We start from the raw sequence: 56,210 nt of genomic DNA, 5'->3' as shown, positions 1-56,210 counted from the left end.
CGGTGAGGTCCCGCGGCGGCGCACCCGTCAGCGCGAGGAGCTCGGCCGGGGTCACGTGCCCGCCGTCCCGGTGCAGGAACCGCGCCTGGACGACCGCGCGGGCGATCACCGCGTCGCGCCGGACGAACGTCTGCTCCATGTAGACCGACCGCTCGTCCATCGCGAGGACCCGGGTGCGCAGGACGAACCGCTGCCCGAGCGTCAACGACCGCTTGTAGGTGATCGTCTGCGCCGCCACGACGGCGTACCAGCCGCGGTCGGTCGCCGCCTGCCAGAACCCGGAGCGCGCCAGGAGGTCGTACCGACCGAGGTCGAGCAGCGACAGGTACTTGCCGTTGTTCACGTGCCGCAGCGGGTCGAGGTCGGTGAGCGCGACCCGGAACGGCGTCCGTGCCTCGTCCCAGAGCGACGTCCAGCGGCCGGTGCGTCGCCGGGCCGTCCGGGTGCGCAGGGTGAGCAGGAGCAGCCGGAAGTACAGGTTCACGGACCGATCCCACCAGCTGCGGGTCGAACGGTGCGACCGCGTTGGAGGAACCGCACCACGGCATTCCCACCTGGGCGGGTCCCGACAGTGCCTCCCTCCAAACGACCACGGGCGAGTAGACCGGGAGCATGCAGACACGCAAGCTCGCAGACCTCGAGGTCGGATCGCTCGGCCTCGGCACCATGGGCATGAGCGCCTTCTACTCGGGCGCCGGCTCGGACGACGACGAGTCGATCCGCACGATCCACCGGGCTATCGACCTCGGCGTCACCCTGTTCGACACCGCCGAGGCGTACGGCCCGTACACGAACGAGGAACTCCTCCGCCGCGCCCTCGCCGACCGCCGGGACGACGTCGTCATCGCGACGAAGTTCGGCCTGTACCGCCACGAGGCCGGCGAGGCGACGCCGACCCAGGAGCGCGGCATCAGCTCGGCCCCGGAGTCCGTCCGCGAGGCACTCGAAGGCTCGCTCCGCCGGCTCGGTACCGACCACATCGACCTCTACTACCAGCACCGCGTCGACCCGGCCGTCCCGATCGAGGACGTCGTCGGGCAGCTCGCCGGGTTCGTCGAGGAGGGCAAGATCCGCCACATCGGGCTCTCCGAGGCGTCCGCGGCGACGATCCGCAAGGCCCACGCCGTGCACCCGATCACCGCGCTCCAGAGCGAGTACTCGCTGTGGACCCGCGACCCCGAAGGCGAGGTCCTCGACACCCTCCGCGAGCTCGGCATCGGCCTCGTGCCGTACTCGCCGCTCGGCCGCGGCTTCCTGACCGGTGCGATCACGAAGCCCTCCGACCTGGACGACGACGACTTCCGCCGCGCCAACCCGCGGTTCGCCGAGGAGGCCTTCGCGCAGAACATGCGGATCGTCGACTCCGTCAAGGAGATCGCGGACGAGGTCGGCGGCACCCCGGCACAGGTCGCGCTCGCGTGGCTCCTGGCGCAGGGCGACGACATCGTCCCGATCCCGGGCACGAAGCGCGTCTCGCGCCTCGAGGAGAACGTCGGTGCGACCTCGCTGACGCTGTCGGCCGACCAGCTCGACCGCCTCTCGTCGCTCCCCGTCCCGACCGGCGACCGGTACCCGGACATGTCCTCGATCGGTCGCTGACGCGCGTCGCCGACCACGGGTCGCCGACGCGACCGTCATCGGACTGGAGGCACGGTGCGGGCCCGCACCGTGCCTCCAGTCCGTCCGGTGGGAGCGCCGGGCCTAGACCTCCGCGGCGAACGACGCGGCGCGGAGCTGCAGGTCCTCGATCCGCTGGAGTCGTGCGGCCTCGACGTCGTACCCCTCGTAGGCGGGCGGTGGCAGCTTCCGGACGTTCCGCGAGCACTGGAAGTCCTGGCAGACGAGCGTGCCGACGGTGTTCCCGTTCCGGCCCGCCTTCCCGGACCGCTTGGCGCTGTAGAACACGACGTCGTTCGGCAGCTTGACGTCCTGGCACCACGAGCACTGCGCGCGGTTCCGGGGCGACGCCTCGGCCTGCCGGAACAGGATCCCGACGAACTCGCCGTCGAGGGTGGGCACGACGGCGTAGGCGCGGCGCCCGATCTTTCGGGTCGCGCCAGCCGAGGAAGTCGAGTGCGTCCCACTCGAGGGTCTCGAAGCCGTCGGGCAGGGTGATGTCGCTGGTCTCCTTGCGGGAGGCGTTGACGAAGGACGTGCGGAGGGTCTTCTCGCTGATGGGCAGCATGGTGTGTCGCTCTCGACAGGGGCCCGGGGCACGCGGACGCGCGCCGCACCGGGCGGAGGTGGTCAGGGGTCGGTGACGGCGGCCGCACTGCACGGTGCGACCGGGGGCGTCACGCCCTGATGCCGGCGCTCTGCGCGCCGACCACCTCCTGGAAGCTCACCGTCCCAGCCTACGACGACGTGTCAAGCCGGGCGTGTCGCGCGGAGCAGCACGAGCGAGCCGTCGTACGACGGTCGCACCCGGAGCGATCCGTGGCGCCGGTCCCACTCCCCCGACTCGAGCGCCTCGCGCAGCGCCGAGACCGATCGCCGCGCGGTCATCTCGTCGACGAGGCCCCAAGCCGGGTCGGCCTGCCGGACGGCGGGGTCGAGAAGTCGCTCCGGCCGGGCGTAGTACGCCTCGGAGAAGCCGTCGACGCACGTGAACGGGATCGGCACGCGGGTCGTCTCGACCGCTCCGCCGATGGGCGCTCCGCCGAGGGCCTCGGCGACGCGGTCGACCGAGGGGTGGCGCCGGGCCTCGGCGGCGACGACCTCGGGTGCGTACTCGGCGAGCCAGGAGTCCCGCAGGCGTCCGGGGTCGCGGGTGAGGACGACCACCGGTCCCCGGGCGACCCGCCGCAGCTCGGCCAGCCCGCGGTCGAGGTCGGGGAGGTCTGGCAGCGTGAAGGTCGTCAGTGCGGCGTCGAAGGACACGTCGGGGAACGGCAGGTGCCCGGCGGTCGGGTCGGCCGTCGTCACCTCGCGGTCGGTGGGGGCGTAGGACACCGGTCCGACGCCGAGGTCGAGCACGGTGCGGGCGTCCCCGAGGGCGGTCGCGACAGCGCGGGCGAAGGAGGGCTCGACTCGGCGGTACGACACGGTCCCAGCCTACGGACGGCCGGCTCCGTGAGGGCCTCGGTGCGGACGTCGATGTCGGGCGACGTGTCCGTCGTCGTGCGACAGCGGCGGCGTCGTCCTGGAACGGCAGCGGCGCGCCCACCACCCCGCCGGCTACACCGCGGCGGACCGCTCCGAACGCTCCGTGGCCGCCCAGGTGCCGAGGAGCGCCAGGTTCCGCTCCGACTCGCTCGCGGGCTCGGTGCCGTAGCTGAACATCGTCAGCCCCGGGTCGGCCACGAGGTCGAGCGCCTCGTACGTCAGGTCGAGCGTGCCGACGACGGGGTGGTGGATGCGCTTCCGACCGGTGCGGTGCGACCGGACGTCGTGCGCCGCCCACCACGTGCGGAACTCCTCGCTCCGCGTCGAGAGCTCCCCCACGAGCGTCACGAGTCCCGGCTCGCACGGGTTCGCCACGGCGGCGGCGCGCAGGACCGCGACGGCCTCGCGGGCGGTCTGGGCCCAGTCCGGGTAGAACTCCAGCGCTGCGGGGTCGAGGAACGTGAACCGCGCGGTGTTCACCGGACGTCCGGGCCCGGCGAACATCGGCGAGTAGAGCGCCCGCCCGAGCTCGTTCGTCGCGACGACGTCGCCGCGTTCGTTCCGCACCCAGGCCGGCGCGCCGGTGATCGCGTCGAGGAGCTGCTGGACGCCGGGTCGGACACGCGTCGGGACGTTCCGGTGCATCGTCTTGACGCCGGCGTTCGCCAGCCGGGCGAGGTCCCACAGGTGCGTGCGCTCGTCGTCGTCGAGCCGGAGTGCCGCGGCGAGGCCGTCGAGCACGCTGTCGGAGACCCCCTTGAGGGTGCCCCGCTCGAGCCGCGTGTAGTAGTCGACGCTCACGCCGGCGAGCATCGCGACCTCGTGCCGACGGAGCCCGGGGACCCGACGCACGCCGCCGCCGAACGAGGGCATGCCGACCTGGTCCGGGGTCAGCCGGGCCCGTCGTGAGGACAGGAAGTCCTGGATCTCCTTGCGCACGTCGATACCCATGGGGCCAGGCTACGTGGCGATGCCGGTACCGGGACAGGTACCGGCAGTGCCTGCTCGGGTGCCGGGCGGGCTCGGACGGACGGGAGGCCCGTGGCGGCGCCGCCACGGGCCTCCGGGCCGCTGCCGGTCGCGCCTAGTGCGCGCGCTCCCGCGCGGCGATGCGCACCCGCGCCACGCGGTGCCCGTCCATCTCGGTGACCTCGATCGCCCAGTCGTCGAGTTCGACGACGTCGCCGACCTCCGGGACACGGTCGAGGTGCACCTGCACGAGCCCGCCGACGGTCTCGTAGTCGCCGTCCGGCAGTACCGGGCCGCCGTCGGCCGCGAGGTCCTCGAGCACGAGCGACCCGTCGACCCCGTCCGTGCCGGCGGTGTTGGGCGCGTCGTACTCGTCGCGGATGCGCCCGACGAGGTCCTCGAGCAGCGCCTCGAGCGTCACCATCCCCGCGCTGCCGCCGTACTCGTCCACGACGAGGGCGATCTGGTGGCCCTCGGTGCGCATCTCGGCGATCGCCGCGGACAGCGACTTCGTCTCGGGCATCGCGAGGACCGGACGGACCAGGCTCGACACCGGGGCGTCGGGGGCCGATGGACGGAGCAGGTCGCGGAGGTGGACGAAGCCCGTCACGTCGTCGCGCGAGCCCGAGGTCACGAGGTACCGGGTGTGTCCGGCGTCGATCGCGTGCGCCGTCGCCTGCTCGACCGTCAGCCCGGCGTCCATCGTCGACACGTCGTACCAGGGCCGCATCGACTCGCGGAGGGTGCGGTCGCCGGCGTCGAGCGCGCTCCTGGCGATCTGCCGCCCCTGCGCGTCGATGGCGTCGTGCTCGGCGACGAGGTCACGGAGCTCCTCGGTGCTCATCGACTCGCTGCGGGCGTCCGGATCGCCGCCGAGCAGCCGGACGATCGCGTTCGTGGTGCTCGAGAGGACCCAGATGACCGGTCGCATCAGCGTCGCGAACCGGTCGAGCGGCGGGGCGACCAGCATCGCGAAGCCCTCGGCGCGCTGCAGGGCGAGTCGCTTCGGCACGAGTTCGCCGAACACGAGGGACAGGTACGCGATCACGAGGGTGAGCAGCACGAGCGCGATCGCCTCGGCGGCACCGCGGTCGAGTCCGAGCCCTTGCAGGAGCGGGGCGATGTCCGGGGCGATCGACGACGCACCGTAGGCGGCCGAGAAGAACCCGGCGACGGTCACGCCGATCTGGACGGCGGAGAGGAAGCGGTTCGGGTCGCGGCTCAGCCGGGCGACCCGCTCACCGCGGGGTCCGCGCCGCTCGAGTTGCTGCAGCTGGGACTCGCGGAGCGAGACGAGGGCGATCTCGGCAGCGGCGAACACACCGCCGACGAGCACGAAGAGGATGACGAGCCCGAAGGCGATCCAGGTGTCGGCGCCCATCAGCGGGTGGTCCGCTCAGGTCGGGGCGGAACCGGTCGCGTTCGGGCGCTGGGCCTGTGACAGTCGTCCATGGCTGTGAGCCTGCACAGGTGTTCTGGGAGGCCACCCCGTGGTGCCTGCGGAGGCGCTGTGGATCGGCTGCCTAGGCGGTGATCGGGCGACCGAGCCGGGCTTCGAGCCAGGCCTCGGGGTCGATCGGCGTCACGCCGTCGAGCAGTACCTCGAGGTGCAGGTGTGCGCCCGTGGAGACGCCCGAGTTGCCGACCTGACCGATGAACTCGCCCGCCTCGACGGTGTCGCCGACCTGCAGCGGTGCCGATCCCGGGATCATGTGGCCGTACAGCGTGGCGACCTTGCGACCGTCGATCACGTGGTCGATCACCACCGCGGTGCCGTAGCTGAAGTACGGGCCGGCGACGCGGACCGTGCCCGCGGCGATGGCGCCGATGGGGGTGCCGAGCCCGGGCGTGAAGTCGAGGCCCTCGTGCAGGGACGAGCAGGCGCCGCACGGAGCCGCCCGGTACCCGAAGCCGGAGCTCATCTGCACCGGACCCGGGAAGGGTGAACGGATCGCGCCCCCGAACGAGACCGAGCCGCTCGCGGTGGCCTGCTCCTTCGTCGTCGATCCGCCACCGATCGTGAAGCCGTCGCGCGCGGGGTCGGCGAGGGCGGCGATCTGCGTGACGGAGTAGTCCTGCCCGCTCACGTCCGGGGCCAGCGTCGTGACGGGGCCGGTCCCGCCGGACGTCGCGTGGGCGGGCGTCGCGGAGGCCGCGAAGAGGACGAAGGCCGCGAGGGCGCTGGTCATCGTGACGCGGCTGGCGCGGTTGGCGGCCCGGAGGGGGTTCACGCGCTCGCGGAGCGGGGTGCGGGCGGCACGGACCGGGCGGGCTGCACGGACCGGGCGGGCTGCGCGGACCGGACGAGGAGCGCGCGCCGCGATCGTCGTCGCCGAGGCCGCGATGCGTGCAGTGTCACGGTCGGTCCGGCGGGGTTGCTTGCGGGCCGCAGCGCGCTCGGCCTCGAGGGCTGCGCGGCGCGACAGGTGCACGACCGGGGTCTCCGGGTGCTGGTCTGGGTGCGGTGCAGTCGTCATGGCCGCCCACCATTCTGCACGACTCTGTTCGTTTGTACAGACCCCAGTGTGATCATTTCGTTACCGGATGCACCGCGACGGCGCGGGCTCCCGTCTCGGTCGGTACTGTCCGAGGAGAGCGACCGGAAGGACCCGACCCATGGCCCGAACGCCGCGCGAACGCCACGAGCCGATCGACCTGCGCTCCGCCGAGGTCGTGCTCGCCGGCACGCAGGAACTGCTGCCCGTGCTGCGCGCCGCGGCGGTCCGTGCCGGTGTGGACGCCATGCGGATGCGCGTGGTCGGGGTCGACGACCTCCCGGACCCGACCGAGACCGGCGACGCCGAACTGGCCGTCATCGCGATCCGCCGCCCCGGTGACGACCCCGCGTTCCACCGGGCGCACGAAGCGGCCGAGCTGATCGACCCCCTCATGGCGCCGCACGCGGTCCGGATCGTCGTCACGGTGTCGGGTGTGACCCGACTCGCACCGAAGATCGAGCGGACGCTGACCTCCGAGGTGCTGCACCAGATCGGCGCCGCGGCGGCCCCGACCGGGCGGAACCGACCCTTCCGCAACCTGCGCATGCGGCTCGGGCTCGCAGCGCTGAAGACCGCGGGCGTCCGCGTCTTCCGCATCGCGATCGGGCACTGAGGGCGCTCCGGCCGCCCGTGCGTCACTCCCGGTCGGACGGCGTGCTGTGGACGGCGGACGCGTCCACCCGGTGCTGTGCCGGAGCGGCGTGCGCGACGGCCGCGACGCTCCCGACCGCGAGCACGAGGGCGAGGGCACCCGCGGCGCAGGCGGTCCCCATCCGACGCAGGCGCGACCGGGCCCCGCGCTGGCGGGGTGCGAACCGGGCGAGCCCCCGCGCCGGCTCCGGGCCGACGAGCCACGGACCCGATCCGTCGACGTCGTACGAGAAGGGCCCGGAGCCGTCGGGGGCGTAGCGGTACGGCCCGCTGCCGTCCACCGCGTAGACGGAGCGGAGGTCCTCGGCGGTCCACCCGAAGTCCTCGGGGGTCTGTCGTCGTGTCGTCATGGCCTGCTCCTCCCACCGCGGCCTGGGGAGCCGCGGGAGACCAGTCCACGCGTGCCGTCCATGAGACGGCGGTGTGCCTCCAGAGCGTCCCAGGTGCGTTCGCTGGGAGGTGACCCGACAAGGTGTCTTGACGTCGAGACATCTCGCGCCAGCGAGTAGCGTGGGGCCTACCGACGGCATGAACAAGGGAGCACCCGCCAGCATGGCCAAGATCATCTACACGCTCACGGACGAGGCGCCGTTCCTGGCGACCCACTCCTTCCTCCCGATCATCCAGGCCTTCGCCGGCACCGCCGGTGTCGACGTGGAGACCCGCGACATCTCGCTCTCCGGCCGGATCATCGCGCAGTTCCCGGAGCGGCTCACCGACGAGCAGCGCCTGGACGACGCGCTCACCGAACTCGGCGAGCTCGCGAAGACCCCCGAGGCGAACATCATCAAGCTGCCGAACATCTCGGCATCGATCCCGCAGCTCAAGGCGGCGATCGCGGAACTGCGGTCGCAGGGCTACGACCTGCCCGCCTACCCGGACGAGCCCACGACCGACGAGGAGCGCGACGTCCGCGCACGCTACGACCGCGTCAAGGGCAGTGCGGTGAACCCCGTGCTCCGCGAGGGCAACTCGGACCGCCGCGCGCCGCTCTCGGTGAAGAACTACGCCAAGAAGCACCCGCACCGCATGGGTGCCTGGAGCCACGACTCGAAGACGAACGTCGTGACGATGGGCAAGGACGACTTCCGGTCGAACGAGCAGTCCTGGATCGCCCCCGCGGACGACACCCTGACCATCGAGTTCGTGGCGGCCGACGGCGACACCACGGTGCTCAAGCAGTCGATCCCCGTCCTGCAGGGCGAGGTCGTCGACGGCACCGTCCTGCACGTCCGCGCGCTCGAGGTCTTCCTGAAGGACCAGATCGCCGCCGCGCAGGAGCAGGGCGTCCTGTTCTCCGTGCACCTCAAGGCCACGATGATGAAGGTCTCCGACCCGATCATCTTCGGCCACGTCATCCGCGCGTTCTTCCCGACCGTGTTCGAGCGGTTCGGCGCCGACCTCGCCGCCGCCGGGCTCAACCCGAACGACGGTCTCGGCTCGGTCCTCGCCGGACTCGACGCCGTGCCGAACGGTGCGGAGATCAAGCGGGCCTTCGACGAGGGACTCGACGCGGGCCCCGAGCTCGCGATGGTCGACTCCGACAAGGGCATCACGAACCTGCACGTCCCGAGCGACGTCATCGTCGACGCGTCGATGCCGGCGATGATCCGCACCTCCGGCCACATGTGGGGCCCGGACGGCGAGGAGCACGACACCCTCGCGGTGATCCCGGACTCGAGCTACGCCGGCATCTACCAGACCGTGATCGAGGACTGCCGCGCGAACGGCGCCTTCGACCCGGCCACGATGGGCTCCGTGCCGAACGTCGGCCTCATGGCGCAGAAGGCCGAGGAGTACGGCTCGCACGACAAGACCTTCGAGGTGCCCGGGGCCGGCCGTGTCCGCGTCGTGACGAGCGGCGGCGAGACCGTCATCGAGCACGAGGTCGAGGCCGGCGACATCTGGCGTGCCTGCCAGACCAAGGACGTGGCGATCCGCGACTGGGTGAAGCTCGCCGTGACCCGCGCCCGCGCCTCGGCGACGCCGGCGGTGTTCTGGCTCGACGAGACCCGTGCGCACGACGCCAACCTGATCGGCCTGGTCCGCACGTACCTCGCCGAGCACGACACCGACGGGCTGCAGATCGAGATCGAGTCGCCCGAGGACGCCATGGCCTTCTCGCTCGAGCGCATCCGCCGTGGCGAGGACACCATCTCGGTCACCGGCAACGTGCTCCGCGACTACCTCACGGACCTGTTCCCCATCATGGAGCTCGGCACCTCGGCGAAGATGCTCTCCGTGGTCCCGCTCCTCGGCGGCGGCGGCCTGTTCGAGACCGGTGCGGGCGGCTCGGCCCCGAAGCACGTGCAGCAGCTCGTCGCGGAGAACTACCTGCGGTGGGACTCCCTCGGCGAGTTCCTCGCCCTGGCGGTGTCGTTCGAGCACCTCGGGGGCGCGACGGGCAACCAGCGCGCGAAGATCCTCGGCGAGACGCTCGACCGCGCCACCGGGACCTTCCTCGACGAGAACAAGTCCCCGGGCCGCAAGCTCGGCTCGATCGACAACCGCGGCAGCCACTACTACCTCGCGAAGTACTGGGCCGAGGAGCTCGCGTCGCAGACCGAGGACGCGGAGCTCGCGGCGGCGTTCGCGGACGTCGCCGCGTCGCTCGGATCGCACGAGCAGGTCATCGTCGAGGAGCTGAACGGTGTGCAGGGGCACCCGGCGGACATCGGCGGGTACTACCGTCCGGACGACGCCAAGACCGGCGCGGTGATGCGCCCGTCCGGCACGCTGAACGGGATCCTGGCCGCGCTGTAGGCGCGACCCCCTGACGGACGGGAGGCCCAATGCCAGCTGGCACCGGGCCTCTCGTCCGTCCCGTGGGCGCGCTGGCACGGGCGCGCGCGTCGGCGACACGCGAGGCGATGTGCGGCGGTAGGTCGTGTGCTGTCGCAATGCACGTCCGGATCCGACATCTTGTGACCACCTGCGGGTGGTGAGCGGGGTGTCGTGACCGACCTGCCCGACCCGCCCGATCTGCCCGGCCCGACCGACCCGCCCGGCCCGCGCGACCCGCCCGGCCCGCCCGGCCCGTGCAACCGACCCCTCCGACCGGACGGGGAGGGACCGAGGCTGCTCCGCGTCAGCTCCGCGTCGGCACGGGCGGCCCGACCACGAGCAGCCCGGAGAACACGAGCGCGACCGCCACGACGCCGATCGCGATCGAGAGCACCGGCCGCCGCACCACGAAGAACAGCAGGCGGTCCCAGAAGCCTGCGCGGCCCTCGGCCGAACGGCGCCATCCGCCGTCGAGCATCCCGCGCCGTGCGACCGCGACCTCGAACGGCACCGTGGCGTAGGGCACGACGGCACTCGCCCACCCGAGCACGAGCGCGCCGACCGACCACCGCTGGTTGACCGCGACCACCGTGGTCACGACGAGGTACGCCAGGAACACGAAGCCGTGCACGCCGCCGCCGATCCGGACGCCCCAGTCGCCGGCGTCGAGGGCGTACTTCAGCACCATCCCGGCGATGAGGAGGGTCCAGGTCACGAGCTCGGCGACCGCGGCGGCGCGGAACAGGGATCGGGGCGTCATGCCGACATGGTGACGCACCGTTCCCGACAGAACCCCGACACGCCGCCGGTCGTATCGATTCGACCCGCGCTCCGACTAGCGTTGACCGCATGTCGACGACGACACCAACGGACACCACGCCACCCCTGCGCGTCGGGGTGATCGGCCTCGGCTTCGCCGGCACCACGCACCTCGACGCCTACACCGCGCTGCCCGGGGTCGAGGTCATCGCCCTCGCCGGCCAGGAGACCGATCGGCTGCACGAGCTCGCCGACTCCCGAGGCGTACCGAACCGGTACGCGGACTGGCAGGACCTCGTCGCCCGCGACGACCTCGACATCGTGTCGATCGGCGTCCCGAACGCCCTGCACCACCCGATCGCGGTGGCGGCGCTCGAGTCCGGCAAGCACGTCTTCTGCGAGAAGCCGCTCGCCACGACGGGCGACCAGGCGCAGGAGATGGTCGACGCCGCCGTGCGGAACGACCGCGTGCTCGAGGTCGCGTACAACCACCGCCGACGCGCCGACGTGCAGTTCCTCAGCGACCACCTCGCGCAGCGCGACGCCGACGGCAACGGCCCGCTCGGGCACGTCTACCACGCACGTGCGAGCTGGCTGCGACGAGCCGGGATCCCCGGCATCCGGAGCTGGTTCGCGAACAAGGAGACCGCGGGCGGCGGTCCGCTCATCGACCTCGGCTCGCACGTGCTCGACATCGCCCTGCACCTGCTCGGGGAACCGCGCGTCGTGACCGCGAGCGCCGTGGCCTACGACGAGCTCGGCAGCGCCGGTCGGGGCGGGAGCGACCGCGACCCGGTGTCCGCCGCCACCGGGCGCCCGTTCGACGTCGAGGACTTCGCGAACGCACTGCTCCGGTTCGAGGACGGATCGAGCCTGCAGCTCCAGGCGAGCTGGGCCAGCTACTCGAAGGACGTCGAGGACATCGAGGTCGAGCTGCTCGGTTCGATCGGTGGTGCCCGCCTGTTCGTCCGTGACTACGCCACCGAGGGCACCGTGACGCTGTACTCCGACGAGCAGGGCGTGCCGACGGTCACCCGGCCGGGTGTGCGCGTCCCCGCCGGACACCACCAGCGCGTCATCGAGGAGTTCCTCACCGCGGTCCGCTCCGGTGACCACGCGGGGCACCACGGAGAGTTCGCACTGCACCGCAGCCGTGTCGTCGACGCGATCTACGCGTCCGCTGCTGCGGGTCGAGAGATGGAGGTCGTCGCATGAGCGAGGTCGCACCCAGGATCGTCGTCTGGAACGAGAACGTGCACGAGAGCCGCGGCGACGCGACGGTCATCGGGCACTACCCGGACGGCATGCACGCCGTGATCGCGGCGGCGCTACACGAACTCCTGCCCGGCGCCGAGGTCGGCACCGCGACCCTGCAGGAGCCCGAGCACGGCCTGACCGCGGAACGCCTGGCGCAGACGGACGTGCTGTTCTGGTGGGGGCACGCCGCCCACGACGAGGTCGCCGACGAGGTCGTGGAGCGCGTGGTCGACGCCGTGCACGCGGGCATGGGCCTCGTGGTGCTGCACTCCGGTCACTACTCGAAGCCGTTCAAGCGCCTGATGGGCACGACGTGCTCGCTCAAGTGGCGCAACGACGGGCAGGACCGTGAACTCGTCTGGGCGATCGCCCCGGACCACCCGATCGCGCAGGGCGTCCCGCACCCGATCGTCATCGACCAGCAGGAGATGTACGGCGAGTTCTTCGACATCCCGCGCGCCGACGAGGAGGTCTTCCTCTCGACCTTCACGGGCGGCGAGGTCTTCCGTTCCGGTGTCGCGTACCGCCGGGGCCTCGGGCGGGTGTTCTACTTCTCGCCCGGCGACCAGGAGTACCCGGTGTACCACCACCCGGACGTGCAACGGGTCCTCGCGAACGCCGCGCAGTGGGCGGCGCCGGTGTCCGAACGCCGTGAGCTGACCGCTGACCCCAACCCTCGGGGATGGTTCACCACGGACGGTGCGGGTACACAGGGGGTGTGACCCAGCACGACCCCGCGCACCTCGACCCCGCGCACCTCGACCCCGCGCACCTCGACCCCGCAGCCCGGCGCTCCGCCGTCGTCGAGGCGCTCGGGGTGCTCGGCAGCGGCCCCGAGGAGCGGTTCGACCGGATCACCCGGATGGCGCAGGAGGCCTTCGGGGTCCCGCTGACCTTCCTCAACCTCGTGCACCAGGACGTCGTGACCACGCAGTCGACCTTCGGCTGGCAGCAGGGCACGAGCGTCCCGGCCGAGGAGCAGTTCTGCGCGACGACGGTCCTGACGCCGGAGCCGATGGTCATCGCGGACACGACGCTCGACCCGCGCTTCGCCACGACGGCCGCGGTCGCCGAGCACGGGGTCCGCTTCTACGCGGGCGCCCCGCTCACGATGCTCGACGGCACCCGGGTCGGCACGCTCTGCATCATGGACGCCCAGCCGCGCACGTTCAGTCCCGAGGACGTCGCCCTGCTGCAGGACCTCGCGCACTGGGCGGAGCGCGAGCTCGGCCAGGCCGTCGACCGGCGTCGTGTCCGTCGGGTCCTGGACGGCCTGGCTCCCGAGCCCCCCGTCGCGCCCGGCGTCGTCGTCGAGTCGGTCGTCGTGCAGCCGGACACCGGGGGTGGCGACGTGGTCGACCACCGGACGGCCGCTGACGGCGCGGTGCACCTGACGGTCGGCACCGTGTCCGCCGGCCGCGCCTCGGCGCTGCTCGCCTCCACCGTCCGCGGCGCCGTGGCGGCACGGACGGACCAGCCGCTCGACGCGGCGGTCGCCGGCCTGGAGGCGCAACTCGCCCCCGATCTGTCGGTCGCCGGCGCGGTCGCCACGCTCGCACACGCGCGGCTCGACCCCGGGTCGGGTCGCGTCGACCTCGTCGACCTCGGGCACGGTCTGGCGGCCGTGGTGCGGGACGACGGCCGGGTCGAGGAGCTCCGGTCCCCCGGCCTCCCGGTCGCGCTGCAGCCCTCCGGCTCCTCCCGCCGTCCGGTGACCGCGGAGCTCGCGGCCGGGGACGTCCTCGTGCTGTGCTCGGACGGGGCCGTCGCGCTCGCGGGAGTCGAGGACCTGGCACACCTCGCCCGGGTCGTCGCGGCCGAGGGCGTCGGGGCCGTGCGCGACCTGCTGCCCGACGACGACCCCACGGCCGCGGTCGCCGTCACCACGGCACGACGGACCTGAGCCGCCGCGCACCGGCCGCATCCCGCCGCCCCGGGAAGGCGCCGGCCGAGTCGGCGCGGGTCAGGTCCGCACGGGTCAGGGCCGCACGGGTCAGGGCCGCACGGGTCAGCGTCGCATGGGTCAGCGCCCGCCGCGGCGGTCGGTCGCGCCGGCCGGTCCGGTGAGCGACACGACGAGGAGCGTGGCGAGCATGCCGACACCCGCGAGCTCGATGCCGAGCCCCAGCAGCATCCAGTACGCGCTGCCGACGACCTGGGGCTGCGTGACGGCGTCCGGCCACCAGGAGTCGATGAGGGGGAAGGTGCTCGGGAACGGGTCGAGTCCGAACACCACGAGGCCCCCGAGCAGCAGGGCGATCCCGACTCCCGCCATCGCGGCCCGCGAACGCCGGAGCATCCGGGCGACCAGGGCGGCGGCGACCGCGGCGAGTCCGACGACGGCGACGAGGAACGCCGTCACGACGACGGCCTGCGGCGCCAGCGCGAACCAGTCGAGGACGGCCACGGGCAGCAGCAGCCACGAGCCCGTCCGGGCCAGGAGCGCCGGGTTCGTCCACGCCTGCATGCCGACGACGCTAGGGCACCCGCGCTGGACGGCGCCCGGAGGTCCGCTGTGACCCGGCCGGACAGCCCCGGATCGGTAGCATCGCCTCGGAGGTCGTGCATGGCAGAGGACGGACGCTCCCGGCAGCGGCGCGCCGTCGCGACCCGGGCGGCCATCATCGAGGGTGCCGCGAAGGAGTTCGACGAGCGCGGCTACTTCGGCGCCTCGATGGACGGGGTCGCCGAGCGAGCCGGCGTGACCAAGGGGGCGCTCTACTTCCACTTCACGTCGAAGGCCGACCTCGCCGCCGCGGTGGTCGCCCGGCAGCACGAGGTGTCCCGTGCCTACGCCGAGGTCGCGCACGCCCGCGGCCGCACCCCGCTCGAGTCGATGATGTGGATGTCGCAGGGCCTCGCGGTCCAGATGACCACGGAGACGGTCGTCAGCGCGGGCATCCGGCTCTCCACCGAACCCGCGGGCAACGGCATCGACCGGCAGGACCCGTACACCGACTGGATGCGGATCACGGCAGACCTCTTCCGCGAGGCCATCGCGGTGGGCGAGGTCGACGCCCGCTGGGACCCGGCGCTCATCGGGCGCGTGGTGAGCCCGGCGTACACCGGTGTGCAGACGGTCTCGGACGTCCTCGCCGGTCGGAGCGACCTGTTCGAGCGGCTCCGCGAGCTCTGGACGGTGCTCCTCGCCGCCTTCGTGACCGAGTGCACGCGGCCCGAGATCCCCCGCCTGGTCGCGATCATCGCCCCGGACGCAGCGATCGCCCCGGACGCAGCGGTCGTCGCGGACCCCGACGAACCCGACGGTGACGCGGGTCCCCCCAGGGCCACCCACGTCACCTCGGGATGAGGATACCAACCGGTACGTTCTCGCTCAGGCCCCCGTTCACGGGGACCGAACGGCGTGGCACCGGGGATCGGCGGGGGTAGCCTCGTTCGGTGCCGACCCCCGCCGCCGAGGTGCACGTCGACGTCCCGCTCGTCCGGACGCTGCTCCGTGCCCAGCACCCCGACCTCGCCGCGCTGCCGCTCGAGGTCGCCGCGAACGGCTGGGACAACGTGCTCGTGCGGCTCGGGGACGACCTCGCCGTCCGACTCCCCCGACGGGCCGCGGCAGCCCGGCTCATCGAGCACGAGCAACGATGGCTGCCGGAGATCGCACGTCGCGTCGCGCCGGTGGTCCCCGTCCCCGCCCCGGTCCGCACGGGCGAGCCGGGGCCGGGCTACCCGTGGTCCTGGAGCATCGTCCCCTGGCTCCCCGGCACGGCAGCGGGCACCCGGCCAGGTGGACCCCGGGTCGGCGAGGCGCTCGCCGCCTTCCTCGGACTCCTGCACGCGCCCGCCCCCGCGGACGCGCCCGTGAACCCGGTCCGGGCCGTCCCGCTCGCGGACCGGTCGGAGGCGGTGCTCCACCGGCTCGCGACCTCGGACGTGCCGCGGGCCCGCGAACTCGCTGCTGCCTGGCGGACGGCCGCCGACCTGCCGACGTCCACCGAGCCTCCCGTCTGGGTGCACGGCGACCTGCACCCCTTCAACCTGCTCGTCGAGCCCGGCCCCGACGGTGACCGCCTGTCGGCGGTCGTCGACTTCGGCGACGTGACCGCCGGCGACCGGGCCGTGGACCTCGCGACCGCCTGGTTGACGCTCGACCGGGAGGCCCGCTGCGGCTTCCGGACAGCCCTGGCCGTCGACGACGTGACCTGGGGACGCGCCCGCGGCTGGGCCGTCGCGATCGCGTCCGCCCTGCACCAGACCTCCGACCCGGCGTTCCGCGTAGTCGGCCGTCGTGCGATCGACGCGTTGCTCGACGACTGAGGGCTGTTGCGCTGCCCGCACCCGGAGTTACCCTGACCCCCACACATCCGTGCACGTGAAGATCGGAGGGGCCTGATGACCCTCGAGTTCCGCGTCCAGCACGACGTCGCCACCGACGCCTCCCCCGTCCCCAGCCCACCCGCACGCCGAGGACTCCGCGGCCTGCTCGACCGCTACGCCGAACACCGCGCAGTCGTCCGGACCCGCCGGGCCGAGGCCCGCATCGAGGAACTGCGCGACCTCGAACAGCTCCTCTCCGGCGCCCGGGACGTCATCGAACGGGGCTGGATCCAGCACGCCTGGTTCGCCTACCTCGACGACCACGGGCGCATGCGCAAGGCCTCGAGTGCGTCCGCCGTCGGCGTGCAGGGTCGCCCGCTCGTGGGCGCCTGCCTCGTCGGCTCGGTCGTCTACGCCGCCGGTGGTCCCGCCGCGGTGCACTCGCAGCGGGTCCAGCGCGCCCTCGACCTCGTCTGGAACGCGCTCGCCGTCGAGGAGGGCTCGCCGGTCCTGTGGTGCCCGGCCCCGGACGTCCGGATGGCGCGGGTCCGCGACCTGACGAGTTGGAACGACCAGGCCGCCCGCACCGCCGCGGACGTCTCGGGCCTGCTCCTCACCGCCGAGCGCGTGGCCGTCCAGGAGTCCGCGCGCGTGCAGGAGCGCAGCACGGCACGATCGAGGGCATGAACGACGACGTCCCCGACACCGTCCCCGAGGTCCGCCCCGCGGCCCCGGGGACGGCCGTCGCCGACCGCGCGGTGACCGGCTCCGAGAAGGAGACCCCGCACCGGTACCTCCGCAAGCACCGGGCCGCCCTGCTCGCCAAGGTCGAGGGACTCGCCGAGCGCCAGGCACGGTGGCCGCTCACCCCGACGGGCACGAACCTCCTCGGGCTGGTGAAGCACGTCGCCGGGGTCCAGGCCGGCTACTTCGGCGAGGTGTTCGGCCGTCCGCTGCCGGACGCGCCGGCCTGGCTGGAATCGTGGGAGGGCGACGACATGTTCGCCGGTCCGGACGAGACCATGGCCGACGTCATCGCGTTCCACCACCGGAGCGCTGCCCACGCGGACGCGACGATCGAGGCACTCGACATCGACGCCCGCGGCACCGTGCCGTGGTGGCCCGAGGACCGCCGGTCGGTATCGCTCCACCAGGTGCTCGTGCACATGGGGTACGAGGTCGCGCGGCACGCGGGGCACGCCGACATCGTCCGCGAGATGCTCGACGGCACCGCGGGTGACGGCGACGGCAACCTCGCCGAGAAGACCCCGGCTGAGTGGGTCGCGTGGCGCGAACACCTGGTCGAGGTCGCCGAACGGGCAGGACTGCGCGACCTGAGCGCATAGCCGACCACTGCTCGGTATCGTTACCGATCTCCCAGGGTCGGTCGGGATCACACGGTCTGACCTGGGGTTTTCGTTACGCGTCGGGCGCTGGATACGCCCGTACCGAACATTTGCAGATGTACAAGAAGCGATGTGCTGCGTAGCTTGGTCGGCGTTCGTGCCCCATCCGGTGGGTACTTCGGCCGACCAGGGAGGAGCGCCCACCCGTGTTCCAGTACGTCGTGGAGCGATGGGACCAGATCTGGTTCTCCTCGTGGCAGCACTTCTCACTGGTGGTCCAGTGCGTCGTCCTCGCCACCGTCATCGCCGTGGTGCTCGCCGCACTCGTCTACCGCATCCCCGGCCTCCGTGCCGCCGCGAACGAGGTGTCGACCGTCGGGTTGACGCTGCCCTCGTTCGCCGTCATCGGCCTGCTGCTCGTGCCGCTCGGCTTCGGCGTCGTGCCGTCCGTCGTCACGGTCACGTTCTTCGCGGCACTGCCGATCCTGCGCAACGCGGTCGTCGGGCTGGGGGAGATCCCCGACACCGTCGTCGAGTCCGCCCGGGGCATCGGCATGGGCCGGTTCCGGACACTCGTGCAGGTCGAGCTGCCGATGGCGTGGCCGATCATCCTCACCGGCGTGCGGGTGTCGGCGCAGATGGTGATGGGCGTCGCCGCGGTGGCCGCGTACGCGCTCGGCCCCGGCCTCGGCGGCTTCATCTTCTCCGGCCTCTCCCGTCTCGGCGGCGCGAACGCCCTGAACTCCGTGGTCGTGGGCACCGTGGGCGTGGTCCTGCTCGCCCTGGTCCTCGACCTCCTGCTCCTCGGCCTCGGCCGCCTGACCATCTCGCGAGGAATCCGTGTCCAGCACTGAACGCACCAGCACCGACAAGGCCGGCACCGCCCAGCACGGCACCGGCACCGGCCAGCACGGCGCCACCGTCGACCCGGCCGTCACCGGCCGCGGCATCCTGCTCGACGAGGTCACGAAGCGCTACCCGGGCCAGGCGAAGCCCGCGGTCGACGGCATCACGCTCGAGATCCCGGCAGGCAAGGTCGTCATGCTCGTCGGCCCGTCGGGCTGCGGCAAGACCACCACGCTCAAGATGATCAACCGCCTGATCGAGCCCACCGAGGGACGCATCGTCGTCGGTGAGGACGACGTCACGAACATCGACGGCGACGAACTGCGCCGCCGCATGGGCTACGTGATCCAGGCCGGGGGACTCTTCCCGCACATGACGGTCGCGGCGAACATCGCGATCGTGCCGAAGATGCTCGGCTGGTCCAAGGAGAAGATCGCCGCGCGCGTCGACGAGCTGCTCGACCTCGTCTCGCTCGACCCCGACACCTACCGCGACCGCTACCCGCGTGAGCTGTCGGGCGGCCAGCAGCAGCGCGTCGGCGTGGCCCGGGCGCTCGCCGCCGACCCGCCCGTCCTGCTGATGGACGAGCCGTTCGGCGCGGTCGACCCGATCACCCGGCAGCGGTTGCAGGACGAGCTCCTCCGCATCCAGGAGGAGCTGCACAAGACGATCGTCATCGTCACGCACGACTTCGACGAGGCCGTGAAGCTCGGCGACTGGATCGTCGTGTTCTCCGAGGGCGCCCACATCGTGCAGTACGACACCCCGGAGCGCATCCTCGCCGAGCCCGCGAACGAGTTCGTGGAGAACTTCATCGGCTCGGGCGCCGGCCTCAAGCAGCTCACGCTGAACCGGGTGCGCGACGTCGAGGTCGAGTCGGCCGTGACCTGCTCGCCCGGAGAAGAGGCGAAGGCCGTCCTGCAGCGGATGCGCGAAGCCGGCGGTCACGGGCACGCGGTGGTCGTGGACCGTCGCCAGCGGCCGATCGGCTGGCCGACCCGACGCCAGCTCGAGCGGCTCGAGCGGATCCCCGAGGGCATCGACCCCGACCTGCCCGTGGTGGGCGAGGCCGCGACCCTGAACGACGCGCTCGACACCATGCTCGTGTCGAGCGCCGGTGCCGCCATCGTCACCGGCCGCCGGGATGCGTTCCGCGGGGTCATCACCGTCGAGACCGTGATGGACGCCATCACGAAGTCGCGCGCCGCCGCGGCCGAGGAGCAGGCGTACACCCCGGTCGGCACGAACACGAACCCGATCGAGACGCTGCCGTCCGCGCCGGCACCGGCCGCCGACACGGAGCGCGCCGATGACTGACGTCGTCGCAGCCGGCACCGACCGCCCCACGCGCGTCTCGTGGCGCGGGCTCGTCGTGCAGCCGGTCGTCATCCTCCTGGTCCTCGTGGCGTTCGTCGTCTGGCTGAACACCGCGGACCTCACGCCGACCGAGCGCACCACGCTCAACCCGGCGGACATCCTCGCCCTGACCGGGCAGCACCTGTACCTGACGCTCGCGTCGACGGTCATCGTGCTCGTCATCGGCATCCCCCTCGGCGTGCTCCTGACCCGCGGGCCGTTCCGTCGGGCGAGCGGTGCGATCCTCGCCGTCGCGAACGTGGGGCAGGCAGCCCCGGCCGTCGGCCTCGTGGTGCTGCTCGCGGCGTGGCTCGGCTTCAACTCCTGGGCGGCGATCGTCGCCCTCGTCCTCTACGCGATCCTGCCCGTGCTCCGGAACACGATCATCGGCATCGAGAGCGTCGACCAGCGGCTCGTCGAGGCAGGTCGGGGCATGGGCATGAGCGCCGCGTCCGTCCTGTTCAAGGTCGAACTGCCGCTCGCGGTCCCGGTCATGCTCGCCGGCATCCGCACCGCCCTCGTGCTGCTCGTCGGCTCCGCGGCCCTCGCCACCTTCATCGGTGCCGGCGGCCTCGGACTGCTCATCACGACCGGCGTGAACCTCTTCCTGCCGAAGGTGCTCGTGTCCGGGGCGCTCCTCATCGCCCTCCTCGCGCTGTCCATCGACTGGGTGGGCCGGATCGTCGAGACCGTCGCACGACCGAAGGGACTCCGATGAAGCGCCGCTCCGTCGCCGCCGCCGTCCTCGCGGGGGCATCCGCCCTCGCCCTCACCGGCTGCGGTCTCCAACCCGCCGCGTCGTTCGTGCCCGCCGCCGGGCCCGGCACGATCGAGCGCATCGACGACCTGCCCGAGGGCGCCCACATCACGGTGACGTCGAAGAACTTCACCGAGCAGCTCGTGCTCGGGAAGATCGCGGTGCTCGCCGCGAAGGCCGCCGGGTTCGACGTCACCGACGAGACGAACGTGCCGGGCAGTGTCGCCGTCCGCCAGCTCATGACCGGGCACCAGGCCGACATGACCTACGAGTACACCGGCACCGCGTGGCTGACGTACATGGGACACGAGGCCGGGATCCCGGACAAGCAGGAGCAGTACGAGGCCGTCCGGAAGGAGGACGCCGACAACGGACTGACCTGGCTGCCGCCCGCTCCGATGAACAACACGTACGCGTTCGCCGTGCGCGAGGAGGCCGTGGAGGAGCTCGGCGGGATCACGAAGCTCTCGCAGATCGCCGACCTGCCGGCCGACCAGCGGACGTTCTGCGTCGAGTCCGAGTTCAACTCGCGTGCCGACGGCTTCAAGCCCATGCTCAAGAAGTACGACCTGCAGGTCGGCGGCTCCGGGGAGTCCGCGATCCCGGCCGGGAACGTCGACATCCTCGACACCGGCACGGTCTACACCGCCACCGACCGCGGCAAGTGCAACTTCGGCGAGGTCTTCACGACCGACGGCCGCATCAAGTCGCTCGGCCTGCAGGTGCTCGAGGACGACCGCGGGTTCTTCCCGGCGTACAACGTCGCGCCCGTGCTCTCCACGGAGACGCTCGAGGAGTACCCGCAGCTCGAGGACGTCTACGACCAGATCTCCCCGAAGCTCACCGACGCGGTCCTGCAGGAGCTCAATCGTCAGGTGGACGTCGAGGGCCGCGAGCCCGCGGACGTCGCCTTCGACTGGATGACGAAGGAAGGGTTCATCAGCAAGGGCTGACGCGACCAGGAGACGGACTGGAGGCACGGTGCCAGCTGGCACCGTGCCTCCAGTCCGTCAGTCGGTCGCGATCCGCGACGCCGTGTCGCGGATCAGGGCGACCATCCGTCCCCGCACCTCGTCCGGGGCGGTGTCCGCGTCGCGTGCGGCGGTGCGGAGTGCCGTCATGCACATGCCGAGCAGCATCTCCGCAGCCTGCGGGGTCGCGGCCTCCGGACCCCACGCCGGATCGCGTTCCAGCACGGTGCGGACCGCACCGACCATGGCCTCGGACACCGAGGTCATCCGGTTGACCTGCCGACGAATCAGCTGCGGGAACCGCACGACGAGCTCCTTGCGTGCCGTCCGCTCGGCCTCGTCCGCGAAGGTCTCCCCGAACACCAGGAACGCGAGGTCGACGACCGCCTGCGCCGCCGGTTCGCCGTCGACCGTCTCGAGGTGCGCGGCCAGTGCCTCCGGGGAGAGGTCGAGCTCGGTGTGCCCGAGGACGGCGTCCTCCTTCGAGTCGAAGTAGTTGAAGAACGTGCGGGGCGAGACGTCCGCCCGCGCGGCGATCTGCTCGATCGTGGTGTGGTCGATCTCGTGCTCGAGCGCCAACGACCGGGCCGACTCGGCGATGCGTCGTCGCGTCTCGATGCGCTTCCGGTCGCGCAGACCCATGGTCTCGGGCATGCCTCGACTGTAACCGCCCGTGGACGCCGCGGCGATGACGTGCATATCGTCGGGTCCGTGGCGGCGTTCGGACGGGACCTCGGGGACGGGTGCACGCTGACGCTGCGCGACCTGACCACCGTCGAGCCGCTGCACGGCCTCGTCGTCGCCAACCTCGACCGGCTCCGGGCCGCGGAGCCGTGGGCGTGGCAGGACCAGAGCGTCGAGACGATCGCCATGCACACCGAGCACCTGCTCGGGCAGTACGCGATGGACCGCTCGCTGCCGTGCGTCATCCGGTCGGACGACCGTGTCGTGGGGGCCGCGTCGCTCGCCTTCGACCCGTACCTCGGGCAGGCGTCGCTCGGCTGGTGGATCGACGCCGGCCTGGAGGGACGGGGGATCGTCCGACGGGCGGCCACCGTGCTCATCGGGGTCGCCCGGGCGCGCGGGTGTGCGCGGGTCGAGATCCGGACGGCGGTCGACAACGCGCGGAGCCGCGGCCTCGCCGAGCGGCTCGGCTTCGTGCACGAGGGGACCCTGCGGAGCGCGATGCCCCTCGGGCCGCGGCGGGTCGACGTGGCGGTGTACGGGCTCGTGCTCTGACGCGCGCGGGCGCGCGGCGGTGCCGCGGCGCCGCAGTGCCGTGGTGCGCTTCGCGTCTGCACAACCGAAGTCACAGCGAACCGCGGTTCTCCGCGGTTCCGGGTGCCTTTGGTTGTGCGGCGTGCAGCGCCGAGCGCCGACCGCCGACCGCCGAGCGCCGAGCGCCGAGCGCCGAGCGCCGAGCGTGGTGTCAGCGGCCGGTGGTCGCCCCGTGCCAGACGGCGAACGACCCACCGATGACGAGCAGCGCGCCGACGAAGATCCACACCGCGAGCGCGACGAGGTTGAGCAGGATGCCCCACCCCGCCCGTCCCCGCGCCATCGGTTCGCGCGACCGTGAGGCGATGCCGAGGCACAGCCCGACGACGGGTGCGAAGAACGTCCAGCCCGCGAGGAGCGAGCAGATGCCGAGGACGAGGCTGGCCGTCCCGAGGCCGGTCCGAGGAGCAGTCGGGTACGTGGTCATGGCTCCGACACTACGGACGCCGTGGTGGCGCGTCGTCCGTCCGGGTGCTGATCCCGGGTCCGCCCGGCGGTTGACGGTCACCGGACGCCGGTATCGTCGTGGGCATGGCCCTGTTCGGACGACGCAGCAAGAACGACGTGCGCGACCGACCCGTCAGCCAGGTCGAGCTGAAGCGTGCCGTCGACGAGGGCTTCCTCATCGCGAAGGCCGCGATCGTCGTGGCGGTGGCGAACCGCATCATCACGAACGCCCTGCGCGACCAGGGGTACTTCGACCACGCGCTCATCGCCGACGCCGCCCGGCAGGAACTCCACCGGATGGCCGAGGAGCAGCGCGGCGACGCCGCCCGGATGCGGGAGATCCGCGCCACGTCGAGCAAGCAGAAGGGCCGTTCGCGGCACCAGCACGACTACCGCCGCGGCGACGACCTGAAGCTCCGCACGCGCGAGGCCACGTACGAGCAGCTCGCGGACCTGCTCGACCGGCGCCGGGACGACCAGAAGTTCGTCGACGGCATCGTGCTCCAGGCCCGCGCTCGCGCCTGGGACGACATCGGCACCACCGTCGTCGGGCGGCTCGGGTGGGCGCAGCGCCCGGCGGACGACTACGAGGTGGGCCGTGACGAGCGCCTGCAGCAGCTGCTCGACGAGGACTTCGCCACCCTGCTCGCCGAGCACCCCGTGGGTTCGACCGCACCGGACGCCGACGAGCCCGACGACGCCGACGGCGACGAGGACGGGTCCGACCCGGCGGACGCTGACACCGCGCGCACCTGAGCGGGGCGCGACACCACGGCCCGCCCGGCATCCACGCCTGACGACCAGCCCTGAACCCCTCCGCACCTCGCGGTCCCTAGGCTCGGACCCATGGTGGATGCGGTGGTGGTCGGAGCCGGACCGAACGGACTCGCGGCAGCGGTGACCCTGGCACGTGCCGGGCTCCGCGTCGAGGTCGTCGAGCGGAACGACACGATCGGCGGGGGAGCCCGCACCGCCGAGCTCACCCTGCCCGGCTTCCGGCACGACGTCTGCTCCGCCGTGCACCCGATGGCGCTGCAGTCGGAGTTCTTCCGGGCGTTCCGGCTCGAGGACCGCATCGAGCTGCGCCTCCCGGAGGTGCAGTACGGGCACCCGCTCGACGGCGGCCGCGCGGGCATCGCCCACCGCGACCTCGCGGAGACGGCTGCCTCGCTCGGAGCCGACGGCCCGGCGTTCCACCACCTCATGGCGCCGCTCTCGCGGAACGCCGACCAGGTGGCCGACTTCGCGACCGACGCGCTCCTGCACGTGCCGCGGCACCCGCTGACGGTCGCCCGCTTCGGTCTCCGTGCGCTCGAGCAGGGCACCCGCGCGTGGAACGCCCGCTTCCGGGAGGACGTGGCACCGGCCATGGTGACCGGCGTCGCGGCCCACTCCATCCAGCACGTGCCGTCGTTGTCGACCGCCGCGGCGGCGCTGTCGCTCGGGTCGTACGCCCACGCCCGCGGGTGGCCGGTGCCGATCGGCGGCAGCCAGGCGATCGTCGACGCGCTCGCCGCGGACCTCCTCGCGCACGGGGGCACGATCGAGACCGGGCGCGACGTCACGAGCCTCGGCGACCTGACGCCGGCGAAGGCGGTGCTGTTCGACACGAGCGTGCCCGGGATGCTCCGGATCGCCGGCACGCAGATCCCGACACCGCGGCGCGGGGCGCTCCGCCGCTTCCGCTTCGGCAACGCGGCCGCGAAGGTCGACTTCGCGCTGTCCGGGCCGATCCCGTGGGAGAACGAGCAGCTCCGGAAGGCCGGGACGGTGCACATCGGCGGGACGCGCGCCGAGATCGCCGAGGCCGAGGGAGCGGTGGCTCGCGGTCAGCACGCCGAGCGGCCGTACGTCCTCGGTTCCGAGCCCACGGTGGTGGACCCGACCCGGGCACCGGCCGGGAAGCACGTCTTCTGGGCGTACGCGCACGTCCCCGCCGGGTCCGACGTCGACCAGACCGAGGCGGTCACCCGGCAGATCGAACGGTTCGCTCCGGGGTTCCGCGACGTCGTCCTGCACTCGTCCAGCCGCACGGCGGTCCAGATGGCCGAGTACAACCCGAACTTCGAGCGCGGCGACATCGCCGCGGGGGCCGCGAGCTTCTGGCAGCTCGTCAAGCGCCCGGTCCTGTCGTCGGACCCGTGGCGGATGGGCGGCGGCATGTACCTGGCGTCGCAGAGCGCGGCGCCCGGCCCCGGAGTGCACGGCATGGCCGGCTGGCACGCGGCCAAGAGCGCCCTGCGCCACACGTTCGGCCTGCCCGCCGACGTCGATCTCGCACCGGAGGACTGATCCATGGCGAAGAACGTCCGCATCCTGCACTGCCGCCCGGAGGACGTCTTCGACGTGTTCCGCGACGGCTGGCTCTACACGACCTGGGTGGTCGGCGCATCACGGATGCGCGGCGAGGACCCGGGATGGCCGGCGGTCGGCAGCCGGATCCACCACTCCTTCGGCGTCTGGCCGATCGTGATCGACGACACGACGACCGTGGAGGTCTGGGACCCGCCCCGCGCGATGACGATCCGGCCGGAGGGCTGGCCGATGGGCGAGGCCCGCGTCGAGTTGACGGTCGAGGAGCACCGGCGGGGCTGCAAGGTCACGATCGTCGAGAACGCGATCGCGGGGCCCGGGTCGCACGTCCCCGACGTCCTGATGCAGCCGGCGATCTGGGTGCGGAACTGCGAGACGCTGCGGCGGCTCGGCTGGGTCGCAGCGGGTCGCGCCGGGCGCGACTGAAGGACGGCCTGGAGGCCCGTGGCGGCGCCGCCACGGGCCTCCAGGCCGACGCGCTGGACCGCCGCTACTCGGCGCGGCTGAACTCGCTCGCGCGACGCACCTGGTCGTCCGTCAGTGCGACGCCCGTGTACCGCTCGAACTGGCGGGCCACCTGGAGGGCGATGACCTCAGCGCCCGTGATGACGTGCTTGTCGGCGGCTCGACCGGCGCGCACGAGCGGCGTCTCCGACGGGAACGCGACCACGTCGAAGACGGTGTGCGCCGCGGCGATGCGATCGTCCACGAACGCGAGCGTGTCCTCGTCGTCGCCCCGCATCCCGAGCGGGGTGACGTTCACGAGGACGTCGGCCGCACCGGCATCGCGCTCGTCCGCGACCCGTTCGTAGCCGTACTGCGCCGCGAGGGCCGGGCCGGTGTCGTCGTTCCGTGCGACGACGGTCAGGTGCTCGAACCCGGCGCCGCGGAACGCCGCCGTCACGGCCTTGGCCATGCCGCCGGACCCGCGCAGCAGCACCCGGGAGGCACGGTCCACGTCGTGGCTCGCGAGCAGGGACGCCACGGCCTCGTAGTCGGTGTTCGACGCGGTGAGGACCCCGTCGTCGTTCACGACCGTGTTCACGGACTGGATCGCCGCCGCCGACTCCTCGATGACGTCGACGAGCGGGATGATCGCCTCCTTGAAGGGCATCGACACCGAGCAGCCGCGGATGCCGAGCGCCCGGATGCCCGCGACGGCACCGGGCAGGTCGGTCGTCGTGAACGCCTTGTAGAGGAAGTTCAGCCCGAGTTCGTCGTACAGGAAGTTGTGGAACCGGGTGCCGATGTTGCTCGGTCGGGCCGCCAGCGACATGCAGACCTGCATGTCCTTGTTGAGGATGGGCATGGCGTCAGTCTCGCACGCCGGTGCCGATGGAGCGGTCCATGGCCGGTGTCGACGGGCGGGGCGTAGCGTTGTCGGCATGGCAGAGATCCCCGACACCATGCGCGCCGTCCGGTTCTCCGAGTGGGGTGACCGCTCCGTGCTGCACGTCGAGCAGGTCCCGGTCCCTCCGGTCGAGGCGGGCAGGGTGCTCGTCCGGGTGCGCGCCGCCGGCATCAACCCGGGGGAGACGGCGATCCGCCAAGGCCTCTTCGACGGCGAGGACCCGTCGAAGCTGCCCTCGGGGCAGGGCACCGACTTCGCGGGCATCGTCGTGGCGGTCGGTGCGGGCGTGGACGGCGTCGACGAGGGCGAGGAGGTCCTCGGCTGGTCGTGGGAGCGGTCGAGCCAGGCCGAGTACGTGTCGGTGCCGGCGGGCCAGGTCGTGCAGAAGCCGCACCTGCTCTCGTGGGAGGTCGCCGGCGGGCTCGACGTCATCGCGACGACCGCGGCAGCGGCCGTGCGTGCCGTGGACCCGCGGCCGGGGGAGACGGTCGTCGTGTCCGGGGCCGCCGGCGGCGTCGGCGGCTTCGTGACGCAGCTGCTCACGAACGAGGGGATCGACGTCATCGCGATCGCCTCCGAGGCGAACCACGACTGGCTCCGGTCGAAGGGCGCCCGGCCCGTGTCGTACGGCGACGGTCTGCAGGAGCGGATCGAGGAGCTGGCGACGAACGGTGTCGACGCGCTCATCGACACGTACGGCCCCGAGTACGTGCACCTCGGTGTCGCGCTCGGCGTCCCGGTGGACCGCATCGAGACGATCATCGCGTTCGAGGTCGCGGCGGAGCTCGGGGCGAAGGCTTCGGGCAGTGCGGACACCGCGGACCCGGAGATCCTCGGCGCACTCGCGCTGCAGGTCGCCGACGGGGCGATCGAGGTCCCGATCGCCGGGACGTACCCGCTCGACCGGGTGCAGGACGCCTACGCCGAGCTCGAGCAGCGGCACACCCGCGGCAAGATCGTCCTCGTCCCGTAGCCGTCCGGGGCCGGCTCCGACCCCCGCGGCCGCGCGGGACCGGTCGTCCGTCCGTCCGGACGGGCTAGTGTGGCGGCGTGCCGGTCTCCGTCTTCGATCTGTTCAGCATCGGTGTCGGCCCGTCGAGCTCCCACACCGTGGGGCCGATGCGCGCCGGGGCCGCCTTCACCGCCGGGCTGCCCGACGCCGGCGTCGCCGCGGTCCGCGTGGACCTCTACGGCTCCCTCGCCTCGACCGGGCACGGGCACGGGACCCTCGGGGCCGTCGCCGCCGGGCTGGCCGGGGCCGACCCCGAGACGGTCGACCCGGACCGGATGGCGCTCGACCTTGCGGAGCTCGAACGAACGGGCACGCTCCGCCTCGCGAACGGCACGAGTGTGCCGTTCCGGCTCGCGGACATCGTGCTCCACCCGTTGACGATGCTCCCGCGGCACCCGAACGGCATGCGGCTGCGGGCGACCGACGCCGACGGGGTCGTGCTCGCCGACGAGACGTACTACTCGATCGGTGGCGGGTTCATCACGCGCGACGGCGACGGCGACGGCGACGGCGACACCGACCGAGTCCCCGAGACCGCGAGCGGCGAGGTCGGCGGCGCCGAGGTGGCGGGCGCGGCGATCCCCGTCGGCGACCACGTGCCGCACCTGTTCTCCAGCGGCGCCGAGCTGCTCGCCGAGTGCGCACGCTCCGGGCTGCCGGTGAGCGGGATCGCACTCGCGAACGAGGTCGCCCTCGACACCTCGGAGGCAGCCGTCCGCGAGCGGCTCCTCGGTATCCACGCCGTGATGGAGCAGTGCGTCGAGCGGTCCGTCCGGCGGACCGGCACGCTCCCCGGTGGTCTCGACGTCCGGCGCCGCGCGGCGACCTGGTACGAGCAGCTCGTCCGGGACGATCCCGACCACGACCCGCTGTTCGCGATGGAGTGGGTCAACCTCGTCGCGATGGCGGTGAACGAGGAGAACGCGACCGGGGGCCGGGTCGTCACCGCCCCGACGAACGGCGCCGCGGGGATCATCCCCGCCGTCCTGTCCTACGCGCTCACCTACGTCCCCGAGGTCACGGCGGACCGTCGGGACGACGCCGTGGTGCGGTTCCTGCTGACCGCCGGCGCGGTCGGCTCGATCTACAAGGAGCGGGCGTCGATCTCCGGGGCCGAGGTCGGCTGCCAGGGCGAGGTCGGGTCGGCGGCCTCGATGGCCGCGGCCGGGCTCGCGGAGGTCCTCGGCGGCACCCCGGAGCAGGTCGAGAACGCGGCCGAGATCGCCATGGAGCACAACCTCGGTCTCACCTGCGACCCGATCGGCGGCCTCGTGCAGATCCCGTGCATCGAGCGGAACGCGATCGCGGCGAACAAGGCGATCAACGCGGCACGGATGGCCCTCCGTGGCGACGGCGTCCACCACGTGTCGCTCGACCAGGTCGTCGAGACCATGCGGCAGACGGGCGCCGACATGTCGACGAAGTACAAGGAGACCGCGATGGGCGGCCTGGCGGTCAACGTCCCCCTGTGTTGACCCGGACCTCGAGTCGGGCCTCTGTCGGGACGACCCGCGGCGCGCCGTCCTCGTCGAGCACCACGAGCGCGGTCGCTCCCGGGGTCGTGAGCTCGTCGACCACGGTGCCGACGTGGCGCTCGCCGCGGTCCTCGTAGCGGACGGTGGCGTTCACGGGGACCGCGTCAGCGGGGACCTCCAGCCACGCCTCGTGGTCGTCGATCGTCTGGTGCACCGCTCCATCATCGCGGGTTGTCCGGATAGCGCAGAATCGTCGAAGCTTCGTCAGGTTCATGGGCCGCGCGTACGGTCGGGTCCATGACCGAGCACGACGACCACCGGCACCCCGACCGCGACCACCTCGACGACGGCGTCGACATGACGTTCGAGGAGCGCCGACAGGACACCCTCCGCCGCATGTCCGGGTCCAACGCACACGACGCGGACCCCCGCGTCGAGGTCTCCGAGGCACCCGACGGTGACGTCCGCATCGACGTCGCGGACACCGCTGCGGTCCGCCCGGGGGAGTGACCGCGACCGACGGACGGCGGTGCACGGCATGATCGTCCCGTGCACCACGTCCTCAGCCGCGTCGACGGCAGCGTCTCCGCGACGCCGCTGACGGACGCGGGGACCGCCGACGGCGCGCCGGAGCGCTTCGCCGAGTCGAGCCTCCCGGCCTTCGTCGCAGCACACGACGGACCGGGCGTGCGCTGGGTGTGGGACGACACGGCGCGCTGGTACCCGGCCGTCCTGGCGGCCGGCGGCCGCGTCGCACGGTGCGTCGACCTGCGGCTCGGGCGCCGCGTCCTGCGGGGAGCGCTCGCGGCCCGCGGGACCGCGCTGCAGGCGGCACCCCTCGACGCGCTCGACGCGCCACCCGTCCTGGAGGCGCGCGCCGCCCAGCCGACGCACGCCCCGCTCTTCGACGACGCGCTGTTCGCCGCGCCGGTGCCGGACGACCCGCTGGACCCGGTCGCCGAGTTCCGGGCGCAGACGGCCGCGGTCGCCGCATCCTCGGCGCCCGGTGCCCTGCGGCTGCTCCTGACCGCGGAGTCGGCCGGCGCGCTCGTCGCGGCGGAGATGCTGCACGCCGGCCTGCCGTGGCGGGTGGACGTGCACGAGCGGCTCCTCGAACAGGAGCTCGGGCCGCGGGTGCCGTACGGCGTCCGTCCGCGTCGGCTCGAGGAGATCGCCGCGGTCATCCGCGAGCGCCTCGACGACCCCGCGCTCAACCCGGACTCGCCGGCCGACGTCCTGCGGGCACTGCGCCGGGCGGGGCTGACCGTGACGAGCACCCGGAAGTGGGAGCTCCGCGAACTCGACCACCCCGTCATCGAGCCGCTCCTGGAGTACAAGCGGCTCGCCCGCCTCCTCACCGCGAACGGGTGGACCTGGCTCGACGACTGGGTGCGCGACGGGCGGTTCCACCCGAAGTACGTCGTCGGCGGGGTCGTGACCGGTCGCTGGGCCGCGGACGGCGGGGGAGCGATGCAGCTCCCGAAGGGCATCCGGAGCGCCGTGGTGGCCGACCCGGGCTGGAAGCTCGTGGTCGCCGACGCCGCGCAGCTCGAACCGCGCGTGCTCGCCGCGATGGCGGGGGACCGCGCGATGGCCGCGGCGGGCGACGGGCGAGACCTCTACGACGGCGTGGTGGCCTCGGGCGCGGTCGAGACCCGGCAGCAGGCGAAGGGGGCGATGCTCGGCGCGATGTACGGCGCGACCCAGGGCGAGGGCGGTCGGCTCGTGCCCCGGCTCGCCCGGGCCTTCCCGCAGGCGCTGGCCCTCGTCGAGCGTGCCGCCCGCGCGGGGGAGCGCGGGGAGCCCGTGACGACGCTCCTCGGGCGGACGTCACCCGTCCCCGATGCTTCCTGGTTCGAGGCGCGCAACCACGCGTACTCGGTCGAGGGCACCCCCGCGATGCAGCGGGCGGTGGAGTCGCGAGCCCGCAGCTGGGGGCGCTTCACCCGGAACTTCGTGGTGCAGGGCACGGCCGCCGAGTGGGCGCTCGCGTGGATGGGGGCACTGCGGACCCGCATCGCCGCGCGGTTCCCGGGGCCGGTCACCGCCGGGCCGCACCTGGTGTTCTTCGTGCACGACGAGCTCGTGGTGCACGCGCCCGAGCAGCACGCCGAGTGAGTCGCCGGGCAGGTCCGGTCGGCAGCGGTCGACGCCGGACGGCTGCTCTTCCGCGACTTCCCGGTCACGTTCCCGCTCAGCGTCGCGGTCGTCGACAGCTACGCCGACGCGAAGGACTGACCGCTCACACCGACCCTCGGGCAGGGTGGGTCGATGGACCAGACGCACGCGGAGACCCCCGACCAGCGGGTCGGTGACGTCGACCTGACCCGGTGGCGCACTCGAGCCGGTGCGACCGTCGCGGACGCGTGGGCATCGCTCGGGCACCGTTACGGCGCACTGCCCGTGCTCGTGCTCACGCTGGCGATCGGGATCGGCGTGGCCGTCACGGCGACCTGGGGCGCGTCCGAGGTCTACGACGCCGTCCGGGCCGGAGACGACGTCGCCGTGCTCGACCGCCCGGTGCTCGACTGGGTGCTCACCCTCCGGTCACCGACGGCGGACACCCTCGTCACGTGGTGGACCGACGTCGCGGGCACGATCGGCATGCCCATCGTCGCCGTGGGCTTCCTGGTCGGGTTCACGGTCCAGCGCCGGGCCTGGACGCCGCTCGTGCTGCTCGTCGCGGCGAGCGGTGGCTCGCTCCTCATGACGATCGCGGGCAAGGACCTGATCGGGCGGGCCCGACCGCCGCTGTCCGACGCGGTGCCCCCGTACGAGCACTCGGCGTCGTTCCCGTCCGGCCACACCCTCAACGCGACCGTGGTGGTCGGGACGATCGTCTACCTGCTCGTCCTCCGGCAGTCCCGACTGGTCGTGCGGGTGTGGACGATCGCCGTCGGGACGGCGTTCGTCGTGTCGATCGGGGCGTCCCGGGTGTTCCTCGGGTACCACTGGCTCACCGACGTCCTGGCGGCGTGGGCGCTCGGGCTGGCCTGGCTCGCGCTCGTCGTCACGGCGCACCGGCTGTACCTGACGGCGCTGCGCCGGGGTGCGCGGCCCGTCAGGTCGCCCCGGTAGGTTGCCGGACATGGAGGAACGGGTCTTCGGCGGCAGGTACCGCGTCACCGGCACGCTCGGGCACGGTGGCATGGCGTCCGTGTACCGCGCGGTCGACGAGATGCTCGGGCGCGAGGTGGCCGTCAAGGTCTTCCGCATCGGGCCCGTCGACCACGGTGAGCGCGCGCGGGCCGAGGCGGAGATCCAGGTGCTGGCGTCCCTCCGCAGCCCGGCGCTCGTCACCCTGTACGACGCCGCACTCGACGATGCCGACGGCGACTCGTACCTGATCATGGAGCTCGTGCCGGGCAGCGACCTGGCGACGAGACTCCGCGAGGGGCCGCTCGACACGGTGACGGCCGCCCGCGTGGGGGCGCAGATCGCCGACGGGCTCGCGGCGGCGCACGCGCAGGGGGTCGTGCACCGCGACGTCAAGCCCGCGAACGTCCTGCTCGAGTCCGACGGTCAGCACGTCAAACTCGCCGACTTCGGCATCGCGCTCCTGCGGGACTCCGCCCGGGTGACCGGGACGGGCACGGTGATGGGCACCGCCGCGTACATCGCGCCGGAGCAGGTGATGGGCCAGCCGATCACGGGCAAGGCCGACGTCTACGCCCTCGGCCTGGTGCTCCTCGAGACGCTGAGCGGGAAGCGGCCCTTCCCCGGGAGCGCCGTCGAGTCCGCGACCGCGCGGCTGGCCCGCAGCCCGGAGATCGACCCGCACCTGCCGACGGCGTGGCGCACACTCCTGCACGTGCTCACGGCGACCGACCCGGACGAACGACCGACCGCGGCCGAGGCCGCCGACCGCCTGCGTGCCCTCGGCCGCGACGACGTCGCCCCGGCGACGCAGCTCCTGCCCGGCGCCCCGGGCGCGATGACCCGCGCCGGAGCAGCCGGAGCGGCGGGAGCAGCCGGAGCGGCCGGAGCGGCCGGGGTGGGCGCCGCTGCCGCTGCCGCTGCGGACGCCGCGGATCCCGACTCCGCCGGTGCCGCGACCGCCGCGATGGGGGCGACCGAGCCGATGGGCGCGGCGGACCGTCCCGAGGACGCGACCCGGGTGATGCCGGTGAGCCGTGCCTCCAGTGCGGACGACGTCGCGACGACGGTCCTCGGCGCCGCGGGTGCTGCCGGCGCTGCTGGCGGTGCCGGAGCCGGGGCGGCCGCCGCCGGCCGGGGTGGGTCCGCCGCGACCCCGCCGCGTGCCCCGGTTCCGCCGGCTGCCCGACCAGGTGACGACGAGCCGCGGCGGCGCCGGCGCGGCCCGATCGTCCTCGCGGTCGTCGTCGCGCTGCTCGTCCTCGCCGGCATCGTCGCCGCGGTGGTCGCCCTCGGGGGCGGCAGCCCGACGCCGGCGCCGACCGACAGCAGCACGAGTGCGCCGAGCGACGACCAGCCGAGCGAGCCTGCGCAGGAGCCCAGCGAACCGGAGCAGCAACCGAGCGAACCCGAGCAGCAGCCCAGCGAACCGGAGCAGCAACCGACCGAGGAGCAGCAGCCCTCGCAGGCCCCCGTGCCGACCACGCTGCCGGAGCCGTCGAGTCCGGCCTCGAACCCGGTCGAGAGCCCGCAGACCGGCGGCGGCCCCGCGTCCGACGCCGGGCCGGCGTCGGACGGCGGCCCGGGCAAGTCCGGCAAGGCCCCCGGGCACGACAAGTAGGTTTCGTCCACTCGGTGGACCAATAGGCTGGCCGGGTGGAAGAGCTGCAACGGAGCGGCGGGCCGACGACGGCCGTCGCAGCGCGGAACGGTGTCGGGTACTCGTCGGCGGAGGCCTGGGCCGTCGAACGACCGTCCGGCGGCGGTGTCGCCGAGGGCGTGGTCCCCGGGTGGTCCGGTCGCACGATCGCGCCGGGCGACGAACTGTCGTGGGTGTGGTTCCCGGAGCGGACCCTGCCCGACGGCCGCTCCGAGCCGACCGAGGCCGACCTCCCGCACTTCTGGGACGCCACGGCCTTCGCGCTCGACCTCGTCTGCACCGACGGCACGCGGCTGAGCAGCGTCGCGCACGACCAGTACGGCGACGCGCCGATGCCCGAGGCGCAGGACGCCGCCCGCAAGCAGTGGGTCGACCAGTGGAACCGTCGGGCGGTCGACCTCACCCCGCTCGCGGGTCGGGTCGTCGACCGCTTGGAGGCCCGGCTCGGCTCCGACGCGCAGCACCCGTCCGGCGACGGGGAGCGTCCGGCGCTCCGCGGCTGGCTCGACGACGTCCGGCTGGGTCCGGCACGGCCGGCCCCGACGACGCCGCTCGACCACGTCCGCACGACCCGGGGCACGCAGGCGTCGTCCCGGTTCTCGCGCGGGAACACCGCACCGCTCGTCGGGCTGCCGCACGGCGGGGTGTTCGGCCTGCCGATGACCGACGCGTCGAGCAACCGGTGGCCGTACGCGTTCCACGAGCACTCCCGGGTCGAGGGGGACCGGGTGCGTCCGGCGATCCAGGCCTTCGCCACGAGTCACATCCCGTCGCCGTGGATGGGCGACCGCGGGGTGTTCCAGGTCATGCCCTCGCCGCTCGACACCCCGGACCCCGACCGGACCGCCCGCGCGCTCGGGTTCGACCACGACGACGAGCAGGACGGCCCGCACCGGTACCGGGTCGCCCTCGACCACGGTGTCACGGCCGAGGTGACGGCGGGGGAGTTCGCCCTCGGCTTCCGCTTCACGGGCACGCGCAGCGTCGTCCTCGACCACCACGGCCGCGTGTCCGACGTCTCGGTGACGATCGCCGACGGGACGGCCGTCGTCGAGTGCCTCCTCGACGACCGCCCGGGCACCCCACCGCACCACGTCCACCTCCGGGTGCCCCGGGTCACGGCGGACCACACCGTCGTCGCCCAGCACGGACTGCGCGGGTGGCTCACGGTCGACGGGGACGTCGACGTGCTCCTCGGCATCTCCACGGTGTCGATGGAGGACGCCCGCGCGAACCTCGACGCCGCCGGGGACGTCGACGCGATGCGCACCCACGCCGAGGACCGGTGGACCGCCGAGCTCGCGACGCTCGCCGTGGAGGGGGCGACGCCGGACCAGTTGACCTCGCTGTACTCGGGCCTGTACCGGCTGTTCCTCTACCCGAACCGTGCCGGCGAGACCGCGCTGGACGGCACCCCGCGTCACCGGTCCCCGTACGGCTCGGTGCAGGCGTCCCCGATCCGCGACGAGCCCGGACCCGAGGTCGTCGAGGGGCCGTTCACCACGACGAACGGGTTCTGGGACACGTACCGCACCGCGTGGCCGCTGCTCGGGCTCCTCACCCCGGAGACGGCGGGCGAGCTCGCGCAGGGCTTCGTCGAGCACCACCACGACGGCGGCTGGACGCCCCGGTGGAGCGCGCCCGGCGCCGAGGACTGCATGACCGGCACCACGAGCGACACGGTCTTCGCGGACCTCGCCGCGAAGGGCGTCGACGGGTTCGACCTGCCGGCGGCGTACCGGAGCGCGGTGCGCAACGCGACCGTCCCGCCGCGCGACGAGCGTGTCGGTCGCAAGGGGAGCCTCCCGGGCGCCTTCCGCGGCCACGTCGACACCGCGACCCACGAGGGGATGAGCTGGACCCTCGACGCCGCGATCAACGACTGGGGGCTCGCGGTCATGGCGGACCTGCTCGCCGACCGCGCGACCACCGACGCGGACCGTGACCGGCTCCGGGCCGAGCACGAGTGGTTCGCCCGGCGCTCCCTGCAGTACCGGAACGTCTTCGACGCCGAACGCGGCTTCTTCATCGGACGGGACCCGGACGGTTCGTGGCGGATCGGCTCCGAGTTCGACCCGCGCGACTGGGGCGACGACTACACCGAGACGAACGCGTGGGGGACCGCCTTCACCGCGCCGCACGACGGCGCCGGGGTCGTCGACCTGCACGGCGGTCCGGACCGGTTCGACGCCGCGCTCGACACGTTCTTCGCCACCGCGGAGACCGGCGCCACCGAGCGGTCCGGCTCCTACGGCTTCCCCATCCACGAGATGACCGAGGCCCGCGACGTGCGGATGGGCATGCTCGGGATGTCGAACCAGCCGGCGCACCACATCCCGTTCTTCCCGATGTTCACGGGCCGGCACGACGACGCACACCGGATCGTGCGGACGGCGCTCGAGCGGCTGTTCGTCGGCTCCGACCTCGGGCAGGGGTACCCCGGCGACGAGGACAACGGCGAGATGAGCGCCTGGTACGTCTTCGCCACGATCGGCCTCTACCCCCTGGCGCCGTCGACGGGCACCTACGTGCTCGTGCCGCCGTCGGTGCGTCGGACCGTCCTCCGTCCGGGCTCCTCGGACGGCAGTGCGACGCCGACCGTGATCGAGGTCGTGTCCGGGCCGGTGGGCGGGTACGTCGCGTCGGTCACCGTTGACGGGGCGCCCTGGGAGTCCGTCAGCATCCCGCACGAGGTCGTGGCCGCAGCGTCGACCATCGAGTTCACGCTGTCCGCGGAGCCCGCCGGCTGGGCGTCGGCCACGCGGCCGGTCTCCGCGTCCGAGGTGCACGGGTACCGGGACGTCCCGGTCGACCTGCTGCCCGTCGGGTCCTCACCGCTGAGCGACGACACCGGGCGGACCGCGACGGCGCTCGCCGCGGGGGCGTCCGTCACGTTCGCGGTGCCGTCGGTGCCGGTGTCGCTCTACACGGTCACGGTCGAGACGCCCGGGAGCTACTCGTGGGACGTGGCGCTCGGGTCCGGGTCGTCAGCGGTCCGCGAGGCGGAGTTCGACCGGGCCGGCCAGACCCGGGTCTTCCGCCTGGAGGGCGCCGGGTCGGCGTTCACGTTCTCCGCCGTCACGGACGTCGCCGTCACGCAGCTCGAGCTGATCGCGGCGGACGGACAGCGTTGACCCGCCGTTCACCGGCCCGGAGCATGCTCGGCCCATGTCGATGAGCACACCGTTCGATCCGGAGCAGCCCGGCGCGTCCGTCCCCGTGGACGGCTCCGACGCCACCGAACTCGAGGTGGAGGAGGACCGCGGTGCCGACGTGGGCCCGGACTCGCCCGACCCGAGCGTCTCGCCGGTCGACCACCACGACGAGGACGAAGCCGGCGGTGGTCCCGTCTTCCGACGTCCGCAGGCGGGCGACCGGCTCCACACGGACGACCTCTGACGCGCTTCTTGGCGGATTGCCATGCGGGTCGGGCATGCTCGGCCGCATGTCGATCGCGAACTCCTGGGACCCCTCCGGTGGCCGGGCCATCCCCGAGGACCAGGTGAAGGAAGACGGACTCGAACTCGACGAAGAAACGGCTGCCGAGCTCGGCATCTCGTTCGACGTGGTCGGCGGGGCCTCGGCGGACCCGACGCGGGTGTCGCCGGTGGACGTCGCCGTGCCGTCGCCGCCGTCCGAGGACTGACGCGCGTCAGCGCGTGAACTTGAACCCGACGTGTGACCCGACGAAGTCGAGCCGCTCGGAGAAGCGGTGTGCGTCCGTCCGGGCGGCGTCGGAGGTGAGCTGCACGAGCGACGCCCCGAGCGATGGCGCCGCTTCGTCGGTGACCCACCGCATCAGTGCGGTCCCGACCCCGCCGGAGCGCTGCGTGCTGCTGACCCGTACGGCCTCGACGAGGAGCCTCGTGGATCCCCGACGCGCCATCCCGGGGATCCGGGTGAGTTGGAACGTGGCGACCACCCTGCCGTCCGTGGCGCACGATGTCTGCACAACCAAAGTCACCTCGAACCGCGTGGAACCCTGGTTCGAGGTGACTTTGGTTGTGCGCGGCGCGGCGCGGCGCGGCGCGGCGCGGCGCGAACGCGCTCAGGGGACGGTGTGTCCCGCCGCCGTGAAGATCCGGTACCACTCCTCGCGCGAGAGCTCCACGTCCGAGCCCGCCGCCGATTCCCGCACCCGCTGCGGGTTCGTCGTGCCGAGGACGACCTGGAAGTGCGCCGGGTGCCGGGTGATCCACGCCGCCGCGATGCCGGTCGGCGTGACGCCGTGCGCCGCCGCGACCTCGTCGAGCACGTCGTTCAGCTCGGCGTAGTGCTCGCGATCGCCGAGGAACACGCCGTCGAAGAATCCCTTCTGGAACGGCGACCATGCCTGCAGCGTGATGTCGTTGAGCCGCGCGTGGTTGAGGATGTCGTTGTCCCGGTCCACGGACTGGTCGAGCCCGCCCATGTTCGCCGCGACGCCCTGCGCGATGACGTTCGCGTGCGTGATGCTCAGCTGCACCTGGTTGAACGCGAGCGGCTGGTTCACCGAACGACGCAGCAGCTCGACCTGACCGGGTGTGTGGTTCGAGACGCCGAAGTGGTGGACCTTGCCCGCCGCGTGCAGCTCGTCGAACGCCTTCGCGACCTCCTCCGGCTCGACCAGCGCGTCCGGGCGGTGCAGCAGCAGGACGTCGATGTAGTCGGTGCGGAGGGCCGCGAGGGACTCCTCGACCGACGACAGGATGTGCTCGTACGAGAAGTCGAAGTACCCCTGCCGGATGCCGACCTTCGTCTGCAGCTGGATCGCCGCACGCTCGGACGGCGACAGGGTCACGGCCTCGGCGAAGCGCGCCTCGCAGCCGTGCCAGCCGCCGTAGATCGCGGCGTGGTCGAACATGGTCACGCCCGCGTCGCGCGACGCCGAGTAGAGCGCGCGGACGTCCTCGTCGCTCATGTCGTTGATCCGCATGAGACCGACGACGACGTCGGACGCGGTGAGGTCGGTCTGTGGCAACTCCAGTGTCTTCACGCCGACGATCCTGCCAGCCGGACCGCACCGGCGGCAGGCCCTGCCGGTACCCCGGACCGCGCGGCGCCGGCAGCCGACGAGGTCGGCCCGCGAGGCCGACCGGCGCGCGGGGCCCGGTCGGCGCGCGGGGCCCGGTCGGCGCGCTACACGAGGACGACGAGCACGCCGGACCCCGTCGCCCACGTCGCCCGCAGGGTCTCGCCCGACGGCACCGGCGAGCCGACGACCCGGAGGACCACGAGCTCCCCGTGCCCCGTGGCGATCGTCGTCTCGCCCTCCTCGGTCCTGGTGTCGACCGCCGTGACCGTCGGCGACGACGGCGCCGATCCGCTGCCCACCGCCGTGGCCTCCTTGTCGAAGGACCCGGCGCCGTCCGCGCGTTCGAGTTCGGCCTCGTGCCCACCGGTCGCGATCGCGCGGCGGACCACGTCGGCGTAGACGGGGTCCCCGGTCGCGTCGTACACCCAGCGCCGACCGAGCACGGAGTGGTCCATCTCGGTCACCAGGAACGCGTCGGCACCGCGGAGCGGCGCAGCCCGGTAGGTGAGCGGTGCGTGCAGCAGCCGACCGGACCCGGTGCGGACGACGATCGTCTCGACCCCGACCTCGCCTGCCGGGTCGTCGAAGCGGAAGCGGCCGACGACCTCGACCGCCTCGCCGGGCGTGACGCCGCTCCAGGGCTGCAACGGCAACCAGACGGCGAGCGCCTCGGCCTTGGAGGGGCGGAGGACCGCCTCGTGGATGATCGCCATGACCAGAACCTACCGGTGCGGTCGGCGGCCCTACGCTGGACGGGTGCGCGACGACCTGCTCCCCGTGCTCGCGTGCCCGGTGTGCGCCGAGTCGCTCGCCCGCGTCGACGAGCAGATCGGCTGCGCGAACGGGCACCGCTTCGACGAGGCGAAGCAGGGACACCTCACGCTGCTGCCAGCCAAGCGACGCGCACTCACGGCGGACACTCCGGAGATGGTCGACGCGCGGCTCCGGTTCCTCGGCCGCGGCCACTACGCGCCCGTCGAGCGGGCGATCGCCGCGATCGTCGCCGCGGTGCCCGCTCCGGGCATCGTCCTCGACGTCGGTTCCGGCCCGGGGACCTACCTCGCGCATGCCCTGCGCGCGGCGGACGGGAGGCCCGGCGCCGGGTCCGACGCACCCCGCACGTCCGACGCGGGTGCTGCCCGGCTCGGGGTGGCGCTGGACCTCTCGCCGGTCGCGATCCGGCGTGCCGCACGCGCCCACGAGCGGGCCGGGGCCGTCGTCGGGGACGTGACCGAGCGCCTCCCGGTCGTCGACGGAGCGGCCGCAGTCCTGCTGGACGTCTTCGCGCCCCGCAACCAGCGCGAGTACGCGCGGGTCCTACACCCCGACGGCGTGCTCGTGGTGGTGACGCCACGGACCGGCCACCTGGCGGAGCTGGCGGCGGCGACCATCGCCGTCGACCCGGAGAAGGACCGGCGCCTGCACGACTCCCTGACGCCGGCGTTCGCGCGCCGGTCCAGCGAGGACCTGACGTGGACGATGGACCTCAGCGCCGAGGACGTCCACGACGTCGTGCACATGGGTCCCAGCCACCACCACGTCCCCGAGGGCACCGAGTTCGACGCGGCCGAGGTGACCGCTGCGGTGACGGTCAGCACGTGGACTCCCGCCTGAATCGTCCTCAGGGCATGATGAGCCAGTGACACGCATCCACTCGCGCTTCGTCGCCGCCCTCGTGCTGACCCTCGCCGTGAGCGGCGTCCTGGTGGGGTGTTCCGCGTCGCCGGTGTACGGCCCGACGGCGGGCTGCCTCCCCCGGTTCACGGTCACACCGGGCACCGTCCGCGCGGGTGACACGGTGATGTTCGCCACCGACGACGAGTGCGACGTGCACGTGCCGGACGGCGGATGGCGCATCGAGGTGCAGCACGGGGGCGAGAACGTGCCGGAGGACACCGCGTTCGCCGATGCCGCGCGTTCGGACGACGCGTTCGACGGATCGTGGTCGGTGTCCGTCCCGGTACCGTCCGACATCGAGCCCGGGGACGCCTCGGTCTCCATCGCGAACTGGGACTACGCGCCGTGCCCGGACGACGCGAGCTGCGCGGGGCCGTCGCAGAGCTTCACGGTCGCGCGCTGACCCTCACTCGCCCCTGGCCGCCCGCCGACGAGCGACGTGCGCCCGACCACGGGCGCGGTCCACCGCCCGGCCGACCTGCACGAGCAGGAACCCCAGGCCGACGACCCCGGCTGCGATCGGGGTGACGAACAGTTCGAGGTCGATGCCCGGCGCTCGCCACCAGTCGATCGACCAGCCGGCGACGGCCCCGAACAGCAGCACGGCCACTCCGGTCCACCAGCCGCGGCCGGGCAGGGTCCGGACGCCGAACGCCGCGAGGACGACGAGCACCCACGAGCCGATCGGCGCGAAGGAGCGGGGGTCGTCCGTCCCGCAGCTCGAGACGGCGCACTCCCACACCACGGTGTGCGCGACGCCCGCGTACCAGTGCACGAGCAGGCACGCGGCCACGAGGGCGAACAGCCCGATCGGGGGCCCGGCCCAGCGTCGGACCCGGGCGGACCGGGAGCGACGGCGTCGCGTCCCGGTCCATCCCTGGCCGAGCTCGTAGCCGGGCATCGGTCGGTACTCGGGCATGCCGGCACCGTACCGGCTGACGGATTCCGTGCAGAAGTGCTCCGGAAAGCCGTCAGACCTGCGGTGCGGCCACGTCGGGCGCCCAGATGACGCCGAACCGGTCCCGGAGCTGCCCGGCCAGCGGCGCCCAGGCCGACGGCGCGAGCGGCTGCCGGACCTCGGCGCCGTCGAGCAGCCCGGTCCAGTACCGCTCGATCTCGGACGCATCGTCCCCGTGGACGTACACGTAGAAGGCGTTGCTGCCCTGGTCGTACTGCTGGCCAGGCCACACGTCGAACGCCATGATCCGGAAGCCGGCGTCAGTCGCCACCTGCCCGAAGACGATGCGGTCGGCCCAGGCGGGCTCGTCGGAGGCGCTCATCGCGCCGTAGGTCATGGACGCGACCTCGCCGCCGAAGACACGGGCGTAGTGGTCGAGGGCCTCGCGGGCCTGTCCGTCGAAGTTGAGGTGGGTCGTGGTCTCGATGCTCATGGGACGAGCTTGTCGCGCAATGCGGTCAGATCGTGACCGCTTCTTCCTCGATACTGGACGCATGTCCGGACCGTCCTCGCGCATGCTGACGCTGCTGTCCCTGCTGCAGGTGCACCGGGACTGGCCGGGCGACGAACTCGCCGGGCGTCTCGAGGTCAGCCCGCGCACGCTCCGTCGCGACGTCGACCGGCTCCGCGAGCTCGGCTACCGTGTCGAGGCGCTCCGGGGCCCGGCCGGCGGGTACCGGCTCGCCGCGGGTGCGGACCTCCCGCCGCTGCTCTTCGACGACGACCAGGCCGTCGCGATCGCCATCGCCCTCGCGGTTGCCCCGGCGTCGGGCGCCGACATCGCGGAGGGCGCCGTCCGTGCGCTCGCGACGTTCCGGCAGGTGCTGCCCGAGCGGCTCCGGAACCGTGTCGGCACGGTCGACGTCCTGACGACTGCCGCGAGGACGACGGTCGACCCGGACGTGCTCGTGCAGGTCAGCCGAGCAGTGTCCGCCAAGGAGGTCCTCCGCTTCGGCTACGGACCGGACGAGGACCTCCGCCGGGTGGAGCCGCACGCCGTGGTCGCCCGGTCCGGCCGCTGGTACCTCCTGGCGTGGGACCTCGAGCGGACGGACTGGCGGACGTTCCGGGTCGACCGCATCACGCCGCGGGCGCCGACGCGGCTCCGGTTCTCACCGCGAGCGGTCCCCGGGGGCGATCCGGCGTCCTTCGTGGCGGCGCGCTCCAAGGGGTCCACGGTCGAGGACGCCTGGCCGTGCACCGGTACGGTCGAGCTCCGGTGCCCGGCGAACGCGGTCGCGCCCTACCTGGACCCCGCCGACGTCCTCGAAGCGACGGGTCCGGAGCGGTGCCGCCTGACCACCGGTTCGTGGTCGTGGGAGGCGCTGGCCGCACGGGTCGGCGGGTTCGCCGTCGACTTCACCGTGAGCGCACCCCCGGAGCTGCGCGCGGCCACGGCGGCGCTCGGCGACCGTCTCCACGCAGCGGCCCGTTAGGACCGCGCACGCGTCCGTCAGGACGGCGTCAGGATTCCGTTAGGACCGGCCTGGAGGCACGCCACCGGTCGCACGATCGGTGACGCACCAGGAATGGTGCGGCCCGCACCGCCCGGTGGCGGGCCCGTGCAACCTACGGAGTCCTCGTGTTCGACGTGTTCGTCGTCGCCGGTGTCCTCGCCGTGTTCGGCGTGGTCGCCCTCATCGCCAAGGGGTTGGAGCGGCTGTGATCGGCATCACCATCGCCGCGGCCGTCCTCGGCGTCGCCGCTGTCGTCTACCTGGTCTGGGCGCTCGTCCGGCCGGAGAAGTTCTGATGAGCGGGGACACGTGGGCCGGCATCGCCCAGGCCGCGCTCCTCGTCCTGCTCCTCGTCGTCTGCTACCGCCCGGTCGGTGACTGGATGGCGAGCGTCTACACGCCCGTCCGGCACAACCGCGTCGAGCGCGGCGTCTACCGGGTCATCGGTGTCGACCCCGACGCCGAGCAGTCCTGGGCCGCCTACCTGCGAGGTGTGCTGCTCTTCAGCGTCGTCGGGCTCCTCGTCGTCTACCTGCTCCAGCGCATCCAGGTGGTGCTGCCGGGGGACCTCGGCCTGCCGAACGTCGGGCCGTCGCTCGCGTTCAACACGGCCGCGTCCTTCGTCGCCAACACGAACTGGCAGTCCTACTCGCCCGAGGCGACGGTCGGCTACAGCGGCCAGATGGCGGGCCTCGCGGTGCAGAACTTCCTCTCCGCAGCCGTCGGCCTCGCGGTCGCCGTGGCACTCGTCCGTGGGTTCGCCCGTCGGAAGAGCGGCACCCTCGGCAACGTCTGGGTGGACGTCGTCCGCGGCACCGGACGCCTGCTGCTCCCCGGAGCCTTCGTCTTCGCGATCGTCCTGGTCGCAGGCGGTGTCATCCAGTCGTGGGGGGGCGGCACGGACGTGACCACCCTGATCGGCGGGACGCAGCACATCCCGGACGGCTTCGTCGCTTCACAGGAGGCCATCAAGGAACTCGGCACGAACGGTGGCGGCTACTTCAACGCCAACTCGGCGCACCCGTTCGAGAACCCGCAGGCGTGGACGAACCTCGTCGAGATCTTCCTCATGCTCGTCATCCCGTTCTCCCTCCCGCGCACCTTCGGCCGCCTGGTCGGCGACGACCGCCAGGGGTACGCGATCCTCACCGTGATGGGCGCCATCTTCCTGGTGTCGCTCTCGGTCATGTCGATCGCCGAGCTCGGCGGGGGCGGCGCGGCCACGCACCTCGCCGGTTCCGCGATGGAGGGCAAGGAGGCGCGCTTCGGCATCCTCGGCTCGACCCTCTTCTCGACGGCGACGACCTCCACGTCGACCGGCGCGGTGAACGCGATGCACGACAGCTACACGCCGATCGGCGGCATGATGGCGCTGCTCAACATGATGCTCGGCGAGATCAGCCCCGGTGGGACGGGATCCGGCCTGTACGGCATGCTCGTCCTCGCCGTGATCACCGTGTTCATCGGCGGGCTCCTCGTCGGTCGCACGCCGGAGTACCTCGGCAAGAAGATCCGTGCCCGTGAGATGACCTTCGCGGCGCTGTACATCCTCGTCACGCCCACGCTCGTGCTGCTCGCCACCGGGCTGTCCCTGGTGATCCCGGGCGTCCGCGAGCAGGTCGTCGGGACGTCGATCTTCAACCCGGGCAACCACGGCCTGTCGGAGCTCCTCTACGCCTTCACCTCGGGCGCGAACAACAACGGCTCGGCGTTCGGCGGCCTCACCGCGAACACCACCTGGATGAACTCCTCGCTCGGCGTCGTGATGCTCCTCGGACGCTTCGTCCCGATGGTCCTCGTCCTGGCGCTCGCCGGGTCGCTCGCCCAGCAGGACAAGGTGCCCGCGACCTCGGGCACGCTCCCGACCCACCGGCCGCTCTTCATCGGCCTCCTCGGTGGCGTCGCGGTGATCGTCACCGCCCTCACCTACTTCCCGGTGCTCGCACTGGGACCCCTCGCAGAAGCGCTCGCACGATGAACGCGCCGTCGACGTCCAAGGACACCACCATGACCACCGCGACCTCCGCTCCGGAGGCGACCACCGCCTCCAGGCCGGCCACCTCGTCCGCCTTCGGACCCCGCCAACTGGCGGCGGGCCTCCCGGGCGCCCTCCGCAAGCTCGATCCGCGCCTCATGTGGCGCAACCCCGTCATGTTCATCGTGGAGGTCGGCGCCGCCCTGACCACCGTCTCGCTGTTCGTCGAGCCGTCCGCCTTCACCATCGCGATCGCCGTCTGGCTGTGGCTGACCGTCGTCTTCGCGAACCTCGCCGAGTCCGTGGCCGAAGGCCGCGGCAAGGCGCAGGCCGACACCCTGCGCAAGACGCGGTCGACCACGAGCGCCCGCCGGGTGCTCCGCTACGACCAGTCCGACCCGGCGGCCACCGGCAACGAGACCGAGGAGGTCGCGTCGGTGGACCTCGCCAAGGGCGACGTCGTCGTGGTCGTGGCCGGTGAGGTGATCCCCGGCGACGGGGACGTCGTGGACGGCATCGCGTCCGTCGACGAGTCCGCGGTGACGGGCGAGTCCGCGCCGGTCATCCGGGAGTCCGGCGGCGACCGCAGCGCCGTCACGGGCGGCACGCGGGTGCTGTCCGACCGGATCGTCGTGCGCATCACGTCGACCCCGGGCGAGACCTTCATCGACCGGATGATCCGGCTCGTCGAGGGCGCCGCCCGACAAAAGACGCCGAACGAGATCGCGCTGAACATCCTGCTCGCCTCGCTGTCGATCGTGTTCGTGATCGTCTGCCTCACCATGCAGCCCATCGCGGGCCTCGTCGGTGCGACCGTGAGCATCCCGGTGCTCATCGCCCTGCTCGTCTGCCTCATCCCGACCACGATCGGTGCGCTCCTCTCCGCGATCGGCATCGCCGGCATGGACCGCCTCGTGCAGCACAACGTCCTCGCGATGTCCGGTCGAGCGGTCGAGGCGGCGGGCGACATCACCCCCTGCTGCTCGACAAGACCGGCACGATCACGTACGGCAACCGTCGGGCGTCCCGTGTCGTGCCGGTGCCGGGCGTGACCGAAGCCGAGCTGATGGAGGCCGCCGCGCTGTCGAGCGCCGCCGACAGCACCCCCGAGGGCCGCTCCATCGTCGACCTGGCCGCCGAGGCCGGGATCGGCGCCGGGCTGCCCGTCGGAGCGGTCGAGGTGCCGTTCACCGCACAGACCCGCATGTCCGGGCTCGACCTCACCGACGGGACCGAGGTCCGGAAGGGTGCCGCGGCCGCGGTGCTCGCGTGGGCCGGGGCAGCCGACCCGGCCGTCACCGCCGCGATCGACGCCACCGTGGCCGAGGTCTCCGACCAGGGCGGCACCCCGCTCGTCGTCGCCCGTCGCGCGCCCGGCGGTGCCGTCGACCTGCTGGGTGTCGTGCACCTCAAGGACGTCGTGAAGGACGGGATGTCCGCACGCTTCGCGCAGCTGCGGGAGATGGGCATCCGGACGGTGATGATCACGGGCGACAACCCGCGCACCGCGAAGGCCATCGCGGCCGAGGCCGGCGTCGACGACTTCCTCGCCGAGGCCACCCCGGAGGACAAGCTCGCCCTCATCCGCAAGGAGCAGGAGGGCGGCAACCTCGTCGCGATGACCGGTGACGGTACGAACGACGCCCCGGCCCTGGCCCAGGCGGACGTCGGCGTCGCGATGAACACCGGCACCACTGCGGCGAAGGAGGCGGGCAACATGGTCGACCTCGACTCCGACCCGACCAAGCTCATCGACGTCGTCCGGATCGGCAAGCAGCTGCTCATCACCCGCGGCGCGCTCACCACGTTCTCGATCGCCAACGACGTCGCGAAGTACTTCGCGATCATCCCGGTCATGTTCCAGCTTGCGTTCCCGGGGCTCGCGGCGCTCAACGTGATGGGGCTGCACAGCCCGTCGTCCGCGATCCTGTCCGCCGTCGTCTTCAACGCGCTCGTCATCGTGGCGCTCATCCCGCTGTCGCTGCGCGGCGTCAAGTACCGCGCAGCGTCGGCATCGTCGATCCTCGGCCGCAACCTGCTCCTCTACGGCGTCGGCGGCGTGGTCGTCCCCTTCATCGGCATCAAGCTGATCGACCTCGTGGTCGGTCTCATCCCGGGGTTCTAGTCATGGCATCAGCACGTTCCACCTTCCGTTCGACGGGTGTGGCCATCCGCCTCACCCTCCTCAGCACCGTGGTGCTCGGCATCGCCTACCCCCTCGCCGTCTGGGGCGTCGGGCAAGCCGCCTTCCACGACCAGGCCAACGGCTCGATGGTCACCGACTCGTCGGGGAAGGTCGTCGGGTCGTCCCTGATCGGGCAGTCCTTCGACGGGTCGTCCGCTGCCCGCTGGTTCCAGTCCCGGCCGAGCGCCGCGGGGGAGAAGGGCTACGACGCGAACGCGTCCAGTGGCTCGAACCTCGGCCCGAACAACCCCGACCTGGTGAAGGCCATCCGGGAGCGCCAGCAGGCGATCGCGAAGGCCGACGGGGTGCCCGCCAGCCAGGTCCCCGCCGACGCCGTCACCGCCTCGGGCTCCGGCCTCGACCCGGACATCAGCCCGGAGTACGCGCTCCAGCAGGTGTCCCGCGTCGCGTCGGCTCGAGGGATGTCCGAGTCGGCCGTCCGGACGCTCGTCGACGAGCACACCGAGGCCCGCCAGCTCGGGTTCCTCGGCGAGCCCGTGGTGAACGTCCTCGAGCTGAACCTCGCGCTGGCGAAGGCCTCCTGACGGTGGTGCCGATCGCTTCCGCACAACCGAAGTCACCTCGCACCGCGCCGAACCGTGGCGCGAACCGACTTCGGTGGTGCGAGGAGCATCGGCGCCGCCCCGTCCACCACCACCGCGACGACCGACGCGAGAGGATGAGCACGTGAAGCGAGGCAAGCTGCGGGTCCTGCTCGGCGCGGCACCCGGCGTGGGCAAGACCTACACGATGCTCGAAGAGGGGCACCGGATGGCCGCCGAGGGCCGGGACGTCGTGGTCGCAGTCGTCGAGACCCACGAGCGCGCCGCCACCGCCGCCCTCGTCGACGGTCTCGAGGTCGTGCCCCGCCGCGTCGTCGAGCACCGCGGGGTGCAGCTCGACGACATGGACCTCGACGCCGTCCTCGCCCGCCGGCCCGACGTCGCCCTCGTCGACGAGCTCGCCCACACGAACGCTCCCGACGGGCGCCACGAGAAGCGGTGGCAGGACGTCGAGGAACTGCTCGCCGCCGGGATCTCCGTCGTCAGCACCGTGAACGTCCAGCACATGCAGTCCCTCGGCGACGTCGTCCGCGAGATCACCGGCACCGTGCAGCGGGAGACCGTCCCGGACGCCGTCGTGCGCGCCGCCGACCAGATCGAGGTCGTCGACCTGTCCCCGGCGGCCCTCCGCGACCGGCTCTCCGACGGCCTCGTGTACCCGGCGGCGCGGATCGACGCGGCACTCTCGAACTACTTCCGCCTCGGCAACCTGACCGCCCTCCGGGAGATCGCGCTGCTGTGGCTCGCGGACGAGGTCGACGACGCGCTCCGCGCCTACCGCGCCGAGCACGGCATCGACCACCGTTGGGAGGCACGGGAACGGGTCCTCGTCGCCCTCACCGGCGGCCCCGAGGGCGAGACGCTGCTCCGTCGCGGCGCACGCATCGCCGCCCGCAGCGCCGGCGGCGAGCTGGCGGCCGTCCACGTGACGACGAACGACGGCCTCCGCGAGCGGCACCCGGGTGCACTCGGCAAGCAGCGGACCCTGCTCGAACAGCTCGGCGGGACGTACCACCAGGTCGTGGGCGACGACGTGCCGACGACCCTCGTGCGCTTCGCGAAGTCGATCGACGCCACCCAGATCGTCATCGGCGTCAGCCGTCGCAGCCGTGTGGCCGCGGCGATCACGGGTCCGGGCATCGGCAACACGGTGATCCGCGAGTCGGGCGACATCGACGTGCACGTCGTCACGCACGAGCGGGCCGGCGGCGGGTTCGCCCTGCCGCGGCTCGGGGGCAGCCTGTCCCGCGGCCGCATCGTCGCCGCGTTCGTACTGTCGCTCGTGGCCGGCCCGCTGCTCACCTGGCTGCTGTCGCTCGGCAAGGACCCGGACGCGATCACGGTCGACGTGCTCGCGTACCAGCTGCTCGTGCTCGTCGTGGCACTCGTCGGCGGCATGTGGCCCGCCGTGTTCGCCGCCGTCCTCTCCGGTCTGAGCCTCGACTTCTTCTTCGTGCAACCCCTCTACATGGTCACCGTCCAGCAGCCGTGGCACCTCGTGGCGCTCGTCATGTACGTCGTGAGCGCCGTGCTCGTCAGCTTCGTGGTGGACCGGTCGGCGCGGCGCTCCCGTGCGGCACGCCGTGCCGCCGCCGAGTCGGGCCTGCTCGTCGGCATCGCCGGGAGTGTCCTCCGCGGCGACGACGCGCTCCAGGCGCTGCTCGACCGGACGCGCGAGGCGTTCGGCTTCGCGGGCGTCCGGATCCGGCAGGGCGACGACGTCCCGGCCACGTCGGGGACGTTCGGCGACGCGCCGGACGCGGCCACGACCCTCCCGTCCGGTGCCGTGCTCGAGTTCGCCGGTGCACCCGACGACCCGACCCAGCGCCGCCTGCTGCGCGTCGTCGAGCAGCAGCTCGACGCCGCCGTGGAGCACCGCGAACTCACCCGCACCGCCGTCGACGCGGAGCGGATCGCCGCGGCGGACCGCGTCCGCAGCGCGATCCTCGCGGCCGTCGGCCACGACGTGCGGCGGCCGATCGCGGCCGCCTCCGCGGCCGTGCAGACCCTCCGCGCCGGCGACATCACGCTCTCCGAGCCCGACCGGGAGGCACTGCTCGCCACCGCCGACGAGAGCCTCGGCCACCTGGCGGTGCTGTTGGCCGACCTGCTCGACGTCAGTCGCGTGCAGGCGGGGGTGCTCGCCGCGCGCCCGGTCCCGACCGCACTGGAGACGGTCGTCGCACCGGCACTCGACGAGCTCGAACTCGGCCCCGAGGACGTCGACCTCGACCTGCCCGCCGACCTGCCGCCCGTCCTCGCCGACCCCGTGCTGCTGCAGCGCGTCGTCGTGAACCTGCTCGCGAACGCCAGCCGCTACGCCCCCGAGGGGACGCGGGTGCGCGTCGCCGCGAGCGCCTTCGGCGGCGGGGTCGAACTCCGCGTCGCCGACCACGGCCCCGGCATCCCGGAGGACCGCCGCGGCGAGGTGTTCCAGCCCTTCCAGCGCCTCGGCGACACCGACAACGACACCGGGCTCGGCCTCGGCCTGGCGCTCGCCCGCGGCTTCACGGAGGGCATGGGCGGCACGATCGAGGTCGACGACACCCCCGGCGGTGGTCTCACCGTCGTCGTGCGGCTGCCGATCGCCGGCCACGTGGGGGTGTCGGTCCTGTGAGCACCAAGGTCCTCATCGCCGACGACGACGCCCAGCTCGTCCGGGCGCTCGCCGTCACCCTCGCCGCCCGCGGCTATGACGTCGTCACCGCACGGGACGGCCGCGCCGCACTCGACGCCGTCATCACCGAACGGCCGGACCTCGTCCTGCTCGACCTCGGCATGCCCCGGCTCGACGGCATCGGCGTCCTCGAGGGGCTCCGCGCCTGGACGCAGGTGCCCGTCCTCGTGGTCTCCGGGCGCACCGACTCCTCCGACAAGGTCGACGCCCTCGACGCCGGGGCGGACGACTACGTCACGAAGCCGTTCCAGATGGACGAGCTCCTCGCCCGGCTGCGGGCGCTCGGGCGTCGTCAGGCCGCGGTGGCCGCTTCTGCCGGGGGTGCGCCGACCGTCGCGATCGGCGAGCTCGTGGTCGACCTCGTCGCGAAGCAGGTCACGCCGCCGACCGGTCCCGCGATCCGCCTGACGCCCACCGAGTGGCGGTTGCTCGAGGTCCTCGTGACGAACCCCGACCGGCTGATGACCCGCGAGATGCTCCTGACCGAGGTCTGGGGGCCGTCGCACGGCAACGACTCGGGGTACCTCCGGCTCTACATGGCGCAGCTCCGACGGAAGCTCGAGCCCGACCCCGCGAACCCGCGGTTCCTCGTCACCGAGTCGGGGATGGGGTACCGCTTCAGCCCGGGGCACGCGTGAGCTCCCCGGCGAGCACGCGCACGAGCACGACCGCGAACGACCTCGCCGTCGCCGGCCTGGGAACACCCGGCGTGCGCCTCTGGGCCGTCCGCGACGCGTCCGGCTCGGTCGTCGGCACGACCGGTTTCGAGACCTCGGCGGACGGGAGGCACGCCCTCCTCCGCAGCGTCGCCGTCAGCCCGGCGCTGCGCGGCTCCGGCACAGGCTCCCGGCTCGCCGCCGTCGCGATGGGGCAGGCCGCGTCCGCGGGCGCAGCTCGCGCGTGGCTGTTCAGCCGGAGGTCCGGCCCGTTCTGGCAGGGTCTCGGGTTCGCGCCGGCCGACCCGGGCGAACTCGCGGCCGTCCTCGCGGGCACCACCCAGGTCGCCCTGTTCCGACGGACCGGGCAGCTCGCCCGGGAGGTCGCGTGGAGCCGCCCGCTGTAGCGTCGCCTCGTGACGATCGCGCTGCGCCGGGTGACCGCCGACGACTGGGCCGTGTGGCGGCCGGTCCGGCTCGCGGCGCTCGCCGACGCCCCCGGTGCCTTCGGGTCCCGGCTGGTCGACTGGGAGCACGCCTCCGAGCACCGGTGGCGCACCCGCCTGTCGTTGCCGGGCGCGCTCGACCTGCTCGCGGTCGACACCGACGGGCACCCGGCGAACGGCACGACGTCGGTCCCGGGCCGCCACGCCGACCCCGACGCCGGGTCCGTCCGTGCCGTCGGCATGGCCAGCGGCGTCCCGGACGCGGACGACCCGCGCCGCGTCGAGCTCATCTCGATGTGGGTCGCACCCGACGAGCGCCGACGCGGGGTCGCCCGAGCGCTCATCGGCGCGGTCGCGACCTGGGCGGCGGAGCAGGGCGCCCGCGAGCTCGTCCTCGCCGTGGTGCCGGACAACGCCGGCGCCCGGGAGACCTACGCACGAACGGGGTTCTCCGTGACCGATGACGTGGGCGAGGCGCTGCCGGACGGGCGCCACGAGATCGTGATGCGCCGCGACCTGGAAGGACGACCGTGACCCGAGCACTCCGCGTCACCGCGTGGATCCTCGCAGCCGTCGTGCTGCTCGCCGTGGTGTTCCTCGTGTACGCGAACACCGTCATGCAGGGCACCCGGAGCGCCGCGCTCCAGGTCTGGCGGGACGACCGGGTGTCGGTCCGCGACGTCGGCGACGCCGTCCTCATGACCCCGACCGGCCGGGCGGACGGCAAGGGCATCGTGTTCATCCCCGGTGCGAAGGTCGACCCGTACGCGTACCTGGCGACCTTCCGGCAGGTGGTGGCATCGGGCACGACGGTCGTCATCACGAAGCCGACCCTCAACCTCGCGTTCTTCGACACCCGGCCGCTCGCGACGTTCGAGGCGCACGCCCCCGAGGTCACCACGTGGGCGGTCGGCGGGCACTCCCTCGGCGGGGTGCGTGCGTGCCAGCTCGCGAAGGACGCCGACGGCCTCCTGCTCCTCGGCAGCTACTGCGCGGACGACATCAGCCGCTCGTACATCCAGGTGCTCAGCGTCGCCGGCTCGCGCGACGGCCTCAGCACCCCGGCGAAGGTCGCGGCGGCGCGGCACCTCCTGCCCTCGACCGCGACGATGGTCGAGGTCGAGGGATCGAACCACGCCGAGTTCGGGGCGTACGGCGACCAGCCCGGTGACCGGACCGCGACCATCTCACCGGCCGAGGCCCGCGCCGAGATCAGCGCGGCGGTCGAGCGCTGGGTGGCGGCGCTGCCGCCGGGGACCGACCTGCGCTGACCGCCATCCGCACCGCGTCGACGGCGAGTGACGGCACGAGCCCGACCTCCTCGACATCCGAGACCGGCACCCAGGCCGGCTGGTAGTGGTTCGACGGGCTGGACAGCGCTGCTTCGGGCGCATCCGACCGGACCTCCGGTGCGCCCGGACCCGCTTCGACGTGCAGGTACACGGCCGGCGCGGCTCGGTCGAGCCCGACGGGCAGCAGTGCGATCAGCTCGCCGCCGAGCCCGGTCTCCTCGCGCAGTTCACGCAGGCAGGCCTGTTGCGGGGTCTCGCCCGGCTCGACGCCTCCGCCGGGGAGGACGGCGTAGCGCCGTCCGTCCCGTTCACGGAGAACGAGCAGCACCTGGTCGCCGCGGACCGCCACGGCGGCCGCTCGGAGACGGAGGGGGTTGGAACCGGTCACGTGGTCACCGTACGCGGTCCGGTCGCGGTGATCCGTGCCTCCCGGCGGTCGGTCTGGAGGCCCGGCGCGCGCCCGTCACCCGGCCCGCGTGTCCTGCCGATCGCGTCCACGGCCGCGCGACGAGCGGCACCCGGTGAGGCGGGCGACGCCCTCCGGTCGTACCAAGACGGTCCGCGTCACGCGGGTCCTGCACACGTGCGCTGTGGGTGAACTCTCTCCACACATCGGCCGCGTGCCTGAGTCGTGGAGCGGGGCGGTCCTAGAGTGGGCGCATGACCGCACCGGACCGGCCCACCCCAGCCCGCCTCGCGGATCAGCGCGCGCTGCTGTTCGACCTCGACGGCGTCCTCACCCCGACCGCCGACGTGCACATGCGCGCGTGGAGCCGCTTGTTCACGCCGTACCTCGCCGCTCGCGGGGTCGACCCGTACACCGAGCAGGACTACTTCACGTACATCGACGGCAAGCCCCGCTACGACGGCGTGCGCTCGCTGCTGCGGTCGCGCGGCATCGAGCTGCCGGAGGGCACCCCCGACGACGACCCCGCGCTGGACACGGTGTGCGGGCTCGGCAACCGGAAGAACGCCGAGTTCACGGCCGAGCTCGACGAGCACGGCGTGGAGCCGTACCCCGGCTCCCACCGGTTCCTCGTCGCCGCGATCGACGCCGGGTACTCGGTCGCCGTGGTGTCGAGCTCCGCGAACGCCGTGTCGGTGCTCCGGACGGCGGGCATCCTCGAACGCTTCCCCGTGATCGTCGACGGCCTCGTCGCCCGGCAGGACGCGCTCGAGGGCAAGCCCGCGCCGGACACCTGCCTGGACGCCGCCAGTCGCTTCGGTCTCACGGCGGCCGAGTGCGTGGTCGTCGAGGACGCCACCAGCGGGGTCGAGGCCGGACGCAACGGCGGCTTCGGGCTCGTCGTCGGCGTCGATCGCGGCGTCGGCTCCGAACAGCTCCGAGCGCACGGTGCCGACCTCGTCGTGACCGACCTCGACGACCTGATCGACGACCTCCGCTCCACCCCGGCACCGACGACCTGAGCGGTCGGGCGACCGACCCGTCCGCCCCACGACCGATCCCGACACCTCCCTCCCACGGAGCAGCATGAACCCCATCACCTCGGACCCGCTCGACCGCGTCCGCTACCCGATCGACGAGTGGGCGCTCGTCGAGACCGAGTACGCGCCCGACGAGCAGGGCGTCGCTGAGACGAACTTCGCCGTCGGCAACGGCTACCTGGGCCTGCGCGGCAACCTCGACGAAGGCCGTGGCGGCGTGCAGTACGGCACGTACGTCAACGGCTTCCACGAGACCTGGCCGATCCGCCACGCCGAGGACGCCTTCGGGTTCGCGAAGACCGGGCAGACGATCATCAACGCTCCCGACGCGAAGGTGATCCGGCTCTACGTCGACGACGAGCCGCTCGTGCTCGCCGAGGCCGACATCCTGCGCCACACCCGACGGCTCGAGTTCCGCGGCGGCTACCTCTTCCGGGAGACCGAGTGGTCGACGCCGTCCGGCAAGCGCGTCCTCATCCGGTCGCGGCGCCTGGTGTCGTTCACCGACCGGCACCTGGCGGTCATCGACTACGAGGTGACCGTGCTCGACGCGGGCGCCTCGATCCTGCTCTCGAGCCAGGTCCTGAACCGGCAGGACGTGCAGGACGAGTACCACGCGGGCATGCGTGCCGCGGCGAACGCCTTCGACCCGCGCAAGGCCGAGGCGTTCACCGAGCGGGTGCTCGAGCCGAAGCTCAAGCGGAGCACCGGCGGACGGTCGTTGCTCGGCTACCAGGCAGCGAGCTCGGGGATGACCGTCTGCGTCGGCGTCGAGCACCACCTGGAGACCGAGAACTCGTGGGACGAGTCGTCCTCGATCGAGGACGACCTCGCCAAGCACGTCTACCGCGTGCAGGCGAAGGCCGGTGTCCCCATCCGGCTCGTGAAGAGCATCGTCTACCACACCTCGCGCGGCGTACCCGCGCGAGAGCTCGCGGACCGCTGCGACCGCACGCTGGACCGCGCCCACGCCGAGTCCGTCGACGAGGTCTTCGCCGCCCAGCGCGCGTGGATGGACGACTACTGGGCGCGCAGCGACGTCGAGGTGGCCGGCAAGCCGGACGTGCAGCAGGCGGTCCGCTGGAACCTGTTCATGCTCGCGCAGGCCACGGCCCGCACCGACGGGCACGGCATCGCCGCGAAGGGCGTCACCGGCTCCGGGTACGGCGGGCACTACTTCTGGGACATGGAGATCTACGTCCTGCCGTTCCTGTCCTACACGGCACCGATCGTGGCCCGGAACGCGCTCTGGTTCCGCTACAACATGCTCGACGCGGCCCGGTCCCGTGCTCGTGAGCTGAACCAGCGCGGGGCGCTCTTCCCGTGGCGGACGATCAACGGCGAGGAGTCGAGCGCCTACTACGCCGCCGGCACCGCGCAGTACCACATCGATGCCGACATCACCCATGCGCTCATGCAGTACGTGCGGGCCTCGGGCGACACCGAATTCCTCAAGCGCGGCGCGATCGACATCCTGGTCGAGACCGCCCGGCTGTGGGAGGACCTCGGGTTCTGGCGGTCGAACGGCGACAAGAAGTTCCACATCGACGGCGTCACCGGCCCGGACGAGTACACGACCGTCGTCGACGACAACCTCTACACGAACGTGATGGCGCGGGCGAACCTCTGGTACGCCGTGCAGGCCACGCGAGAGCTCGC

Annotated in this window: 57 protein-coding genes and 3 pseudogenes (1 of these 60 cut by a window edge); 41 read left to right on the top strand and 19 right to left on the bottom strand. The window is 72.9% G+C overall.

The features are described 5' to 3' along the window. Positions 1-484: the 5' portion of an acyl-CoA thioesterase gene (locus IEY20_RS05630; protein WP_175328367.1), read on the bottom strand. The gene continues 59 nt to the left of window position 1, outside the view; only the first 484 of its 543 coding nucleotides appear in the window; the start codon lies at positions 482-484; its stop codon lies off the left edge, out of view. 128 nt (positions 485-612) lie between these two features. Between IEY20_RS05630 and IEY20_RS05625 the strand changes: the two genes are divergently transcribed. After that, on the top strand, positions 613-1,599 hold the full coding sequence (locus IEY20_RS05625) for an aldo/keto reductase (protein WP_022903807.1): 987 nt from the start codon (positions 613-615) through the stop codon (positions 1,597-1,599). A gap of 102 nt (positions 1,600-1,701) precedes the next feature. Here IEY20_RS05625 and IEY20_RS05620 read toward each other — a convergent pair. From IEY20_RS05620 to IEY20_RS05600, 5 genes and pseudogenes are all read right to left on the bottom strand, one after another. Next, positions 1,702-2,185, bottom strand: a pseudogene (locus IEY20_RS05620) (FBP domain-containing protein). A gap of 182 nt (positions 2,186-2,367) precedes the next feature. Then, a complete protein-coding gene (locus IEY20_RS05615) occupies positions 2,368-3,045 on the bottom strand; it encodes a class I SAM-dependent methyltransferase (protein WP_175328366.1) in 678 nt (225 codons plus the stop codon). 132 nt (positions 3,046-3,177) lie between these two features. Further along, the gene (locus IEY20_RS05610) at positions 3,178-4,056 is read right to left on the bottom strand and encodes a helix-turn-helix transcriptional regulator (protein WP_175328365.1); all 879 of its coding nucleotides are present in this window, start codon (positions 4,054-4,056) and stop codon (positions 3,178-3,180) included. A 133-nt stretch (positions 4,057-4,189) separates the two neighbouring features. Further along, on the bottom strand, positions 4,190-5,455 hold the full coding sequence (locus IEY20_RS05605) for a hemolysin family protein (RefSeq protein ID WP_175328364.1): 1,266 nt from the start codon (positions 5,453-5,455) through the stop codon (positions 4,190-4,192). A 142-nt stretch (positions 5,456-5,597) separates the two neighbouring features. Next, positions 5,598-6,551: a M23 family metallopeptidase gene (locus IEY20_RS05600; protein ID WP_175328363.1), complete on the bottom strand. Its 954-nt coding sequence runs from the start codon at positions 6,549-6,551 to the stop codon at positions 5,598-5,600. Between the two features lie 139 nt (positions 6,552-6,690). On the opposite strand from IEY20_RS05600, the gene IEY20_RS05595 reads away from it, so the two are divergent. After that, on the top strand, positions 6,691-7,185 hold the full coding sequence (locus IEY20_RS05595) for a hypothetical protein (RefSeq protein ID WP_175328362.1): 495 nt from the start codon (positions 6,691-6,693) through the stop codon (positions 7,183-7,185). 22 nt (positions 7,186-7,207) lie between these two features. On the opposite strand, the gene IEY20_RS05590 is transcribed toward IEY20_RS05595, so the two are convergent. Beyond that, positions 7,208-7,573 carry a hypothetical protein gene (locus tag IEY20_RS05590; protein ID WP_175328361.1) on the bottom strand — a complete coding sequence of 122 codons (366 nt, stop codon included), beginning with the start codon at positions 7,571-7,573 and terminating at the stop codon, positions 7,208-7,210. Positions 7,574-7,775: 202 nt separating this feature from the next. Between IEY20_RS05590 and IEY20_RS05585 the strand changes: the two genes are divergently transcribed. Next, on the top strand, positions 7,776-9,986 hold the full coding sequence (locus tag IEY20_RS05585; RefSeq protein WP_188888960.1) for an NADP-dependent isocitrate dehydrogenase: 2,211 nt from the start codon (positions 7,776-7,778) through the stop codon (positions 9,984-9,986). Positions 9,987-10,311: 325 nt separating this feature from the next. Here IEY20_RS05585 and IEY20_RS05580 read toward each other — a convergent pair whose 3' ends face one another. Next, positions 10,312-10,767 (bottom strand): DUF3817 domain-containing protein, encoded by a 456-nt coding sequence (locus IEY20_RS05580; RefSeq protein ID WP_175328359.1) that lies wholly within the window; start codon positions 10,765-10,767, stop codon positions 10,312-10,314. An 89-nt stretch (positions 10,768-10,856) separates the two neighbouring features. On the opposite strand from IEY20_RS05580, the gene IEY20_RS05575 reads away from it, so the two are divergent. The 3 genes from IEY20_RS05575 to IEY20_RS05565 are packed head-to-tail and all read left to right on the top strand — an operon-like array spanning position 10,857 to position 13,926. Then, positions 10,857-11,981, top strand: a complete 1,125-nt coding sequence (locus IEY20_RS05575) for a Gfo/Idh/MocA family protein (protein ID WP_175328358.1) — start codon at positions 10,857-10,859, stop codon at positions 11,979-11,981. After that, the gene (locus IEY20_RS05570) at positions 11,978-12,745 is read left to right on the top strand and encodes a ThuA domain-containing protein (RefSeq protein ID WP_188888951.1); all 768 of its coding nucleotides are present in this window, start codon (positions 11,978-11,980) and stop codon (positions 12,743-12,745) included. Before IEY20_RS05575 ends, IEY20_RS05570 begins: the two co-directional genes overlap by 4 nt. Next, positions 12,742-13,926 (top strand): GAF domain-containing protein, encoded by a 1,185-nt coding sequence (locus tag IEY20_RS05565; RefSeq protein WP_022904703.1) that lies wholly within the window; start codon positions 12,742-12,744, stop codon positions 13,924-13,926. The genes IEY20_RS05570 and IEY20_RS05565 overlap by 4 nt, the downstream gene beginning before the upstream one ends. 120 nt (positions 13,927-14,046) lie before the next feature. Here the strand turns inward: IEY20_RS05565 and IEY20_RS05560 are convergent, their stop codons facing one another. After that, positions 14,047-14,490 carry a hypothetical protein gene (locus IEY20_RS05560; RefSeq protein WP_022904702.1) on the bottom strand — a complete coding sequence of 148 codons (444 nt, stop codon included), beginning with the start codon at positions 14,488-14,490 and terminating at the stop codon, positions 14,047-14,049. 99 nt (positions 14,491-14,589) lie between these two features. Between IEY20_RS05560 and IEY20_RS05555 the strand changes: the two genes are divergently transcribed. The 8 genes from IEY20_RS05555 to IEY20_RS05520 all read left to right on the top strand — a co-directional run bounded on the left by IEY20_RS05555 (position 14,590) and on the right by IEY20_RS05520 (position 21,556). After that, positions 14,590-15,333, top strand: a complete 744-nt coding sequence (locus IEY20_RS05555; protein WP_022904701.1) for a ScbR family autoregulator-binding transcription factor — start codon at positions 14,590-14,592, stop codon at positions 15,331-15,333. 89 nt (positions 15,334-15,422) lie between these two features. Then, on the top strand, positions 15,423-16,298 hold the full coding sequence (locus tag IEY20_RS05550; protein ID WP_022904700.1) for an aminoglycoside phosphotransferase family protein: 876 nt from the start codon (positions 15,423-15,425) through the stop codon (positions 16,296-16,298). Between the two features lie 75 nt (positions 16,299-16,373). Then, entirely contained in the window at positions 16,374-16,985 is a 612-nt protein-coding gene (locus tag IEY20_RS05545; protein ID WP_022904699.1) for a DUF6197 family protein, read from the top strand. After that, complete coding sequence (locus tag IEY20_RS05540; RefSeq protein ID WP_175328356.1) at positions 16,982-17,644, top strand: DinB family protein; 663 nt, start codon at positions 16,982-16,984, stop codon at positions 17,642-17,644. Before IEY20_RS05545 ends, IEY20_RS05540 begins: the two co-directional genes overlap by 4 nt. A 206-nt stretch (positions 17,645-17,850) precedes the next feature. After that, complete coding sequence (locus IEY20_RS05535) at positions 17,851-18,498, top strand: ABC transporter permease (RefSeq protein ID WP_175328355.1); 648 nt, start codon at positions 17,851-17,853, stop codon at positions 18,496-18,498. A 94-nt stretch (positions 18,499-18,592) separates the two neighbouring features. After that, complete coding sequence (locus IEY20_RS05530; protein WP_042726828.1) at positions 18,593-19,807, top strand: ABC transporter ATP-binding protein; 1,215 nt, start codon at positions 18,593-18,595, stop codon at positions 19,805-19,807. Then, entirely contained in the window at positions 19,800-20,564 is a 765-nt protein-coding gene (locus tag IEY20_RS05525) for an ABC transporter permease (RefSeq protein WP_175328354.1), read from the top strand. Before IEY20_RS05530 ends, IEY20_RS05525 begins: the two co-directional genes overlap by 8 nt. After that, a complete protein-coding gene (locus tag IEY20_RS05520; RefSeq protein WP_175328353.1) occupies positions 20,561-21,556 on the top strand; it encodes a glycine betaine ABC transporter substrate-binding protein in 996 nt (331 codons plus the stop codon). The genes IEY20_RS05525 and IEY20_RS05520 overlap by 4 nt, the downstream gene beginning before the upstream one ends. A 57-nt stretch (positions 21,557-21,613) precedes the next feature. On the opposite strand, the gene IEY20_RS05515 is transcribed toward IEY20_RS05520, so the two are convergent. Further along, the gene (locus IEY20_RS05515; RefSeq protein ID WP_204620593.1) at positions 21,614-22,228 is read right to left on the bottom strand and encodes a TetR/AcrR family transcriptional regulator; all 615 of its coding nucleotides are present in this window, start codon (positions 22,226-22,228) and stop codon (positions 21,614-21,616) included. A 57-nt stretch (positions 22,229-22,285) separates the two neighbouring features. Here IEY20_RS05515 and IEY20_RS05510 point away from each other — a divergent pair, with 57 nt between their 5' ends. Beyond that, positions 22,286-22,813: a GNAT family N-acetyltransferase gene (locus IEY20_RS05510; RefSeq protein WP_022904692.1), complete on the top strand. Its 528-nt coding sequence runs from the start codon at positions 22,286-22,288 to the stop codon at positions 22,811-22,813. Between the two features lie 190 nt (positions 22,814-23,003). Here IEY20_RS05510 and IEY20_RS05505 read toward each other — a convergent pair whose 3' ends face one another. Continuing rightward, the gene (locus IEY20_RS05505; protein WP_022904691.1) at positions 23,004-23,279 is read right to left on the bottom strand and encodes a hypothetical protein; all 276 of its coding nucleotides are present in this window, start codon (positions 23,277-23,279) and stop codon (positions 23,004-23,006) included. A gap of 104 nt (positions 23,280-23,383) precedes the next feature. On the opposite strand from IEY20_RS05505, the gene IEY20_RS05500 reads away from it, so the two are divergent. The 3 genes from IEY20_RS05500 (at position 23,384) to IEY20_RS05490 (ending at position 26,038) form a co-directional block, all read left to right on the top strand. Beyond that, positions 23,384-24,055, top strand: a complete 672-nt coding sequence (locus IEY20_RS05500) for a hypothetical protein (protein ID WP_022904690.1) — start codon at positions 23,384-23,386, stop codon at positions 24,053-24,055. A gap of 90 nt (positions 24,056-24,145) precedes the next feature. Continuing rightward, entirely contained in the window at positions 24,146-25,591 is a 1,446-nt protein-coding gene (locus tag IEY20_RS05495; protein WP_175328352.1) for a phytoene desaturase family protein, read from the top strand. 3 nt (positions 25,592-25,594) lie between these two features. Further along, positions 25,595-26,038 carry an SRPBCC family protein gene (locus IEY20_RS05490; protein WP_175328351.1) on the top strand — a complete coding sequence of 148 codons (444 nt, stop codon included), beginning with the start codon at positions 25,595-25,597 and terminating at the stop codon, positions 26,036-26,038. A gap of 64 nt (positions 26,039-26,102) precedes the next feature. On the opposite strand, the gene IEY20_RS05485 is transcribed toward IEY20_RS05490, so the two are convergent. After that, positions 26,103-26,921 carry a shikimate 5-dehydrogenase gene (locus IEY20_RS05485; protein ID WP_175328350.1) on the bottom strand — a complete coding sequence of 273 codons (819 nt, stop codon included), beginning with the start codon at positions 26,919-26,921 and terminating at the stop codon, positions 26,103-26,105. Between the two features lie 76 nt (positions 26,922-26,997). On the opposite strand from IEY20_RS05485, the gene IEY20_RS05480 reads away from it, so the two are divergent. Both IEY20_RS05480 and IEY20_RS05475 read left to right on the top strand, forming a co-directional pair. After that, a complete protein-coding gene (locus IEY20_RS05480) occupies positions 26,998-27,936 on the top strand; it encodes an NADP-dependent oxidoreductase (protein WP_229727888.1) in 939 nt (312 codons plus the stop codon). A gap of 77 nt (positions 27,937-28,013) precedes the next feature. Then, positions 28,014-29,450, top strand: a complete 1,437-nt coding sequence (locus IEY20_RS05475; protein WP_175328349.1) for an L-serine ammonia-lyase — start codon at positions 28,014-28,016, stop codon at positions 29,448-29,450. Here the strand turns inward: IEY20_RS05475 and IEY20_RS05470 are convergent. Further along, a complete protein-coding gene (locus tag IEY20_RS05470) occupies positions 29,431-29,664 on the bottom strand; it encodes a hypothetical protein (protein WP_175328348.1) in 234 nt (77 codons plus the stop codon). The two genes, IEY20_RS05475 and IEY20_RS05470, sit on opposite strands and share 20 nt — an antisense overlap. An 83-nt stretch (positions 29,665-29,747) precedes the next feature. On the opposite strand from IEY20_RS05470, the gene IEY20_RS05465 reads away from it, so the two are divergent. The 7 genes and pseudogenes from IEY20_RS05465 (at position 29,748) to IEY20_RS05435 (ending at position 37,852) form a co-directional block, all read left to right on the top strand. Next, on the top strand, positions 29,748-29,960 hold the full coding sequence (locus IEY20_RS05465; protein ID WP_175328347.1) for a hypothetical protein: 213 nt from the start codon (positions 29,748-29,750) through the stop codon (positions 29,958-29,960). A gap of 39 nt (positions 29,961-29,999) precedes the next feature. Continuing rightward, a pseudogene (locus IEY20_RS05460) lies at positions 30,000-31,688 on the top strand (bifunctional 3'-5' exonuclease/DNA polymerase). Positions 31,689-31,721: 33 nt separating this feature from the next. Next, the gene (locus IEY20_RS05455) at positions 31,722-32,528 is read left to right on the top strand and encodes a phosphatase PAP2 family protein (protein WP_175328345.1); all 807 of its coding nucleotides are present in this window, start codon (positions 31,722-31,724) and stop codon (positions 32,526-32,528) included. Between the two features lie 10 nt (positions 32,529-32,538). Next, entirely contained in the window at positions 32,539-34,167 is a 1,629-nt protein-coding gene (locus IEY20_RS05450; RefSeq protein ID WP_175328344.1) for a serine/threonine-protein kinase, read from the top strand. A 35-nt stretch (positions 34,168-34,202) separates the two neighbouring features. After that, entirely contained in the window at positions 34,203-37,340 is a 3,138-nt protein-coding gene (locus tag IEY20_RS05445) for a GH92 family glycosyl hydrolase (RefSeq protein ID WP_229727886.1), read from the top strand. A gap of 34 nt (positions 37,341-37,374) precedes the next feature. After that, positions 37,375-37,605: a hypothetical protein gene (locus tag IEY20_RS05440; protein WP_022902570.1), complete on the top strand. Its 231-nt coding sequence runs from the start codon at positions 37,375-37,377 to the stop codon at positions 37,603-37,605. Between the two features lie 46 nt (positions 37,606-37,651). Continuing rightward, positions 37,652-37,852, top strand: coding sequence for a hypothetical protein (locus tag IEY20_RS05435; protein WP_175328343.1), 201 nt, complete (start codon positions 37,652-37,654; stop codon positions 37,850-37,852). 6 nt (positions 37,853-37,858) lie between these two features. On the opposite strand, the gene IEY20_RS05430 is transcribed toward IEY20_RS05435, so the two are convergent. The 3 genes from IEY20_RS05430 to IEY20_RS05420 form a co-directional block, all read right to left on the bottom strand. Beyond that, positions 37,859-38,170 carry a GNAT family N-acetyltransferase gene (locus IEY20_RS05430; RefSeq protein ID WP_175328342.1) on the bottom strand — a complete coding sequence of 104 codons (312 nt, stop codon included), beginning with the start codon at positions 38,168-38,170 and terminating at the stop codon, positions 37,859-37,861. Positions 38,171-38,254: 84 nt separating this feature from the next. Continuing rightward, complete coding sequence (locus tag IEY20_RS05425) at positions 38,255-39,181, bottom strand: aldo/keto reductase (RefSeq protein WP_175328341.1); 927 nt, start codon at positions 39,179-39,181, stop codon at positions 38,255-38,257. A 143-nt stretch (positions 39,182-39,324) separates the two neighbouring features. Continuing rightward, on the bottom strand, positions 39,325-39,933 hold the full coding sequence (locus IEY20_RS05420) for a CG0192-related protein (protein ID WP_022903915.1): 609 nt from the start codon (positions 39,931-39,933) through the stop codon (positions 39,325-39,327). A gap of 43 nt (positions 39,934-39,976) precedes the next feature. On the opposite strand from IEY20_RS05420, the gene IEY20_RS05415 reads away from it, so the two are divergent. Further along, on the top strand, positions 39,977-40,834 hold the full coding sequence (locus IEY20_RS05415) for a putative RNA methyltransferase (RefSeq protein ID WP_175328340.1): 858 nt from the start codon (positions 39,977-39,979) through the stop codon (positions 40,832-40,834). A gap of 25 nt (positions 40,835-40,859) precedes the next feature. Continuing rightward, positions 40,860-41,300 carry a polysaccharide lyase family protein gene (locus IEY20_RS05410; RefSeq protein ID WP_175328339.1) on the top strand — a complete coding sequence of 147 codons (441 nt, stop codon included), beginning with the start codon at positions 40,860-40,862 and terminating at the stop codon, positions 41,298-41,300. A 3-nt stretch (positions 41,301-41,303) separates the two neighbouring features. Here the strand turns inward: IEY20_RS05410 and IEY20_RS05405 are convergent, their stop codons facing one another. After that, complete coding sequence (locus IEY20_RS05405; RefSeq protein ID WP_175328338.1) at positions 41,304-41,816, bottom strand: hypothetical protein; 513 nt, start codon at positions 41,814-41,816, stop codon at positions 41,304-41,306. Between the two features lie 52 nt (positions 41,817-41,868). After that, positions 41,869-42,288, bottom strand: a complete 420-nt coding sequence (locus tag IEY20_RS05400; protein WP_175328337.1) for a VOC family protein — start codon at positions 42,286-42,288, stop codon at positions 41,869-41,871. Between the two features lie 61 nt (positions 42,289-42,349). Here IEY20_RS05400 and IEY20_RS05395 point away from each other — a divergent pair, with 61 nt between their 5' ends. From IEY20_RS05395 to IEY20_RS05350, 10 genes and pseudogenes are all read left to right on the top strand, one after another. Further along, positions 42,350-43,291 carry a helix-turn-helix transcriptional regulator gene (locus tag IEY20_RS05395; RefSeq protein ID WP_175328336.1) on the top strand — a complete coding sequence of 314 codons (942 nt, stop codon included), beginning with the start codon at positions 42,350-42,352 and terminating at the stop codon, positions 43,289-43,291. Positions 43,292-43,517: 226 nt separating this feature from the next. Continuing rightward, the gene (gene kdpF / locus IEY20_RS05390) at positions 43,518-43,607 is read left to right on the top strand and encodes a K(+)-transporting ATPase subunit F (RefSeq protein ID WP_042724093.1); all 90 of its coding nucleotides are present in this window, start codon (positions 43,518-43,520) and stop codon (positions 43,605-43,607) included. Continuing rightward, positions 43,607-45,289, top strand: coding sequence for a potassium-transporting ATPase subunit KdpA (gene kdpA / locus IEY20_RS05385; RefSeq protein WP_188888949.1), 1,683 nt, complete (start codon positions 43,607-43,609; stop codon positions 45,287-45,289). Before kdpF ends, kdpA begins: the two co-directional genes overlap by 1 nt. A gap of 29 nt (positions 45,290-45,318) precedes the next feature. Further along, positions 45,319-47,411, top strand: a pseudogene (gene kdpB / locus IEY20_RS05380) (potassium-transporting ATPase subunit KdpB). A gap of 2 nt (positions 47,412-47,413) precedes the next feature. Then, positions 47,414-48,016 carry a potassium-transporting ATPase subunit KdpC gene (kdpC, locus tag IEY20_RS05375; protein ID WP_031272388.1) on the top strand — a complete coding sequence of 201 codons (603 nt, stop codon included), beginning with the start codon at positions 47,414-47,416 and terminating at the stop codon, positions 48,014-48,016. A 142-nt stretch (positions 48,017-48,158) separates the two neighbouring features. Then, a complete protein-coding gene (locus IEY20_RS05370) occupies positions 48,159-50,651 on the top strand; it encodes an ATP-binding protein (protein ID WP_175328334.1) in 2,493 nt (830 codons plus the stop codon). After that, entirely contained in the window at positions 50,648-51,349 is a 702-nt protein-coding gene (locus tag IEY20_RS05365) for a response regulator (protein ID WP_175328333.1), read from the top strand. The genes IEY20_RS05370 and IEY20_RS05365 overlap by 4 nt, the downstream gene beginning before the upstream one ends. Next, positions 51,346-51,774, top strand: a complete 429-nt coding sequence (locus IEY20_RS05360) for a GNAT family N-acetyltransferase (protein WP_229727884.1) — start codon at positions 51,346-51,348, stop codon at positions 51,772-51,774. Before IEY20_RS05365 ends, IEY20_RS05360 begins: the two co-directional genes overlap by 4 nt. 9 nt (positions 51,775-51,783) lie before the next feature. After that, the gene (locus tag IEY20_RS05355; protein ID WP_175328332.1) at positions 51,784-52,347 is read left to right on the top strand and encodes a GNAT family N-acetyltransferase; all 564 of its coding nucleotides are present in this window, start codon (positions 51,784-51,786) and stop codon (positions 52,345-52,347) included. After that, positions 52,344-53,084 (top strand): alpha/beta hydrolase, encoded by a 741-nt coding sequence (locus IEY20_RS05350; RefSeq protein ID WP_175328331.1) that lies wholly within the window; start codon positions 52,344-52,346, stop codon positions 53,082-53,084. The genes IEY20_RS05355 and IEY20_RS05350 overlap by 4 nt, the downstream gene beginning before the upstream one ends. Here the strand turns inward: IEY20_RS05350 and IEY20_RS05345 are convergent. After that, the gene (locus tag IEY20_RS05345) at positions 53,026-53,493 is read right to left on the bottom strand and encodes an NUDIX domain-containing protein (RefSeq protein WP_175328330.1); all 468 of its coding nucleotides are present in this window, start codon (positions 53,491-53,493) and stop codon (positions 53,026-53,028) included. The two genes, IEY20_RS05350 and IEY20_RS05345, sit on opposite strands and share 59 nt — an antisense overlap. A gap of 272 nt (positions 53,494-53,765) precedes the next feature. Here IEY20_RS05345 and IEY20_RS05340 point away from each other — a divergent pair, with 272 nt between their 5' ends. After that, positions 53,766-54,533 carry an HAD family hydrolase gene (locus IEY20_RS05340; protein ID WP_175328329.1) on the top strand — a complete coding sequence of 256 codons (768 nt, stop codon included), beginning with the start codon at positions 53,766-53,768 and terminating at the stop codon, positions 54,531-54,533. Between the two features lie 64 nt (positions 54,534-54,597). Beyond that, positions 54,598-56,210: glycoside hydrolase family 65 protein (locus IEY20_RS05335; RefSeq protein ID WP_188888959.1), on the top strand; the 1,613-nt coding region annotated here is incomplete at its 3' end.

The organism is Curtobacterium luteum (assembly GCF_014646995.1).
In the GTDB taxonomy this organism is placed as follows: domain Bacteria; phylum Actinomycetota; class Actinomycetes; order Actinomycetales; family Microbacteriaceae; genus Curtobacterium; species Curtobacterium luteum.
The sequence above is the reverse complement of the archived record's forward strand: the minus strand, read 5'-3'. Positions and strand labels throughout refer to the sequence as shown.

Excerpts from the sequence above, each read along its gene's own strand:
- IEY20_RS05625 (WP_022903807.1), top strand. The coding sequence starts at position 613 with ATGCAGACACGCAAGCTCGCAGACCTCGAGGTCGGATCGCTCGGCCTC.
- IEY20_RS05610 (WP_175328365.1), bottom strand. The coding sequence starts at position 4,056 with ATGGGTATCGACGTGCGCAAGGAGATCCAGGACTTCCTGTCCTCACGA.
- IEY20_RS05605 (WP_175328364.1), bottom strand. The coding sequence starts at position 5,455 with ATGGGCGCCGACACCTGGATCGCCTTCGGGCTCGTCATCCTCTTCGTG.
- IEY20_RS05600 (WP_175328363.1), bottom strand. The coding sequence starts at position 6,551 with ATGACGACTGCACCGCACCCAGACCAGCACCCGGAGACCCCGGTCGTG.
- IEY20_RS05595 (WP_175328362.1), top strand. The coding sequence starts at position 6,691 with ATGGCCCGAACGCCGCGCGAACGCCACGAGCCGATCGACCTGCGCTCC.
- IEY20_RS05590 (WP_175328361.1), bottom strand. The coding sequence starts at position 7,573 with ATGACGACACGACGACAGACCCCCGAGGACTTCGGGTGGACCGCCGAG.
- IEY20_RS05585 (WP_188888960.1), top strand. The coding sequence starts at position 7,776 with ATGGCCAAGATCATCTACACGCTCACGGACGAGGCGCCGTTCCTGGCG.
- IEY20_RS05580 (WP_175328359.1), bottom strand. The coding sequence starts at position 10,767 with ATGACGCCCCGATCCCTGTTCCGCGCCGCCGCGGTCGCCGAGCTCGTG.
- IEY20_RS05575 (WP_175328358.1), top strand. The coding sequence starts at position 10,857 with ATGTCGACGACGACACCAACGGACACCACGCCACCCCTGCGCGTCGGG.
- IEY20_RS05570 (WP_188888951.1), top strand. The coding sequence starts at position 11,978 with ATGAGCGAGGTCGCACCCAGGATCGTCGTCTGGAACGAGAACGTGCAC.
- IEY20_RS05560 (WP_022904702.1), bottom strand. The coding sequence starts at position 14,490 with ATGCAGGCGTGGACGAACCCGGCGCTCCTGGCCCGGACGGGCTCGTGG.
- IEY20_RS05555 (WP_022904701.1), top strand. The coding sequence starts at position 14,590 with ATGGCAGAGGACGGACGCTCCCGGCAGCGGCGCGCCGTCGCGACCCGG.
- IEY20_RS05545 (WP_022904699.1), top strand. The coding sequence starts at position 16,374 with ATGACCCTCGAGTTCCGCGTCCAGCACGACGTCGCCACCGACGCCTCC.
- IEY20_RS05540 (WP_175328356.1), top strand. The coding sequence starts at position 16,982 with ATGAACGACGACGTCCCCGACACCGTCCCCGAGGTCCGCCCCGCGGCC.
- IEY20_RS05525 (WP_175328354.1), top strand. The coding sequence starts at position 19,800 with ATGACTGACGTCGTCGCAGCCGGCACCGACCGCCCCACGCGCGTCTCG.
- IEY20_RS05520 (WP_175328353.1), top strand. The coding sequence starts at position 20,561 with ATGAAGCGCCGCTCCGTCGCCGCCGCCGTCCTCGCGGGGGCATCCGCC.
- IEY20_RS05515 (WP_204620593.1), bottom strand. The coding sequence starts at position 22,228 with ATGCCCGAGACCATGGGTCTGCGCGACCGGAAGCGCATCGAGACGCGA.
- IEY20_RS05505 (WP_022904691.1), bottom strand. The coding sequence starts at position 23,279 with ATGACCACGTACCCGACTGCTCCTCGGACCGGCCTCGGGACGGCCAGC.
- IEY20_RS05500 (WP_022904690.1), top strand. The coding sequence starts at position 23,384 with ATGGCCCTGTTCGGACGACGCAGCAAGAACGACGTGCGCGACCGACCC.
- IEY20_RS05495 (WP_175328352.1), top strand. The coding sequence starts at position 24,146 with ATGGTGGATGCGGTGGTGGTCGGAGCCGGACCGAACGGACTCGCGGCA.
- IEY20_RS05490 (WP_175328351.1), top strand. The coding sequence starts at position 25,595 with ATGGCGAAGAACGTCCGCATCCTGCACTGCCGCCCGGAGGACGTCTTC.
- IEY20_RS05485 (WP_175328350.1), bottom strand. The coding sequence starts at position 26,921 with ATGCCCATCCTCAACAAGGACATGCAGGTCTGCATGTCGCTGGCGGCC.
- IEY20_RS05480 (WP_229727888.1), top strand. The coding sequence starts at position 26,998 with ATGGCAGAGATCCCCGACACCATGCGCGCCGTCCGGTTCTCCGAGTGG.
- IEY20_RS05465 (WP_175328347.1), top strand. The coding sequence starts at position 29,748 with ATGACCGAGCACGACGACCACCGGCACCCCGACCGCGACCACCTCGAC.
- IEY20_RS05455 (WP_175328345.1), top strand. The coding sequence starts at position 31,722 with ATGGACCAGACGCACGCGGAGACCCCCGACCAGCGGGTCGGTGACGTC.
- IEY20_RS05450 (WP_175328344.1), top strand. The coding sequence starts at position 32,539 with ATGGAGGAACGGGTCTTCGGCGGCAGGTACCGCGTCACCGGCACGCTC.
- IEY20_RS05440 (WP_022902570.1), top strand. The coding sequence starts at position 37,375 with ATGTCGATGAGCACACCGTTCGATCCGGAGCAGCCCGGCGCGTCCGTC.
- IEY20_RS05435 (WP_175328343.1), top strand. The coding sequence starts at position 37,652 with ATGTCGATCGCGAACTCCTGGGACCCCTCCGGTGGCCGGGCCATCCCC.
- IEY20_RS05420 (WP_022903915.1), bottom strand. The coding sequence starts at position 39,933 with ATGGCGATCATCCACGAGGCGGTCCTCCGCCCCTCCAAGGCCGAGGCG.
- IEY20_RS05405 (WP_175328338.1), bottom strand. The coding sequence starts at position 41,816 with ATGCCCGAGTACCGACCGATGCCCGGCTACGAGCTCGGCCAGGGATGG.
- IEY20_RS05400 (WP_175328337.1), bottom strand. The coding sequence starts at position 42,288 with ATGAGCATCGAGACCACGACCCACCTCAACTTCGACGGACAGGCCCGC.
- IEY20_RS05395 (WP_175328336.1), top strand. The coding sequence starts at position 42,350 with ATGTCCGGACCGTCCTCGCGCATGCTGACGCTGCTGTCCCTGCTGCAG.
- kdpA (WP_188888949.1), top strand. The coding sequence starts at position 43,607 with ATGAGCGGGGACACGTGGGCCGGCATCGCCCAGGCCGCGCTCCTCGTC.
- kdpC (WP_031272388.1), top strand. The coding sequence starts at position 47,414 with ATGGCATCAGCACGTTCCACCTTCCGTTCGACGGGTGTGGCCATCCGC.
- IEY20_RS05340 (WP_175328329.1), top strand. The coding sequence starts at position 53,766 with ATGACCGCACCGGACCGGCCCACCCCAGCCCGCCTCGCGGATCAGCGC.